Here is a 57,671-nt window from a genome sequence, read left to right as displayed (position 1 = left end):
GGCGTCCTTGGCGTCCTGCTGGGTGGCGTGGCGCAGGGTGCCGATGACGGCCTTGTGGTTGTGCGGCTGCACCACCTGGAACGGCTCGCCGCCGCCCATCCGCTTCTCGCCGCCGATGGTCATCGGCAGGTCGATCGGGTTCTCGGCCAGCTCCTTGAGCTTGGCCTCCAGGCGGGCGCGCTCGGGCGAGCCGGGGGCGTAGCCGTGCACCGGCTCGTTGACGGGGGTGGGGACCTGGGTCACAGCGTCCATGAGATCCGAACTCCTTGTACGTGAGCGGGTGTCGGGGCTTGGGTGGGGCTCAGCCCTTGCTGACCATCGAGCGGAGGAAGAACCGGAGGTTGGCCGGCTTCTCCGCGAGACGGCGCATGAAGTAGCCGTACCAGTCGGTGCCGTAGGCGGTGTAGACGCGCATGCGGTGGCCCTCGGCGGCCAGCCGCAGGTGCTCCTCGCCGCGGATGCCGTACAGCATCTGGAACTCGTACTCGTCGAGCTTGCGGCCGGCCTTGTGGGCCAGCTCCTGGGCGATGGCGATCAGGCGCGGGTCGTGGGACCCGATCATCGGGTACCCCTCGCCCTCCATCAGGATCCGCAGGATGCGGACGTACGCCTTGTCTATCTCGTGCTTCTGCTGGTAGGCGACCTCGGCGGGCTCCTTGTAGGCGCCCTTGACCAGGCGGACACGGCTGCCGGCGGCGGCGAGGCGGCGGGCGTCGGCCTCGGTGCGGAAGAGGTAGGCCTGGATGACGCAGCCGGTCTGCGGGAAGTCCTCCCGCAGCTCCTCGTGGATGGCGAACATCGAGTCGAGGGTGGTGTGGTCCTCGGCGTCCAGCGTCACGGTCGTACCGATGGCGGCGGCGGCCTCGACGACCGGGCGGACGTTGGCGAGCGCCAGCTCGTGGCCGCCCTCCAGCGCCTGGCCGAACATCGACAGCTTGACGGACATCTCGACCCGCTCACCGAGCTCCAGCTCCTTGAGGTGGTCGATCAGCGCCAGGTAGGCGTCCCGGGCGGCCGTGGCCTGCTCGGGGGTGGTGATGTCCTCGCCGACGACGTCCATCGTCAGCTCCAGGCCCTTGGCCGTGAGCTCCTTGACGATCGGCACGATGTCGTCGACGGTCTCGCCGGGGATGAAGCGGTCGACGACCTGCTTGGTCACCGGGGCCGCCGAGATCAGGCGTCGCATCCGGTCGCTGCGCGACGCGGCGAGAATCACGGGACCCAGCACGGGGCACCTCCACAGACAAGCACCAAATACGGCCGTCACCCGACGATTCGGGTACGGCGCGGAGAACCACCGTGAAACCTAAGGATCTCTCCGATCGTGAGCCATCGACAGCTGTCACGCATCCGTGCACTGGATCTCAGACAGATGTATGAAGGTCGCCGGAGAATGAGGGAGAATGCCCGAGTGGCGGCGGATTTCAAGGCTTTCAAGGGTGACTACCAGGAGCTGGTGGACGAGATCTCGGAGCTGCTGGGCGTCCCGGCGACCCTGGAGAACCGCGACTTCGAGCTGATCGCCTTCGGGGCGTACGACAGCGAGGACGAGCTCGATCCCTCCGCGCTGGACCCCGTGCGCACCCGCTCGATCCTGACCCGGCGCTCCACGGCGACGGTCCGGGCGTGGTTCGAGGGCTTCGGCATCACCCGCGCGACCGGCCCGGTACGGATTCCGACGAGCCCGGAGGCCGGGGTGTACCGCGGCCGGATCTGCCTGCCCGTACGCCATCGGGGTGTGGTCCTCGGCTACGTATGGCTGCTGGAGAGCGACCCGGGTCCGACGCACGCGCAGCTGGCCGCCGCGATGCAGGTGGCCGACCGGATCGGCGCGCTGCTCGCGGACGAGGCGGAGGCCGGGGCCGGGCTGAGCCGGGAGCTGCGGGCGGTGCTCACCGCGGAAGGCGGCTGGCAGCGGGACATGGCGGTGGCCGAGCTGCGCACCGCGCTCGGGCCCCGCGCGGACGGCCCGCACACGCTGGTGTGCGTCGCCCCCTGGCCGTCCGCCGACCCGGACGACGCCCCGGCCGCCCGTACGATCCCGCACACCGCGGCGCTGTGCACGCTGCCGTGGGGGGCGTCGGAGCAGAGCCTGGCACTGCTGGTGCGACTGCGGACCACGGGGACGGCCACGCCCGCGCTGGCGGCTGCCGCGCGGCTGCTGAAGGAGGCCGGGGAGGCACACGGGGCGCCGGGCGGCGCGGCACGCGGGGCCGGGGCCCGGGCCGCCGCGGGGGTCGGTGAGCCCCGCGTGGGTCTGACCGACCTGGGGACGGTGTGGCGGGAGGCCGCCGCCGCGGCGCGCGCCGCGCTGGCCGAGCCGCGGTTCGGACCCGTCGCCCAGTGGGCGCACATCGGGCCGTACCGGCTGCTGACCGCGCTGCCGCCCGAGGCCGCGCACGACGTCGTGGTCGGCCCGCTGCTCTCGGCCGCCCACCGCGAGCTGGCCCGCACCACGGAGGTCTATCTCGACTGCGCGGGCCAGGCCGGCCGCACGGCCGCCGAACTGGGCATCCACCGGCAGACCCTCTACTACCGCCTGTCCCGGGTCGAGCAGCTGACCGGCCTGGACCTGGACGACGGCGAGGACCGGCTGCTGCTGCACATGGCGCTGAAGCGGGCGCGACTGTAGCCGACCGGGGCGTCCCGGGCGTCAGGGGCGGCCGTTGAGAGCGGCGAGGGCCTCGAAGAGGGCGGCCGGGGCCGGCGGGCCGTCGGTCCACCGGGCGGCGATGTGACCGTCCGGCCGGACGAGCAGAGCGCCGCCCGGACCGAGCCCGAGGCCCTCCGCGGACCCCTGCGGCAGGGCCTCGGCGCGCAGCGGCCAGGGCGAGGCGGCGCGCGGAGCCCAGGCCGCCGTGTCCGGGGTGAACAGGGTGAACCACTCACCGAGGGCGTCGAGCGTGGAACGGCCGGGGGTGAGCGGTAGATGGGGCATGCGGTGACCTGGCTGCGGGGTGGGCACGTAATCCGTGGCGGGGAGGGCCTCCATGCCGGGAACGGCCCCCGCGTCGGAGTGGGCCTCCGGGGCGGGGTGGGGATTCGTGGCGGGGTGGGGATTCGTGGCGGGGTGGGTGTCCGTGGCCCCATCGGCATCCGCCCGCGAAGAGGCGTGCACGCGTGGGTCGGCAGGTGGCTCGGGACGGGTGTGGTCGTCGGTGAGGACGGCTGTGGAGCGGTAGGCGACGCCGAGCACCAGGCCGAGTTGTGCGAAGTACCGGTCGGACCAGGGCAGTTCGACCCGCTGCGCCCCGTCGCCCCCCGCCTGCAGCTGCTCCCGCCGCCGGGTTTGCGCGGTACGCAGCAGCTGGGCGTTGGCCACCGCTTGGCGGAGCGTCAGTCGGGCGACGGGCTGCCGTTCCGTCTCGTAGGTGTCCAGCAGGCTCGGCCCGGCCCACCCCTGCAGCACGCCGGCGATTTTCCAGCACAGGTTGTGCACATCGGCCAGGCCGGCGTTCATGCCCAGGCCGCCGATGACGGGGACCGCGTGCACGGCGTCGCCCGCCAGCAGGACCCGGCCCTGCCGCAGGCGTTCGGCGACGAAGGCGTTCATCACCCAGTGCTGGACCCGCAGCACCTGGTGCCGTACGTCGGCACCGGGGCCGAGGGCCCGCGCGACGAGCTCGTGCCAGTCGGTGCGGGCGCCGTCCTCGGGGGTGGGGCCGAACCAGGCCCAGCCGCCCTCGGGATACAGCGGCGTGAACGACCCGTGCGCGGTGAAGTAGACCCCGGCGGGCTGCCCGGCACACCAGCGGTCGAGGTCGGCGTCGAACACGACCGTGGTGACCTTTCCCAGCGCGCCGGGTCCGGCGGTGCCGATGCCCAGCAGCTGCCGCACGGTGGAGTTCGCTCCGTCGGCGGCGAGGACGTAGGGGACCCGGAGCCGTGTCTGCCGCCCGGAGCGGCGGTCGGCGAGGCGGGCGACGACGGCACCGCGTTCCTCGGACAGGCCGACCAGTTCGGCCCCGAACCGCACCGGCGTGTCCGCCGCGCCGAGCAGCACGGGTTCCAGCCGGTCCTGGGAGGTGACCACGCCGGTCACGGGACTCTCGGGCACCGGCGCGTGCACCCCGGCCATCACCGCCGCGGCGAAGTCGCGGTCGCGCAGGGTGTCCCGGAAGCGGACGCGGCCGTACTCCGGAGGGAACGCCCTGGCCGTGATCTGCCCGGCGAGGCCGAGACCGCGGAAGATCTCCATCGACCGCACGTTGACCAGCCGGGACCGGGGAAACGGCGACAGCTCGCCATGCCGCTCGACCAGCAGCGTGCGGACGCCCCAGCGTGCCAGCAGCGCCCGGGCGGTGAGGCCCACGGGTCCCCCGCCGACGATCAGCACGGTCTCCCCGGCCTCGGCCACGCTCATGTCGGCCCGGGGTCCGGGAGCGGGATCCGGCACATGAGGCCAATCTCGCCCACCCGCGGGGCGACCGCAATTCGTGCATCGGCGCGCATCCGCAGCTGCGCCTTCGCACGCCGACCGGCCGCTGACGCCGGGCGCCCCCTGCGGAGCGGCGGGTGGATCAGCTCTTGCCGATGCCGGCGATCACCCGCCGCAGCCCTTCCGTCAGCTGTTCGGCGGTGGTCGCCGAGTCCGGGTCGAACAGCCACTGGACCATGAGGCCGTTGAGGAGTGTCTGGTAGAGGCGCCCCTCGGTCTCGGCCGCCTCCTGGTCGAGGTCCGCCTCCGGGACGCCGCTGAACATGGCGGCGAGGCCGGCGCGGCCCTCCTTCTGCGCCTCCGCCAGGAGCTTGCGCACCTCCTCCAGCCGCTCGTCCTGGAACATCAGCTCAAAGCTGAGCAGCCAGATCGCCCGCGACTCGGGCACCGTCCTGATGATGCTCGCCCATACCTCGCGGAAGCGCTCCAGCGAGCCCGGCGGCTGGCTGATCTCGCCGCCGAAGTCGGGGTCGAATCCCTCCCCCACCCCCTCGATCAGTGAGACGTAGGCCTGCGCCAGCAGCGCGTCCTTCGAGCCGTAGTGGTAGCCGATCGACGCCAGGTTGGTGCCCGACTCCTTGACGACGTCCCGCGCGGTCGTGCGCCGGAACCCCTTCTCCAGCAGGCAGCGCTTGGCACCTTCGAGCAGATCTTCGCGGTGTCCCATGGGCACCACCCTACCGCCGGTCTGTACAACCGTCCCAGACAGACGACTTATACAAGCGTTCTAGACAAACGTTTAAGACGTCCGTACAGTCACTGGCATGACGAACTCGACGAGCACCACCACCCCCGTCGCGGCGGGCCGGCGGGCCGGGCGCCATGAATGGACCGCTCTCGGTGTGCTGATGCTGCCGCTGCTGCTGGTCTCCATGGACGTCTCGGTCCTGTACTTCGCCACCCCCGCCATCAGCGCCGACCTCCACCCGAGCGGCACCCAGCAGCTGTGGATCTTCGACGTCTACGGCTTCGTCCTGGCCGGCCTGCTGATGACGATGGGCTCCCTCGGCGACCGCATCGGCCGCCGCAGGCTCCTCCTCACGGGCGCCGCCGCCTTCGGCGCCGCCTCGCTCCTCGCGGCCTACGCGAACAGCGCCGAGACCCTGATCGCGGCCCGCGCGGTCCTCGGCATCGGCGGCGCGACCCTGATGCCGTCCACGATGGCGCTGGTGCGCACGATGTTCACCGACCCCGGCCAGCGGGCCAAGGCGATCGGACTGTGGTCCGGCGTGATGACCGGCGGTATCGCCCTCGGTTCGGTGATGAGCGGCATCCTCGTCGAGCACTTCTGGTGGGGCTCGGTCTTCCTGGTCAACCTGCCCGCGATGGTGCTGCTCCTGCTCCTCGGACCGGTGCTCCTGCCGGAGTCCAGGGACCCGGACCCGGGCCGCTTCGACTGGCCGAGCGTCCCGCTGTCGATGGCCGCCGTGCTCCCCGTGGTCTACGGCCTGAAGGAGATCCCCTCCGAGGGCTGGCACCCGCTGTACGTGCTCTCCATCGCCGTCGGCCTGCTCTTCGCGGCCCTGTTCGCGCACCGGCAGCGCACGGCCGCCTCGCCGCTGATCCCACCGGCCCTGCTGAAGGGCCGCGGCTTCGCCCCGGCGCTGGTCCTGAACCTCGTCGCCGCCCTCGCCATGATGGGCTCGGCCATCTTCACCACGCAGTACCTGCAGGCGGTCCTCGGCAAGAGCCCGCTGGCGGCGGCCCTGTGGAGCCTGCTGCCCTCGGTGTTCATCGGATTCGCCGGTCCGGTCACCGCACAGCTCGTCCAGCGGGGCGTCCACCGGGCGTACGTGGTCGCCGGCGGCTTCGCGGCCATGGCGGCCGGCTTCTCGATGCTGGCCGTCATCGGCACCGACTCACTGTGGCTGGTGCTGGCCGGGGCCGGCGTCCTCGCCTGCGGGATGGTCGCGATCACGTCCCAGCTGGTCGACCTGGCCATGAGCAGCGCCCCGGCCGAGCGGGCGGGTACGGCCTCCTCCCTGCTGGAGACCGGCACCGAGTTCGGCGGCGCGCTCGGCATGGCGGTCCTCGGCTCCATCGGCACGGCGATCTACCGCCACGAGATGCCGTCCACGGCGCCGGCAGCCGCCCGCGAGACCCTCGGGGACGCCCTCGCCACCGCCGCCCACCTGCCCGGCCCGGCCGCCGGGTCCCTCCTGGCCACCGCCCGCGAGGCGTTCACCAGCGGGTTCCAGGGCGCGGCGATCGCCGGCGCGGTGGTGGTGGCGCTGGCGGCGGTGGGCGCGGCGGTGAGCCTGCGGAAGACCGAGGCCGGGGAGAAGTAGGGCACGGAGGAACGCCGGACGGGCTGAGGCGGTCGCCTCAGCCCGTCCGGCGTTTCGATGACGCGTCAGACCAGATTCACCGAGCGGGCGGACGTCGCGCCGATCTCGGAAGCGACCTCGGCCAGCACGGCGGAGCCCACCGTGTCGTCGACGGTCAGCACGGCCAGCGCCTCCCCGCCCACCGCCGCACGCGCGACCTGCATGCCGGCGATGTTGATGCCCGCCTCGCCGAGGATGCGGCCGACGGTGCCGACGACACCGGGACGGTCCTCGTAGCGCAGGACGACCATGTGGTCGGCGAGCGCGAGGTCGACGTCGTAGTCGCCGACCGCGACGATCTTCTGGACGTGCTTCGGGCCGGCCAGCGTGCCGGAGACCGACACCTCCTCGCCGTCCGCGAGCGTGCCCCGCACGGTGACGACGTTGCGGTGCTCGGCCGACTCGGAGCTGGTGGTCAGCCGGACCTCGACGCCCCGCTCCTGCGCGAACAGCGGCGCGTTGACGTACGACACCGTCTCGTCGACGACGTCCTCGAAGACACCCTTGAGCGCGGACAGCTCCAGCACCTTCACGTCGTGCTGGGTGATCTCGCCGTAGACCTCGACGTCGAGGCGGTGCGCGACCTCACCGGCGAGCGCGGTGAAGATCCGGCCGAGGCGCTCGGCGAGCGGCAGGCCCGGCTTGACGTCCTCGGCGATGACACCGCCCTGGACGTTCACCGCGTCGGGCACCAGCTCACCGGCGAGCGCGAGGCGCACCGACCTGGCGACCGCGATGCCCGCCTTCTCCTGGGCCTCGTCGGTGGAGGCGCCCAGGTGCGGGGTGCACACGACCTGGTCCAGCTCGAACAGCGGGGAGTCGGTGCACGGCTCCTTGGCGTAGACGTCGAGGCCGGCACCGGCGACCCGGCCCTCCTTCAGCGCCGCGTACAGCGCCGCCTCGTCCACGATGCCGCCGCGCGCGGCGTTGACGACGCGCACGCTGGGCTTGACCTTGCGCAGCGCCTCGTCGCCGATGAGACCGAGGGTCTCGGGGGTCTTGGGCAGGTGGACGGTGATGAAGTCGGAGACCTCCAGCAGCTCGTCCAGGGACAGCACCTTGACGCCCATCTGCGCGGCCCGCGCGGGCTGCACATAGGGGTCGTAGGCGACGACCTTCATGCCGAAGGCGGACATGCGCTGGGCGACCAGGGCGCCGATACGGCCGAGGCCGACGACGCCGAGGGTCTTCTCGGCCAGCTCGACACCGGTGTACTTGCTGCGCTTCCACTCGCCGTTCTTGAGCGCGGCGTTGGCCTGCGGGATGTTGCGGGCGGTGGCGAGGATCAGACCGCAGGCCAGCTCGGCGGCGGTCACGATGTTGGAGGTCGGGGCGTTGACGACCATCACGCCGGCCTTGGTGGCGGCGGAGACGTCGACGTTGTCCAGGCCGACGCCGGCGCGGGCGACGACCTTGAGCTTCTTCGCCGCGGCGATGGCCTCGGCGTCGACCTTGGTGGCGGAGCGGATCAGGATCGCGTCGACATCGGCGATGGCGGGGAGCAGTTCGGCTCGGTCGGCTCCGTTGGTGTGCCGGATCTCGAAGTCCGGGCCGAGTGCGTCCACGGTCGCGGGCGACAGCTCTTCAGCGATGAGTACGACGGGTTTCGAGCTCACGTGAGGTCCTCACAAGTCCAATGCATGCGGACGGCCGTCCCGACGGCCGCAGGCGGAGGAGGGGGCTAGTCGCGGAAGACGCACGACGCTGTGGGCCTGACGCGTATGTTTGTGCAGCAGTCTAGTGGCGCGGCGGTCGTCGTTTTGCGCCACCGCGGAAGTATCACCCGGACGAGAAACTCCATTTTGTAGCCCCGCCGGCGGTTGTGGAACAGGGGGCCGGAGCAGCGTGCTCCGGCCCCCTGGCATGAGGCTTACGCCTCCTCGTTCACCCAGCTCATCAGCTTGCGCAGCTGCTTGCCGGTGGTCTCCAGCAGGTGCTCGGAGTCCTGCTGCTTGTACTCGTTGTACTTCTTCAGGCCGCCGTGGTACTCGTCCATCCACTGCTGGGCGAAGGAGCCGTCCTGGATCTCGGCGAGGACCTTCTTCATCTCGGCCTTGGTGGCGTCGGTGATGATGCGCGGGCCGGTGACGTAGTCGCCCCACTCGGCGGTCTCGGAGATGGACCAGCGCATCTTCTCCAGGCCGCCCTCGTACATGAGGTCCACGATCAGCTTCAGCTCGTGCAGGCACTCGAAGTAGGCGATCTCCGGCTGGTACCCCGCCTCGGTCAGGGTCTCGAAGCCCGCCTTGACCAGCGCGGCCGTACCACCGCAGAGGACGGCCTGCTCGCCGAACAGGTCAGTCTCGGTCTCCTCGGTGAAGGTCGTCTTGATGACGCCGGCCCGGGTGCCGCCGATGCCCTTGGCGTACGACAGGGCCAGCGCGAACGCGTTGCCGGAGGCGTCCTGCTCGACGGCGGCGATGCACGGAACGCCGCGGCCCTCCTCGTACTGACGGCGCACCAGGTGGCCCGGGCCCTTCGGGGCGACCATGCAGACGTCCACGCCGGCCGGGGGCTTGATGAAGCCGAAGCGGATGTTGAAGCCGTGGCCGAAGAACAGCGCGTCGCCGTCCTTCAGGTTCGGGGCGATGGACTCCTCGTAGACCTGGGCCTGGATCGGGTCCGGGACCAGGATCATGATGACGTCGGCCTCGGCGGCGGCCTCGGACGGCGTCACCACACGCAGGCCCTGCTCCTCGGCCTTGGCCTTGGACTTCGAGCCCTCGTGCAGACCGACACGCACGTCGACACCGGAGTCACGCAGCGACAGCGCGTGGGCGTGGCCCTGGCTGCCGTAGCCGATGACCGCGACCTTGCGGCCCTGGATGATGGACAGGTCGGCGTCAGCGTCGTAGAACAGCTCGGCCACTTTGGGTTCTCTCCTTGTGTGCAGGTTGTGCGTCCCACCGTATGACGGTGAGGGGAGGGGAAGTTTCGGGATCTCGGCATACGGGCGGGCGGACCGCCCGTATTCAGCCTTACGCGGTTCGGTCGAGCGCGCGAAGCGAGCGGTCGGTGATCGAACGGGCGCCGCGGCCGATCGCGATGGTGCCGGACTGCACCAGCTCCTTGATGCCGTACGGCTCCAGCATCTTGAGCATGGCGGACAGCTTGTCACTCGATCCGGTGGCCTCGATCGTGACGGCCTCCGGGGAGACGTCGACGGTCTTGGCGCGGAACAGCTGGACGATCTCCACGATCTGGGAGCGGGTCTCGTTGTCGGCGCGCACCTTCACCAGGACGAGCTCGCGCTGGACGGCCTGTCCGGGCTCCAGCTCCACGATCTTCAGCACGTTGACCAGCTTGTTGAGCTGCTTGGTCACCTGCTCCAGCGGCAGGTCCTCGACGTTCACCACGATGGTGATGCGGGAGATGTCGGGGTGCTCGGTGACGCCGACCGCGAGCGAGTCGATGTTGAAGCCGCGCCGCGAGAACAGGGCGGCGATGCGGGCCAGGATGCCCGGGGTGTTCTCCACCAGGACGGAGAGCGTGTGCTTGGACATGGTCTTTTACGTCTCTCTCGCTCAGTCGTCTTCGTTGTCGCCGAAGTCGGGGCGGACGTCCCGGGCGGCCATGATCTCGTCGTTGGAGGTGCCGGCGGCGACCATCGGCCACACCATCGCGTCCTCGTGGACGATGAAGTCGACGACGACCGGGCGGTCGTTGATGGAGTTCGCCTCCTCGATGACCTTGTCCAGGTCCTCCGGGCGCTCGCAGCGCAGGCCCACGCAGCCCATCGCCTCGGACAGCTTCACGAAGTCCGGCACGCGCGTGCCCTTCGCGTCCGGGTTGACGTCGTCGGGGCCGCTGTGCAGCACGGTGTTGGAGTAGCGCTGGTTGTAGAAGAGGGTCTGCCACTGGCGGACCATGCCGAGGGCGCCGTTGTTGATGATGGCGACCTTGATCGGGATGTTGTTCAGCGCGCAGGTGGTCAGTTCCTGGTTGGTCATCTGGAAGCAGCCGTCGCCGTCGATCGCCCAGACGGTCTGCTCCGGCTGTCCGGCCTTGGCGCCCATCGCGGCCGGCACCGCGTAGCCCATGGTTCCGGCGCCGCCGGAGTTCAGCCAGGTGGCGGGCTTCTCGTACTGGATGAAGTGCGCGGACCACATCTGGTGCTGGCCGACGCCCGCCGCGAAGATCGTGCCCTCCGGGGCGAGCTGTCCGATGCGCTCGATGACCTGCTGCGGGGAGAGCGAGCCGTCCTCGGGCTGGTCGTAGCCGAGCGGATAGGTGTCGCGCCAGCGGTTGAGGTCGCTCCACCAGGCGGTGTAGTCGCCCTTGTGGCCCTCGCTGTGCTCCTTCTGCACCGCCTGGACGAGGTCGGCGATGACCTCGCGGGCGTCCCCGACGATCGGCACGTCCGCGGCGCGGTTCTTGCCGATCTCCGCCGGGTCGATGTCGGCGTGGACGATCTTGGCGTACGGGGCGAAGCTGTCCAGCTTGCCGGTGACGCGGTCGTCGAAGCGGGCGCCGAGGGCGACGATCAGGTCGGCCTTCTGCAGCGCGGTGACGGCGGCGACCGCACCGTGCATGCCCGGCATCCCCACGTGCAGCGGGTGGCTGTCGGGGAACGCGCCGAGCGCCATCAGGGTGGTGGTGACGGGCGCTCCGGTGAGTTCGGCGAGGACCTTCAGCTCGGCCGTGGCGTGCGCCTTCAGCACACCGCCGCCGACGTAGAGGACCGGCCGCCGGGCGGAGGTGATCAGCTTGGCGGCCTCGCGGATCTGCTTGGCGTGCGGCTTGGTCACCGGGCGGTAGCCGGGCAGGTCCATGGTGGGCGGCCAGGAGAAGGTGGTCTTCGCCTGGAGGGCGTCCTTGGAGATGTCGACCAGGACCGGGCCCGGGCGGCCGGTGGAGGCGATGTGGAAGGCCTGCGCGATCACCCGCGGGATGTCCTCGGCCTTGGTGACCAGGAAGTTGTGCTTGGTGATCGGCATGGTGATGCCGACGATGTCCGCCTCCTGGAAGGCGTCGGTGCCGATCGCCTTCGAGGCGACCTGGCCGGTGATCGCGACCAGCGGGACGGAGTCCATGTGCGCGTCGGCGATGGGCGTGACCAGGTTGGTGGCGCCGGGGCCGCTCGTCGCCATGCAGACGCCGACCTTGCCGGTGGCCTGCGCGTAGCCGGTGGCCGCGTGGCCGGCGCCCTGCTCGTGGCGGACCAGCACATGACGGACCCGGGTGGAGTCCATCAGGGGGTCGTACGCCGGAAGGATCGCACCGCCGGGAATGCCGAATACCGTGTCCGCGCCGACCTCCTCAAGGGAGCGGATGAGGGACTGCGCACCCGTGACGTGCTCGACGGGGGCGGACTGCTGTCCTCCGGATCGGGGCCGCGGCTGCGGATGGGCCCCGGTGGCCTGCTCGGTCATCGGCATTCTCTTCTCGATGCTGAGGGTTTTTGCGAGGTTTGTACGGAGTTCAAGCGCTGCACGAGCGGCACTCGTGCAACAAAAAACCCCTCGTGCCGCAAGGCAAGCGAGGGGAGCGCGCCGGTGAGGTCGCTGGGCGTTCCGGATCGTCCTCCGGTGGGTCCCAGCTCAGCCGACGCGCTGTCCAAGTACGAGAATTCGGGTGCGCATGGCACTGACCCTCTCCCCGGCACGCACCACGTGTCAAGTGGGTGGGACGGGCGTCTCATTATGTGAGCGGCAGGCACGGCCACCTCCCCAGACGGCGGACACACTCCTTGTGTACACCCGCCGCGCCCTTCCGCGTGGCTCGTTCACCCACGGGGCGCACCGGTCGGTGTCGAGGCCCCGACGCGTCCCTGCGGCTCTCGCACGCCGCCCGCGAACGCCGGTTCGGCGGCCGGCGCGTGGGGCACCGGATAGTGGCCGGATCCGAGCGCCCGGCGCAGCCGGTACTCGTCCAGCGGCCCCGCGAACGCCATGCCCTGCCCGTGCGTACAGCCCATCGCGCGGAGCGCCGCGACCTGCTCCGGCAGGTCCACGCCCTCGGCCACGGACTGCAGCCCGAGATCGCCGGCGATCCGCAGCAGCCCACTGGTGATCTTGTGCAGCCGCGCGGACTCCACGACGCCCTCGACCAGACTGCGGTCGAGCTTCAGCATGTCCACCGGGAGCCTCCTGAGCGCCGTGATGGCCGCGTGGCCGCTGCCGAAGCCGTCCAGCGCGATCCGCACCCCGAGCCTGCTGAGCGCGGTCAGCCGGCGCTCCAGCTCGTCCAGGGAGACATGCGGATCGGTGTCGGACAGTTCGAGCACCAGCGCGCCGGGCGGCAGGCCGTGCCGGGTCAGCAGCGCCTCCACGGAGCCGAGCGGCATCGAGCGGTCCAGCAGCCGCCGGGCGCTCATCCGGACGGCCACCGGGACCACGAGCCCGGTGGCGGCCCGCTCGGCGGCCTGTTCGACGGCCTCCTCCAGCATCCAGCGCTCCAGCTCGGCGGTCTTGTCACCGTCCTCGGCCACCCGCAGGAACTCGGCCGGGGTGAACAGCACCCCCTGCGAGGAGCGCCAGCGCGCCTGTGCCGAGACCGCCGTGATCCGGCCGCCCTCCAGGCACACCACCGGCTGGTGCAGCAGCGCGAACTCGCCGTCGTGCAACGCGGCACGCAGCCGGGTGGCCAGCTCCGCCTTGCGTACGACGTCCTGCTGCATCTGCGGCTTGTACAGCTCGACCCGGCCCTTTCCGGCCGCCTTGGCGCGGTACATCGCGAGGTCGGCGTTGCGCAGCAGCTCGCCCGCGCCGAGGCCCGGTTCGGCGAAGGCGACGCCGATGGAGGCGTTGACCCGCACGTCCTGGCCGTCGATCGCGTACGGCTGGGACAGGGTCACCCTGAGACGGTCGGCGAGCTCCAGGATGTTCCGCTCCCGGGCGGCGCGGTCACGGGTGCCGTCCCCGACGATCAGGGCCGCGAACTCGTCGCCGCCCAGCCGGGACGCGGTGTCCCCCTGCCGGACCGCGTCCTGGAGCCGGCGGGCGGCCTGGACGAGCAGCTCGTCCCCGGCCTGGTGCCCGATCGTGTCGTTGACGGCCTTGAAGCCGTCCAGGTCGATGAAGAGCACCGCGGTGTTGCGCAGGGCGGGGCCCCGGTCGGTGGCACGGCGGCCGGACAGGGCCTGCTGCACGCGCCGGGTGAACAGCGCGCGGTTGGGCAGGTCGGTGAGCGGGTCGTGCTCGGCGTTGTGCTGCAACTGCGCCTGCAGGCGCACCCGTTCGGTCACGTCCCGGCTGTTGAAGATCAGCCCGCCGTGGTGGCGGTTGACCGTCGACTCCACGTTGAGCCAGCCGCCGTCGCCGGACCGGAAGCGGCACTCGATGCGGGTGGTGGGTTCCTCCAGCGGGCTCGCGGCGAGGAAGCGGCGCACCTCGTGCACCACGCAGCCCAGGTCCTCCGGGTGGATGAGACTGGCCAGCTCGCTGCCCACCAGATCCTCGGCCGGCCGGCCGTAGACCCCGGCGGCGGCCGGGGAGACGTACCGCAGGATGCCGTTGGGCGCGGCGATCATGATGACGTCGCTGGAGCCCTGCACCAGGGAGCGGAAGTGGTTCTCCTTCTGGGCCAGCTCCTGGGTGAGGGTGATGTTGTCCAGCAGCATGATGCCCTGCCGGATGACGAGCGCGAGCACGACGGCGCCCGCGGTGATCAGCACGACATGGTCGGGCCGGCGGCCGTTGAGGACGTTGTACAGGATGCCCAGGGTGCACACGGCGGCGGCGAGGTACGGGGTGAGGGCGGCGAGGGAACCGGTCAGCGGACGGCCGGCCGGATACCGGCTGTGCTCACCTCCCGGGCCGGGCACGGGCAGGGTGGGGTGGACCGTGCCGCGCTGTCCGGGCAGGTGCTCGTGGACCACGCGCGTGTGCCCGTCCGGCAGCTGTGCCTCCTGCGCGCCCTTGCGGCCGGGCGCGGCCCAGGGGGCGTAGGCGAGCAGCAGCGAACCGGCGAACCAGCCGGCGTCCAGCAGATGCCCGGAGTGGTAACTGCTCTGCAGCAGCGGCGAGATGAACAGCGCGTCGCACATCACGATCAGCGCGAGCGCGCCGATCACGGTGTTCACCGCCGTGCGGTTGCCCGGGGTGCGGCGGAAGTGCAGCGCGAGCACCATGCTCACGAGCGCGATGTCGAGCAGCGGGTAGGCCAGCAGCAGCGCGGTGCGCGCCACGCTCGGTCCGTCGAAACGGGCCGCCTGGGCGAGCGCGAGGCTCCAGGAGAGGATCAGCAGGGAGCCGCCGATCAGCCAGGCGTCCAGCGCGAGGCAGATCCAGCCCGCCTTCGTCACCGGCCGCTTGGCGAAGACCAGCAGGCCCACGATGGCGGGCGGCGCGACGCACAGGAAGAACAGGTTCGCCCAGCTGACCTGGGGCACCTGCACGCCCAGCACGACCTCGTACCACCCCCAGACCACGTCGCCGAGGGCCGCCATCAGCTGGGAGAGGGCGAACAGCAGCCAGGCCGTCCGGAAGCGCACGCGCGGGCTGCGCGCGTAGCGGAAGCAGGAGACCGCGGCGGTGACCGCCGCGGCGCTCAGCCCGAAGTCGCCCATGAAGTCGGCGACTTGATCCGTACCCCAGTCGAACGCGGCTCCCACGGCGTAGGCCGCGCAGATCACCGCGAGGACGAGTTGCTCCATCGCGCGCGTGCCCTCGCCGGCGGCCGGCCGCCGGCGCGGCGGTGCCTGCTGCGGGTGGGGGGCGCGCACCGCCGTGTCCAGGGCGGTCGTCACGGAGGGCGGCGCACTCACCGGGGCCTCCCCGTCCGCGCCGCTCCCGCGTCCCGACGGTCCCGGTGCGCTGGGTGCGCATGCCTCCGGTGCCCGCTGTGCCTGCGCTGGCGGTGGCTGTGGTGGCTGGTGTGGTGGCCGCGTCTGCGCGTGGCCGTGCGCCAGGGTCGCCGTCGGCGGCTCCGCCGCGTCGGATCGTTCGTCCATAGGCCGTGCATCGCCCGTCGCCCCCCTCACGAATCTGAAATGTCCATCCCCGGCGCCGAACGGTGAGCGGCGCAGCCCCTGTCGGGACGATACACCAGGATCGTCACTCAGGGACATAGCTTCTCTACGCTCCGTGACGACCAGCGAGGATGCCGGTACGCGCCGCGTCCGAGGGGTTGCGGAGGGTGCCGGAAACGGAGTTACGACCCTGTCGTCAGGATCACGTTCCGCAGGGGCTCGTGGTGCACGAACCGGGTCAGCTGGTCGGCGAGGAGCCGCTTCGCGCGGGGCAGGAAGGCCGAGGAGGGCCCGCCCACATGCGGGCTGATGAGCACGCCGGGGGCCTGCCAGAGCGGGTGTCCGGGCGGCAGCGGCTCGGGATCGGTGACGTCCAGGGCGGCCGTGAGACGGCCGCGCTCCACCTCCGCGAGCAGCGCCTTCGTGTCGACGACGGGACCCCGCGCGACGTTCACGAGCAGCGCTCCGTCCTTCATCGCCGCAAGGAATTCGGCGTCGGCCAGCCCCCGTGTCTCCTCCGTCAAGGGCGTGGAGAGGATCACGACATCGGCGTGTGGGAGCAGTTGCGGCAATTCGGTGAGCGGGTGCACGAGACCGCGCGCCGTGGTGCGCTGGGAGCGCGCCACGCGCGCCACCCGCGCGAGCTCGAAGGGCGCGAGCCGGTCCTCGATGGCGGCGCCGATGGCGCCGTAGCCGACGATCAGGACGGACCTGTCGGCGAGCGAGGGATGGAATCCGGTCTCCCAGCGCTCCTGCCGCTGGGCGCGGACGAAGCCGGGGATGCCGCGCAGGGAGGCGAGGGTCAGGGCGAGCGCGAGCTCGGCGGTGCTCGCCTCGTGCACGCCGCGCGCGTTGCACAGCTGCACGCCCGGCCGGATGTCCGACAGCCGGGCGATGACGTCGTCGACGCCGGCCGTCAGTGTCTGGATGACCTGCACGCCGGTCAGGAGTTCCAGCGGGCGCACCTTGACCGTCTGCCGCTTCATGTACGGCACCACGTACAGGACGCAGTCCGCCGGGTCGCCGGGAAAGGGCTGGTCACCGTCCTCGCCTCCGTCCCAGAACAGGTACCGGGGCCCCTCGGGAAGCCCCTCGATCTCCTCCGGCGCTATCGGAAGCCACACGTCAGCAGTCATGCCAAGGAGGCTATGTCAGGTACGCGTGCGTGCAGAGGTTAGGTTGGGGGCCGGGCAGAGGGAGGTTCGCGGGCAGGTGGAGCGCAGGACGATCGGCGCGGGGGCGCTCGGGGTGGGGGCCGTCGGACTCGGGTGCATGCCGATGAGCTGGGCGTACAGCGGGTCGCGGCAGCGGGGCGACGAGTCGCTCAGAACCGTGCACCGGGCGCTGGACCTGGGCTCGAACCTCCTCGACACGGCCGACATGTACGGCCCGTTCACCAATGAGCTGCTGCTGGGGCGGGTGCTCAAGGAGCGGCGCTCCGAGGCCTTCGTGTCCACGAAGGTGGGGCTGCTGGTGGGCGATCAGCACATCGTGGCCAACGGCCGCCCCGGGTACGTGAAGCGGGCCTGCGACGCCTCGCTGCGGCGGCTGCAGACGGATGTGATCGACCTCTACCAGCTGCACCGCGCCGACCCCGAGGTTCCCGTCGAGGAGACCTGGGGCGCGATGGCGGACCTCGTCCGGGCGGGCAAGGTGAGGGCGTTGGGCCTGTGCGCGGTGGGCGCGCGCGGTGGCCGCCGGTCGGGGGCCGGGCTGCACGACGGCACGCTGCGCCAGCTGCAGCGGGTGCAGCAGGTGTTCCCGGTGGCCGCGGTGGAGGCGGAGCTGTCGGTGTGGTCACCGGAGGCGTTGCCGGATCTGCTGCCGTGGTGCGAGGCCCGCGGGGTGGGTTTCCTCGCGGCGATGCCGCTGGGCAACGGCTTCCTGACCGGCACGCTGAGGCCGGGCGAGGGCTTCGAACCGGACGACCTGCGCGCTCGCCATCCCCGTTTCACGGCGGAGATGATGGCGGCCAACCAGCCGATCGTCGCGGGCCTGCGCCGCATCGCCCACCGCCACGGCGAGCACGTCACCCCGGCCCAGGTCGCCCTGGCCTGGGTCCTGGCCCAGGGCCGCCATGTGATCGCCCTCCCGGGCACCAAGCGGGAACGCTGGGCCGCGCAGAACGCGGCGGCGACCGACCTGCACCTGACCGAGGAGGACCTGGCGGAGGTGTCCCGCCTGCCGGCGGCACGCGGGTCCTGGGACTGAGGGCAGGCGGGGCGAGGGCGTGGCCAGGGGGCACAGGTCGGTCACTCTGCACGGGCAGGGCACGCCGAGCCGGGCGCACGGACCGGCCGAACCAGGCAGACCAGACGGGCCGAACCGCGCACACCCGGCGCCCCGGCCCGAGCAAGCCCGCGCCCCGAGCGAGCAGCCCGGGAACGCCCCAGCCCGGCACGCCCGACACACCGAGCCAAGCAGACCAGCCACACCCGACCCCCCAGCCGGACGGGCCAAACGGGCCCAACCAGGCCACCCAGGCACACCGGACCAGGCGGACGTGGGGCACGCCAGACGCCCCGAGCCGGCGGACCCAGGCTCACCCGACGCCCCGAGCCGGCGGACCCAGGCTCACCCGACGCCCCGGGCCAGCGGTCCAGGCACACCCGACACGCCGCCGGGCCAAGCAGACCAGGCACGCCAGGCCGGCCGAGACCGGCAGGCATGGGACACAGCCGGGTGGGGCAGGTGGGTCGGACCAGGTTGTCCGGGGTCGACGGAGCAGGTGTGGTGGGGGAGCGGGGACGGGCGGGATGTGGGTGGCGGTGGCTCGGATGCGCGGGGGCGTTCGCGTTCGGTCCGGCGGGATCGGGAACCCGGGTGGGCCGGGCGGTGTATGAGAGATAGCAGCTGCTGGCACACCGCCTCGAAGGGACCATGATCGTGCAACATCGAACCGTGTCGGCCGTGTTGGCCATGACCGCCCTCCTGCTGACGGCCGGCTGCTCCTCCGACGGAGGGGGGTCGCCGGGCGGCGCCGGGCGGACGACGCCGACGGGTACGGCATCGGGCACACTCCCCTCCGGCCGAGCCACCGAGCCGGCCCCGCCGGCCAAGGGCTCGGTGAAGGTGCTGCGCACCGTGGCCGAGGGCCTGAAGACGCCGTGGGGGCTGGCCCCGCTGCCCGACGGCGGTCTGCTGGTCTCCTCCCGCGACGACGGGACGCTCATCCGGATCGACGGGAAGACGGGCCGCAAGACCGAGCTGGGCAAGGTCTCCGGCGTCTCCCCGGCCGGCGAGGGCGGCCTGCTCGGCATCGCCCTCTCCCCCGACTACGCCTCCGACCACATGATCTACGCCTACTTCACCTCAGCCTCGGACAACCGCATCGTCCGCATGCTGTACGACGAGCGAAAGCCGGCCGGTGAGCAACTCGGCGCTCCGGACACGGTGTTCAAGGGCATCCCCAAGGGCGTCATCCACAACGGCGGCCGGATCGCCTTCGGCCCGGACGGCATGCTGTACGCGGGCACCGGTGAGAGCGGCGAGCGGGGTCTGGCCCAGGACCGGAAGTCCCTGGGCGGCAAGATCCTGCGCCTGACCCCGGAGGGCGAACCGGCTCCGGGCAACCCCTTCCCCGGCTCCCCCGTGTACTCGTACGGCCACCGCAACGTCCAGGGCCTGGCCTGGGACGACAAACAGCGTCTGTTCGCCTCGGAGTTCGGTCAGGACACCTGGGACGAGCTGAACGCGATCAAACCGGGCGGGAACTACGGCTGGCCGAAGGCCGAGGGCAGGTCCTCCGATGCCGCCTTCCAGAACCCGATCGCCCAGTGGCACACCGACGACGCCTCCCCCAGCGGCATCGCGTATGTGAAGGGCGTGATCTGGATGGCCGCCCTGAAGGGCCAGCGCCTGTGGCGCATCCCGCTGCGGGACGCGGCGGCCTCGGCGGCACCGCAGGCCTTCCTCACCGGGACGTACGGCCGGCTGCGGACGGTGGCCGCGGCGGGCGGCGACAAGGTGTGGCTGGTGACGAGCAACACGGACGGCCGCGGACGACCGAAGAAGGGGGACGACCGAGTGCTGGAGGTGGAGGTGGGGTAACGCTCAGTGCTCGCCGGCCCGCTCAGGCCTCTGCTCCGGCCTCCCTTCCGGTTCCGCCGTATCCGGCGGCGGTTCCGGCAGTCGTATGACGGCCTTTCCGGACGACAGGTCGATGGGGCCTCGGCCGGGGTCGTTGTCACCGACGTCCTCGCGGGTCAGCTCCAGCCGGTTCTGTTCGTCCCGGGTGTGTTTGCGACCGGGTGCGAACAGTTCCTCGAAGGCGTTGAACACGGCCTCTCCCCCGCTTTCTCCCGCTCACGGCTTTTCTCCAGCCTAGGTCTCAGCCCGCCGGTCCGGCAGTGAGCGTCTCGGCCGGAAACAGGCCCAGCCGATGCGCCACCGCGGCCGCCTCTCCCCGGCCGGAGACGCCGAGCTTGCTCAGGATGTTGGAGACGTGGACGCTCGCGGTCTTCGGGGAGATGAACAGCTCTTCGGCGATCTGGCGGTTGGTGCGGCCGGCCGAGACCAGGCGGAGGACGTCCCGCTCCCGGCTGGTGAGGCCGAGGGCCTCGGCCGGGTCGGCGGGGCCGAGCGCCTGCCGTGGGGCACGGGTCAGGGGGAGGCGGGCGCGGTGGGCGAGCCTGGTGACGGCGTCTGCGAGGGACCGGGCGTCGAGGTGGGCGGCTACCGCCCCGGCCAGCCGGAGCAGTTCGACCGCGCGGTCACGTTCGTCGGCGCCGCCGTCGGTGAGGAGGGCTCCGGCGAGGCGGTGGCGTACCCGGGCGAGTTCGTAGGGGCGGTCCAGGCACTCGAAGGCGGTGACCACCGGCGACCAGTCGTCGGCGGTGTCGGCACCCTGGGCCCGGCGCAGTTCGGCGCGGGTCCACTGCTCGTAGGCCTGCCAGAGCGGGGCGCCGGTGGTGAGGGTGCCCACGGCTTCGCGGAGGCGGTCGAGGATCTCGGCGCGGCCGGGCTGGGCGGCGGGCAGGGTGCGGGCTTCGGCCTCCGCGGTGGCGGCGGCCCGCAGCAGCGGCCAGCCGTGGCGGTGGGTCCCGGGTGGGAAACCGTCCTCCAGGGCGCGGAGCAGTTCGGCGCGGGCGTCGTCGAGGCGGCCCTCCTCGGCGGCGATACCGAGGGCGACCCGGGCCAGGGACAGGGAGTGCTGGGGCATGCGGTCGTGGGTGCCGTAGTGGCCGCGGGCGGCGGTGAGTTGCCGGCCGGCCTCGGCGAAGTCGCCGCGGGCCAGGGCGAGGTGGGCCAGGCGCAGGGCGCCCGCGCCGGGGGGCTTGGCGCTGTGCCGGACCTCGGTCGCGCTGGTGGCCGCTTCGGCGGCCTCCGTCCAGTGGCCGAGCGCATAGAGCGACGCGGAAAGATTGCCCCGCATGAAGGCCTCCGGGTCCGGCAGCCCGTGGGTGCGGGCGAAGGCGATCCCCTCGCGCAGGAGGGAGACGGCCTCCCGGTCGCGGCCGATGCCCTGCAGTTTGGAGGGCAGGTTCACATAGGCGCGGCCCGCGACGTCGTGCACGCCCTCCGCGAGGGTGTCCCGCAGCACCTGCCGCATCTCCGTCAGGCCGGTCTCGGGATCGCCCGCATCCACCTTGAGGCCGCCGAGGGTGAGGCGGGCGTGCAGTTCGATGTCGCGGGCGCCGACCATGCGCGCGTACTCCACGGCCCGCTCGGCGGCGGCGATGGCCTCCGGTCCGGGCCGGTGCAGCATGGACCAGTTGGCGGCGAGGGCCAGCACCTCGGCGTGCACCTCGGACGGGGGCAGGCCGCGCACCAGGTCCTGGGCGGTGGCCAGTTCCTGCCATCCGTCGCCGCGGGCCTGGGACTGGACGAGCCGGGAGCGCTGCACCCAGAACCAGGCGGCGCGCAGCGGGTCCGGCTCGTCCTCCAGGAGGCGCAGCGCCCGTTTGGTGATCTTCAGGGCGCGTTCGCGTTCGCCGCCGAAGCGGCCCGCGACGGCGGCCTCGGCCATCAGGTCGAGGTAGCGCAGCGGGGTGGCGGGGTCGCCACCGCACGGAGGGTAGACCTCGGTGTAGTCGACCGGGCGCAGGGCGGAGCGAACCTCCTCGGGGGTGCTGTCCCACAGTTCCATCGCCCGTTCCAGGAGCCGGAGTTGCTCGGTGTAGGCGTGCCTGCGGCGGGCCACGACGGAGGCGTCCAGGACGGCGGGCAGGGCCTTGGCGGCGTCGTGGGCGTGGTACCAGTAGCTGGCCAGGCGCATCACGCGCGCGTCGGCCGGGACGAGCGTGGGGTCGGCCTCCAGGGCCTCGGCGTAGCGTCGGTTGAGCCGGGAGCGTTCGCCGGGCAGCAGGTCGTCGGCGACGGCCTCGCGGACCAGGGAGTGCCGGAAGCGGTAGCCGTCGCCGGTCCGCGTGACGGTGAGGATGTGGGCGCCGACGGCGGCTCGCAGCGCCTCGATGAGGTCGTCCTCGCCGAGCTGGGCGACGGCGGCGATCAGCCGGTACTCCACGGTGGAGCCGCCCTCGGCGACGACCCGGGTGACCCGCTGGGCGCTGTCGGGCAGCGTCTCGACCCGGACCAGGAGCAGGTCGCGCAGCGAGTCGGTGAGGCCGGTGCCGCAGCCGTCGCAGCCGGCGACGGCGAGTTCCTCGACGAAGAAGGCGTTGCCGTCGGAGCGTTCGAAGATCTCGTCCACTTGGGCCGGGGCGGGTTCGGCGGCCAGGATGCCGGCGATCTGCCGGCCGACCTCCTCGCGGGTGAAGCGGGCGAGTTCGATGCGGCGGACGGTGCGCAGCCGGTCGAGTTCGGCGAGCAGGGGGCGCAGCGGGTGGCGGCGGTGGACGTCGTCGGAGCGGTAGCTGGCGAGGACCAGGAGCCGGCCGGTGCGCAGGGTGCGGAGGAGGTAGGCGAGGAGGTGGCGGGTGGAGGCGTCGGCCCAGTGCAGGTCCTCCAGGACGAGCACGACCGGCCGGTCGGCGGCGATCCGCTGGAGCAGCCGGGCGGTGAGTTCGAACAGGCGGGCCATGCCCTGCTCGTCGTGCCGGCCGGCGCCGGCCTCGCCCAGGTCGGGCAGGAGGCGGGCCAGTTCCTCCTCCTGGCCGCGCGCGGCGGTGGCGAACTCCTCGGGCAGGGCGTCGCGCAGGGCGCGCAACGCGGTGGAGAAGGGGGCGAACGGCAGCCCGTCGGCGCCGATCTCCACACAGCCGCCGACGGCGACGACCGCGTGCCGGCCGGCGGCCGTGGCGAACTCCTCGACGAGGCGGGTCTTGCCGACCCCCGCCTCGCCGCCGAGCAGCAGCGCCTGCGGCTCGCCGGTGCGGGCACGGGCGAGCGCGTCGTTCAGGGTGTCCAGTTCTTCGGTGCGGCCGATGAACACGGGACTGACGGACCTGGTCTCCACGGGCCCGAGCATCGCACGAAGCCCGGAGGGCAGGGCACCGGTTTTCCACAACCCCGGTGCGATCGTCATACCGGAGGTCGGGAGGGTCGTAGCAGCGGACGGGAGGGTCGTACGACCGGGGCGGGCCGTCGTACGACCCTGGTCCGGGCGGTCCGGGAGGCGGCCGACCCCCGTACGGCCGCTCTCCGTCCCGGTCCGGCCCGTCGGCCGGGTGGTCACGCGGTGCGCGGGATCCGGTGCCGGCGCGGGCGGCCGGTATGGGACTCGGCGGCCGGGTCCTCGTGGCGGGCGGCGCGCTGCGTCCGGGCGACGACGCGGGCCAGGCGCTCCTGCTCGGCCTCGCGGATCAGCTGGGCGGAGCGCATCTTGTGGTACTCGAACTCGATCACGGCGTGTCCTTCGCGGAGAGTCGGGGTGGTGCGTCGCGTTCTGCGATGCCTCCACCTTCGTCTCCCAGGGGGGTGCGCCACATCGGGAGAGTTCCGCATCCTGGGGCGGCGTACGGACCCGTACGCGCGCGTAAGGGGCCTTAGGGAGTCCGTACGGTGCGCGGGACTCCCTAAGGCCCCGGGGATCTGCGTCCTTTCTCAGCCGGTCGAGGGCAGGGCGAGCAGGGCGTCGGAGTACGTGAGGGCCGCCAGCAGCAGGCCGATGACGCCGAGCGAGACACCCGCCCAGGCGACCGACCTGATCCACGGGGCCTGCGGCCGGCCGGGGGCGCCGAAGGCGGGCCGGGCGAGCACGGCCACGCCGGTGAGCAGCGCGGCCAGCGCGAACAGCCCGGCCCACAGGGCGGTGCCGTGCCAGGCGTTGCCGTAGACCGCCTTGATCTGGGTGGCGACGCTCGCGGTGGAGGGTGTCCGCAGCTGGCCGATGAGCTGCTCGCGGGCGCCGGCGACAGTGCCGATCCAGCCGCCGCTGAGCGAGACGAGGCCGAGGGCGGCGGAGACGACGGCTCCCGCGCCCTGGCCGACCCCGGAGGGCGCCTTCTCCGGTGAAGGTTCCTCCTCCCCCGAGCCCTCCTCCTCGGCGCTCTCCTCCTCGACGCTCGCCTCATCCGTGGCGTCCGTCTGCCCGGAGCCCTCCTCAAGCGCCTCCGCCCGAGCGGCCTCCGCCGTGCCGGTGGCGGCCTCCACCGCCGTCTCGTCGCCCTGCGCCTCGGTGCCGGCCTCGGCGCCTTCCTCTGTCTTCGTAGCCATGCCCGGCACCGTACGGACGCTGTCTGAGAGGTCCCTTAATGATCGTTCTGCGCGGTACGCGCGCGTGCCGCACGCCACTCGGGGGCGAGCAGCGACCAGATCTCGGTGTCGTGCCGGGCACCCCGGTGCAGATGGTTCTCCCGGAGCACGCCGTCCCGGGTCATCCCCAGCCGCCGGGCGACGTTGATGCTCGGCAGATTGCCGGAGGCCGCGTGCCACTCCACGCGGTGGATGCCCCGGTCCTCGACCGCCCAGTCGATGAGCGGGCGCATGGCCCGTGTGATCAGTCCGCGTCCGGTCGCGGCGGGCTCCAGCCAGCAGCCGACCTCGCAGGTGCCCCGCTCGGCGTCGAAGTTCAGCGTCAGCACCCCGCCGACGAGCTTCCCGTCGAGCCAGATGCCGTGGTAGGAGGCGCTGTCGGCGGCGCGGAGATCGGCGTACCGGCGGAGCGTCTCCCGGGCGGAGGCCAGGTCGGTGACCTGGGAACCGAACGGGATGAACTGCCCGATGAACTCCCTGCCCCGGTCCAGGTGGGCGAGGAACTCCGCCGCGTGCCAGACCTCCAGGGGCCGCAGCTCCGCTCCGTCGTCACCCAGGGATATCGCGTACATCGCGCTGCTCGTCCTTCCGCAGTTCCTCGACCGAGATCGTGCCGAGCTTCTCATGCGCGGCGCGGCACTCGGGCGGTTCGATGCTGAGGCGCGGCAGCAGGCGCTCCAGCCGGGCGGGCAGCCACCAGTTGGCCGCGCCGAGCAGATGCATCAGCGCGGGGACGAGCAGGGTGCGCAGGACGAAGGCGTCCAGGGCGACGGCGGAGGCGAGCGCGATGCCGAACATGGCGATCACGCGGTCGCCGCTGAGCACGAAGGCGAGGAAGACCGAGATCATGATGATCGCGGCCGAGTTGATGACCCGGCTGGTCTCGGCGAGGCCCACGCGGACGGCGCGCCGGTTGTCCCCGGTCTCCAGCCACTCCTCGTACATCCGGCTGACCAGGAAGACCTGGTAGTCCATGGAGAGTCCGAAGAGGACGGACACCATGATCACGGGGAGGAACGGCTCGATGGGCCCGGCCCGGCCGAGGCCGAGCAGTTCGCTGCCCCAGCCCCACTGGAAGACCGCGACGACGATGCCGAACGCGGCCGCCACGGCGGCGACGTTCATCACGGCGGCCTTCAGCGGGATGCCGAGCGAGCGGAACGCGACGAGCAGCAGCAGACAGCCGAGTCCGATGACCGCGCCGATGAACAGCGGCAGTTTGCCGACGATCACGTCCGCGAAGTCGTCGTAACCGGCGGTGACCCCGCCGACCTGGATGTCGAGGGAGGTGCCGGTCTCCGCGCGGGGCAGCACCCTCGTGCGCAGCCGGTCCACGAGGTCGCTGGTGTCCTGCGACTGCGGCGCGGAGTCGGGGACCACGGTGAGGTAGGCGGTGGTGCCGCCGGTGGCGTAGGTGACCGGGGTGACGGAGGCGACGCCCGGGGTGGCGCGCAGGGTCTCCCCGAGGTTGTCCAGGGCGAGCCTGTCGGCGCCGCCGTCCACCCGGGTCACCAGGGTGAGCGGTCCGTTCACGCCGGGTCCGAAGCCGTCGGCGAGCAGGTCGTAGGCCTTGCGGGTGGTGGAGGTGCGAGGGTCGTTGCCCTGGTCGGAGGTGCCGAGGTGGAGGGAGAGGGTGGGCAGGGCGAGCAGGGCGACGACGGCGACGGCGAGCGAGCCGAGCAGCTTGGGGCGGCGTTCGACCAGCGCCGACCAGCGGGCGGCGAGACCGGTGGGCAGCTCCGGGCCGGGCCCGTGCTCGGCGAGCCGGCGCCGCTCGCGGCGGCTGAGGGCCCGGGGGCCGATGTACGCCAGCAGGGCGGGCAGCAGGGTGACCGAGGCCGCGACGGTGAGCACCACCGTCAACGAGGCGGCCACCGCGACGCCGTTGAGGAAGCCGAGCCGCAGGGTCAGCATCCCCAGCAGGGCTATGCACACCGTCGCGCCCGCGAAGACGACCGCGCGTCCCGTGGTGGCGACGGCGTTCACGGCGGCCTCGGTGACGCTCAGGCCGCGTTTCAGGCCGCGCCGGTGCCGGGTCACGATGAACAGCGCGTAGTCGATGCCGACGCCGAGGCCGATCAGCATGCCGAGCATGGGCGCGAAGTCGGCGACCGTCATGGCGTGTCCGAGCAGCCCGATGCCGGAGTAGGCGGTGCCGACGCCGACCAGCGCGGTGGCGATGGGCAGCGCCGAGGCGGCGAGCGAACCGAAGGCGAGGAACAGCACGACGGCCGCGACGAGCACGCCGACCACCTCGGCGGTGTGCTCGCGCGGGGACGAGGTGAGCCCGATCGCGCTGCCGCCCAGCTCCACCTGGAGACCGTCGCCCTGGGCGGCCTTGGCGGTGCGCACCACGGCCCGCGCCTCGGCGGCGCCGATGTGGTCGGCCGGCCGGGTGAAGGTGACGAGGGCGTAGGCCGTGTGGCCGTCGGCGCTGATCCGGTGCGCGCCGCGGCCGCCGTACGGGCCGGTCACCGAGGCGACGCCGGGCAGCGCGGCGATCCGGTCCAGGGTCTGGGTCATGGTCTGTTCGACGTCGGCGGCGCGGACGGTGCCGGTGCCGGTGTGCCAGACAACGGTGTCGTTGTCCCCGCCCAGGCCCGGGAATCCGTCCTTGAGGAGCTGCGCCGCGCGGCCGGACTCGGTGCCGGGGACCTCGTAGTCGTTCGAGTACGCCGAACCGGCCACGGCGGCGGCCCCGGTGACCCCGCCGAACGCGAGGAGCCACAGCAGCACGGCGATCAGCCGATGCCGGACACACCAACGGGCGAGGTCTGCCACGGACGTGCTCCCAGATGACGATGTATGGATCTTTGGCCGGGAACGATCGTCCATGAGGTGAACAGCCCGCAAAGAACGTATGGGTACGCGGAGGACACTCTTGCAGGCGAAAGTGATCGTTTGCCGTGATCGTGGGCTTCTTCACACGAGAGATGTGCGACGGCCCCGGAGGTCATGCCTCCGGGGCCGTACGGCAGGCAGCGCTCAGCCCTCGCTGACGCCCAGCTTCTCCAGGATCAGCTCCTTGACGCGGGCCGCGTCGGCCTGACCCCGGGTCGCCTTCATGACCGCGCCGACCAGGGCGCCGGCCGCGGCCACCTTGCCGCCGCGGATCTTGTCCGCGATGGCCGGGTTGCCGGCGATGGCCTCCTCGACGGCGGCGGTCAGCGCGCCCTCGTCGGAGACGACCTTCAGACCGCGCTTGTCGACGACCTCGTCCGGGGTGCCCTCGCCGGCGAGGACGCCCTCGATGACCTGGCGGGCCAGCTTGTCGTTCAGGTCACCCTTCGCGACCAGCTCGGTGACCCGGGCCACCTGCTGCGGAGTGATCGCCAGCTCGTCCAGCGCCTTGCCGGACTCGTTGGCGCTGCGCGCCAGTTCGCCCATCCACCACTTGCGGGCGGAGGCCGCGTCGGCACCGGCGTCGATCGTGGCGACGATCGGGTCCAGCGCACCGGCGTTGAGGATCGCCTGCATGTCGGTGGCGGAGATGCCCCACTCGGCGAGCAGCCGGGTGCGGCGGGCCAGCGGCATCTCCGGCAGCGCGGCGCGGATCTCCTCGACCCACGCGCGCGAGGGCGCCACCGGCACCAGGTCGGGCTCCGGGAAGTACCGGTAGTCCTCGGCCTCCTCCTTCACCCGGCCCGAGGTCGTGGACCCGGTGTCCTCGTGGAAGTGGCGGGTCTCCTGGACGATCGTGCCGCCGGACGAGAGCACCGCCGCGTGGCGCATGATCTCGTAGCGGGCCGCACGCTCCACCGAGCGCAGCGAGTTGACGTTCTTGGTCTCGCTGCGCGTGCCGAACTTGTCGGCGCCCTTGGGCATCAGCGACAGGTTCACGTCGCAGCGCATCTGCCCCATCTCCATGCGGGCCTCGGACACACCGAGGGCCCGGATGAGCTCGCGCAGCTCGCGGACGTACGCCTTCGCCACCTCGGGGGCGCGCTCGCCGGCGCCGACGATCGGCTTGGTGACGATCTCGATCAGCGGGATACCGGCGCGGTTGTAGTCCAGCAGGGAGTGGGACGCGCCGTGGATACGGCCGGTGGCGCCGCCGACGTGCGTCGACTTGCCGGTGTCCTCCTCCATGTGGGCGCGCTCGATCTCCACGCGGAAGGTCTCGCCGTCCTCCAGCTGTACGTCGAGGTAGCCGTTGAAGGCGATCGGCTCGTCGTACTGGGAGGTCTGGAAGTTCTTCGGCATGTCCGGATAGAAGTAGTTCTTCCGGGCGAAGCGGCACCACTCGGCGATCTCGCAGTTCAGCGCGAGACCGATCTTGATGGCGGACTCGACTCCGGTCGCGTTGACGACCGGGAGCGCGCCGGGCAGGCCGAGGCAGACGGGGCAGGTCTGGGTGTTCGGGCCGGCGCCGAGCGTCGTCGAACAGCCGCAGAACATCTTGGTCTTGGTGCCGAGTTCGACATGGACCTCAAGGCCCATGACGGGGTCGTACGACGCCAGCGCGTCCTCGTACGACACCAGGTCGGTCGTGGTGGTCACGGTGAAAACTTCCCTCTCAGCCCAGCAGGACGTCGTCGTCGCCCAGCCGCTTCAGCTCGCGGTAGAGGATCGCGAGGCCGGTCACGATCGCCACGGCGGAGACCGTGGCGTCGATCAGCCGCAGCGTGTCGTGCTCGGCGCGGGCCTTCTTGATCTGCTTGGCGACACCGAACGCGCCGAACGCGGTGGTGGCCATCGACAGGTACGTACCGGACTTGGACTTCTTGAAGTCCTTGGCCTTGGACAGCTTGCTCACAGCGACGGAGCCTCCTCCAGCAGCGGGTGTCCCCACTTTTCCACGAAGGCGGCCTCGACGGCGGCGCCCACCTTGTACAGGCGGTCGTCCTGCATCGCCGGGGCGATGATCTGCAGGCCCACCGGGAGGTTGTCCTCCGGGGCGAGACCGCAGGGCAGGGACATGGCCGCGTTGCCCGCCAGGTTGGTCGGGATGGTGCACAGGTCCGCGAGGTACATCGCCATCGGGTCGTCGGCGCGCTCGCCGATCGCGAAGGCGGTGGTGGGCGTCGTCGGCGAGACGATGACGTCGACCTGCTCGAAGGCCTTCTCGAAGTCGCGCGTGATGAGCGTGCGGACCTTCTGCGCGGAGCCGTAGTACGCGTCGTAGTAGCCGGAGCTCAGGGCGTACGTGCCGAGCATGATGCGCCGCTTGACCTCGGGGCCGAAGCCGGCCTCGCGGGTGAGGGAGGTGACCTCCTCGGCCGAGTGGCCGCCGTCGTCGCCGGTCCGCAGGCCGTAGCGCAGGCCGTCGAAGCGGGCCAGGTTGGAGGAGCACTCGGACGGCGCGATCAGGTAGTACGCCGACAGGGCGAGGTCGAAGGACGGGCAGTCCAGCTCGACGATCTCGGCGCCCAGCTCCCTCAGCAGCTCGACGGACTCGTCGAAGCGCTGGATGACGCCGGCCTGGTAGCCCTCGCCGCGGAACTGCTTGACCACGCCGACGCGCATGCCCTGGACGCTGCCGTTGCGGGCGGCCTCGACGACCGGCGGCACCGGGGCGTCGATGGAGGTGGAGTCCATCGGGTCGTGCCCGGCGATGACCTCGTGCAGGAGGGCCGCGTCCAGGACCGTACGGGCGCAGGGGCCGCCCTGGTCCAGGGAGGACGAGAACGCCACCATGCCGAAGCGGGAGACCCCGCCGTACGTCGGCTTCACGCCGACGGTGCCGGTGACGGCGGCCGGCTGGCGGATGGAACCGCCGGTGTCGGTGCCGATGGCGAGCGGCGCCTCGAAGGCGGCGAGCGCGGCGGACGAACCGCCGCCGGAGCCGCCGGGGATCTTGGTGAGGTCCCACGGGTTGCCGGTCGGGCCGTAGGCGCTGTTCTCGGTCGACGACCCCATGGCGAACTCGTCCATGTTGGTCTTGCCGAGGATGACGACGTCGGCGGCCTTCAGCTTCTTGGTGACCGTCGCGTCGTACGGCGGGATCCAGCCTTCGAGGATCTTCGAGCCGACGGTCGTGGGCACGCCCTCGGTGGTGAAGATGTCCTTGAGTGCGAGCGGGACGCCGGCGAGGGGACCGAGCTTCTCCCCCCGCGCCCGCTTCTCGTCCACGGCACGGGCCTGGGCGAGGGCGCCCTCGCGGTCGACGTGCAGGAAGGCGTGCACCTTCTCGTCGACGGCCTCGATGCGGGCGAGGTGGGCCTCGGTGACCTCGACGGCCGTCAGCTCGCCGGAGGCGATCTTCTCGGCGATCTGCGCGGCCGTGAGCCTGATGATGTTGCTGTCCGTCATGGTGGTCACTCCTCCCCCAGGATCTGCGGCACCTTGAAACGCTGCTGCTCCTGGGCGGGGGCGCCGGAGAGCGCCTGCTCGGGGGTGAGCGAGGGACGGACCTCGTCCGGCCGCATGACGTTCGTCAGCGGGAGCGGGTGCGAGGTCGGCGGTACGTCTTGGTCGGCGACCTCGCTGACGCGGGCGACCGCGCCGATGATGTCGTCAAGCTGTCCCGCGAAGTGGTCGAGTTCTTCGGGCTTCAGCTCCAGACGCGCCAGCCGGGCGAGGTGGGCGACCTCCTCGCGCGTGATGCCAGGCATGCAGCGATCCTCTGGGGTGAGTGTGTGTGGTTTGAGACCAATCCTATGGGGCGGGGACAGGTGGCCGTGAAACGGTTTCCGTGAGGCCCCGCGCGTCAGCCCCGGCGGCCGTCCCAGACCTCGCTCTTGAGGAAGTGGTTGTCGTACCGCTCCTGCACGTCGAGGATGCTCTCCGGGGTGGCCTCACCGAGGCGGATGCGCTGCAGGTGGCGGAAGTACTCGAAGCGCTCGATGCCCGGGGCGAAGACGATGAGGATGTCCGCCGGCGCGTCCGGGACGGCGGCGAAGGCGTGCGGCTTCTCCGGCGGGACGATGACGAGATCGCCGCGTTCGGCGGTGACGATGTCGTCGCCGGAGAGGATCTCGGCCGACCCGTCGAGCAGGTAGAACATCTCCGCCCCGCGGTGGTGGAGGTGGGGCCGCGCGCCGTCGGCGCCCTCCGCCAGGGTGACCCGCACCGTGGACAGCGCCCCTCCGGTCGCACTGTTGTCGGCCAGCAGCTGGACGCCGACGGGGGCACCCCCCAGCACCTCGGCCTCGGCGCCACGGACGATCACGGAGTCGTCGAACTCGGGCACGAACAGGGACATGGCTTCCCCCTTGGTGAGGTCGCGCGGTGTCGTCGGACCGCGAACAGCAGTCCGGCGCTGGTCAGGACCACGACCGCCGTGGCGGAGTGCATCCCGGGGCCACGGCCTCGGCGCCGCCGTGGCGCGGCACCATCACCGTGTCCGCCGGCGGTACGAGTGCCACGGCGAGCATGAACCACGCCTCGGCACGGGCACCGGCGGCCGGCAGGGCCAGGCCCTCACCCCGGAGGCGCCGTCCCAGCGAAGCCAGCCCCAAGGGCTACTCGCCGGCAGGCAACGCCGCGCGAGGCCGCTGCCATCCCCGGGAGCCGCGGGCCCGCAACCACGCCGTGGTCTCCTCGGGCGGCATCGCCGCGGCGACCAGCCAGCCCTGCACGGCGTCACACCCCAGGTCCCGCAGGCGCTCCCAGGTCTCGTCGTCCTCCACGCCCTCGGCGACGACGAGCAGACCGAGTGAATGGGCGAGATCCACCGTGCAGCGCACGATCTCCGCGTCCTCCGTGTCGACCGCGAGCCGCGCCACGAACGACCGGTCGATCTTCAGCTCGCTCACCGGCAGCCGCCGCAGATGCACCAGCGACGAATACCCCGTACCGAAGTCGTCCAGCGACATCTTCACGCCGTGCCCGGTCAGACCCGCGAGGGTGTCCGCGGCCCGCTGCGGATCCTCCAGCAGCACATGTTCGGTTATCTCCAGCTGCAGGGCCCCCGCGGGGACCCCGTGCCGGGCCAGCCGCGCGGCGACCGACCCCGCGAAACCGGGCGTGTGGACGTCCCGCGGGGAGACGTTGACGGCGACCGGCACCCGCAGCCCCTGCGCGCGCCACTTGGCGACCTGGCCGAGCGCGGTTTCCAGGACGTACTCCGTCAGATGGGGCATCAGCCCGGAGGACTCGGCGATCGCTATGAACTCGTCCGGCGGAACCTTGCCCCGCTCGGGATGCACCCAGCGCACCAGCGCCTCAAGGCCGGCGACCTGACCGTCGAAGCGGACCTTGGGCTGGTAGTGCAGCTGCACCTCGTGCGCGTCCAGGGCGCGGCGCAGATCGCCCAGCAGACCGAGCCGGTCCGGGGTGTTGGAGTCCCGCTTGGACTCGTACACCTCCACGCCCGTACGGTCCCTCTTGGCCTGGTACATCGCCACGTCCGCCCGTCGCAGCAGCCCTTCGGCGTCCAGGGCGTGGTCGGGGAAGACGGCGACGCCGGCGCTGGCCTCCAGGACGAGGGTGAGCCCGTCGAGGTCCAGCGGGGAGCTGAGCGCGGCGACCAGGCCGCGGGCCACGCGCGTGGCCGACGTGGTGGAGTCGGCGACGGGCAGTAACACGGCGAACTCGTCACCGCCGAGTCGCGCGGCCTCCGCTCCGCGTGGCAGGGCGAGCCGCAGCCGGTCGGCTATCTGCAGCAGCAGCCGGTCACCGGCGAGATGGCCCAGGGTGTCGTTCACCGACCGGAACCGGTCGAGGTCGATCAGCATGAGCGCGGAACGGGCGCCGATGCGTTCGGCGTCGTCGAGGGCGGTCCAGATCCGCTCCAGCAGCCACTGCCGGTTGGGCAGGCCGGTCAGCGGGTCGCGCAGCTGCTCCTCGGCCCGCGCGCGGGCCATCCACAGGCTGGAGTCGAGGGCGATGAGCGGGATGGCGAACAGCGGGAGCAGGATCGGCTGGGCTTCGGCGACGACGCACAGGAGCGGTGCGATGCCGAGCAGCGCCACGGCGACCAGGCCCTGTCTGACCAGGGCGGTACGGGCGACGGTGGGCACCTTGCCGTTGCGCGGGGCGTACAGGTACCACTGCAGGCCGCGGCTGACCGCGAGGTAGGCGACGGCGACGAGAACGACCTCGGGGGCGGTGGCGGCGCTCCAGCGGTCCGGCCGCCAGGGCGTCTCGACGCTCGGGACCCGGCCGAACGCGCCGAGCAGCAGTGCGCCTGCGGCGATGCCGAGGAGGTCCACGGCGCCGTGCAGCACGCCCTGCCGCCAGCGGTGGCGCCGGGCGATGCCGACCAGGACGACGACGGTGAGGCTGACCATGCCGGCGGGCACCCAGCCGTAGAGCAGCAGGACGGCGAGGGTGAGGGCGGCGCCGGAGCCGGTGCCGCCCCACCAGCGGGCGCGGCCGAGCATGACGAGGTGGCCGACGATGACGCCGGTGAGCAGGGCCAGCGACCAGCCGACCGTGCCGCACGGGAAGAGGGCGTGGTGGCCGCTGAAGGCGCGGTAGAAGCCGGCGCCCAGGACGAACGCGGCCGCGGCCACGACGGCCGCGGGCAGCGCGGGCCAGGACAGGTGCCGTTCGGTCTCGGTGCCTGTTCCCGTGCCTGTGCCGGTCAGGCCGGGGGCGGTCTCGATGACCAGGGGTATGGGCGGGGGGGCGTCGGTGGCGGTGGCCGGTCCGGCCGCGCGGGCCCGGCCGCCCGGACGCCCGTGGCCCCGCCCCGTCCACCGGGTCCCCCGCCAGGCGCCCGCGCGACGGCGCAGGCGCAGCCGTGAGTCGGGGGCGACGCTCTCGGTCGGTTCCATTCCCGTCCCTCTCACAGCCGGCGGTGCCCACGCCACGCGGCCCGATGTCCGGCACCCATCAGCAGCTCCGCGTCGAAGAAACCTTCCGCGCACACTCGGAGCGCACGGGGATGCCCCAACCGCAGCCGGGCACGGCAGGTGCACCTCTCAACAGTAGGCCGCGGAAGGCTTCCACGGGCACCGGTCGTCGACGGTTGCCCGAATGCGCCCGGGCCACCCGTATGCAACTGATATGCGCCGAACGGGTGGCCTTCAACCGCTACTCCCCGGTCGGAAGCGCGACTTCGGCCGCCGCGTCCGGACCCTGCTCCAAGAGGACACCGAAACCGTCCTCGTTCAGAACCGGAACCTTCAGTTGCATGGCCTTGTCGTACTTCGATCCCGGGTTGTCCCCCACGACGACGAACGAGGTCTTCTTCGACACCGATCCGGTCACCTTCGCGCCCCGGCTCTGCAGCGCCTCCTTGGCGCCGTCCCGGGTGAAGTGCTCCAGGGTGCCGGTGACGACGACCGTGAGCCCTTCCAGCGGGCGCGGGCCCTCCTCCTCGCCGGTCGACTCGTCCTCCAGCGGTACCCCGGCGGCCTTCCACTTGCGGACGATCTCGCGGTGCCAGTCCTCGGCGAACCACTCCTTGAGCGCGGCGGCGATGGTCGGGCCGACGCCGTCGGTGGTCGCCAGCTCCTCCTCGGTGGCCTGCTCGATGCGGTCGATGGAGCGGAACTCGCGGGCGAGTGCCTGCGCGGCGACCGGTCCGACGTGCCGGATGGACAGGCCGTTCAGGAAGCGGGCCAGGGGGCGGGACTTGGCCGCCTCGATGTTCTCCAGCAGTGCGAGGGTGTTCTTCTTCGGCTCGCCCTTCTGGTTGGCGAAGACCGTGACGACCTTCTCCTCGCCCGTCCTGGGGTCCCGCTTGGGCAGACCGCTGTCGGGGTCGAGGACATAGGCCTTGATGGGCAGCAGCTTCTCCACCGTCAGGTCGAACAGGTCGCCCTCGTCCACCAGCGGCGGGTCGGCCGGCTCCAGCGGCCGGGTGAGCGCGGCGGCGGCCACCCCGCCGAAGTGCTCGATGTCCAGGCACTCGCGGCCCGCGAGGTAGGACACGCGCTCGCGCAACTGCGCCGGGCAGGTACGGGCGTTGGGGCAGCGGAGGTCGACGTCGCCCTCCTTCATGGGCCTGAGCGGGGTGCCGCACTCGGGGCACTCGCCCGGCATCACGAACTCCCGCTCGCTGCCGTCCCTGAGGTCGACCACCGGGCCGAGGATCTCCGGGATGACGTCACCGGCCTTGCGCAGGACGACCGTGTCCCCGATGAGGACGCCCTTGGCCTTGACGACCTCCTGGTTGTGCAGGGTGGCGAACTCCACCTCGCTGCCGGCCACCGTGACCGGCTCGACCTGGGCGTACGGCGTGACACGGCCGGTGCGGCCGACGCCCACCTTGATGTCGACGAGCTTGGTGTTGACCTCTTCCGGCGCGTACTTGTAGGCGATCGCCCAGCGCGGCGCCCGCGCGGTGGAGCCGAGGCGGCCCTGCAGACGGATCTCGTCCAGCTTGACGACCACACCGTCGATCTCGTGCTCCACGGAGTGGCGGTTCTCGCCGTAGTGGGCGATGAACTCGCGTACGCCGTCGAGGTCGTCAACCACGCGGTTGTGCGGGGAGGTGGGCAGACCCCAGGTCTTCAGCAGGTCGTAGGCCTGGGAGAGACGGGTCATGCCCGTGAAGCCCTCCAGGGCGCCGATGCCGTGGACGACCATGTGCAGCGGGCGGGTGGCGGTGACCCGCGGGTCCTTCTGGCGCAGTGAACCGGCGGCGGCGTTGCGGGGGTTGGCGAACGGCTTGTCACCGGCGGCGACCAGGCGTTCGTTCAGTTCGAGGAACTTCTCCATCGGGAAGTAGACCTCGCCGCGGATCTCCACCAGGTCGGGCACCTCGTCGCCCCCCAGGCGGTCCGGGATCTCCGCGATCGTCCGGACGTTGGGGGTGATGTCCTCGCCGGTGCGGCCGTCGCCGCGGGTCGCCGCGCGCGTGAGCCGGCCCTTCTCGTACGTCAGGTTGACCGCGAGGCCGTCCACCTTGAGCTCGCACAGGAAGTGGTAGTCCTGGTCGCCGAGTTCGCGCGCGATGCGCTCGGCCCAGGCGGCCAGCTCGTCGTCGTTGAAGGTGTTGTCGAGCGACAGCATCCGCTGGCGGTGCTCGACCGCGGTGAACTCCGTCGCGTACGACCCCGCGACCTTCTGGGTCGGCGAGTCGGGGGTGCGCAGCTCCGGGAACTGCTCCTCCAGGGCCTCCAGAGTCTTCAGGAGCCTGTCGAACTCCGCGTCGCTGATGACGGGAGCGTCCTTCACGTAGTACCGGAAGCGGTGCTCCTCGATCTGCTCAGCGAGCTGCGCGTGCTTGTCACGTGCCTCGGCGGGCACTGCCGTCTCCGCCTGCTGCTTGTCGCCGGCCACCGTGTCGTCCTCCCGTTACTCTGGGTTGTCCGCGAGGGATCTCGCCGCCCGGACGCAGTGGGCGAGCGCCTGCCGTGCGTAGGCGGGGGAAGCTCCCGCCAGACCGCACGCGGGGGTGACCGTGACCGCCTCGGCGAGCAGCCCCGGCTGCAGACCCAGCCTGCGCCACAGCGTCCTGACACCCATGACGCTACCGGCAGGGTCTGACAATGGCCCTTGAGTCCCGCTCACGACACCGGTGAACAGCCGGGTGCCGCCCTCGACGGCTTCACCGATCGCGTCGTCGTCACGTTCGGTGAGCAGGGTGAAGTCGAAGGAGACCGCTGCTGCGCCGGCCCGCCGCAGCAGCGCGAACGGCACGTCGGGGGCGCAGGAGTGCACGACCACGGGTCCGCCGCCGTGCGCCCCGACGACATCGCGCAGGGTGGCCTCCACGACCTGCCGGTCCACGGCCCGGTGTGTGCGGTAGCCGCTGGCGGTGCGGACCTGTCCGCGCAGGACGGCGGTGAGGGAGGGTTCGTCGAGCTGGAGGACGAGGCGGGCGCCCGGTACGCGGCGTTGCACCTCGGCGAGGTGGAGGCGCAGCCCCTCGGCGAGGGAGGCGGCGAGGTCCCGGCAGGCACCGGCGTCGGAGAGGACGGCCTCGCCGTTCTTCAGTTCCAGCGCGGCGGCCAGCGTCCAGGGGCCGACCGCCTGCACCTTCAGGTCGCCCTGGTAGCCCTGGGTGAACTCCTCCAGGGCGTCCAGGTCCTCCCCCAGCCAGGAGCGCGCCCGCTTGGTGTCCCGCCCCGGCCGGTCCCCGATCCGCCAGCCGCTGGGCTCCACGCGCGCGTACAGCTCGACGAGCATCCCCGCGGTGCGGCCGATCATGTCGGCGCCGGGTCCGCGCGCGGGCAGCTCGGGCAGGAAGGGAAAGTCCTCGAAGCTGCCGGTGACGGTCTTGGCGGCCTCGCGGGCGTCGTCACCGGGCATGGACCCGACACCGGTGGCCCCGGCGAACCTGAACTGGCTGTTTTCGCTCACCAGGGAAGCCTACGGAACCCCTCGGCCGGGGTCAGCGTCCCGGTCGCACCGTCAGGTCGTTGACCTCCGCGTCCCTGGGCAGGTCCAGGGCCATGAGGATCGTCGTGGCGACCGACTCGGGGTCGATCCACCGCGCGGGGTCGTACTCCTTGCCCTCCTGCTGGTGGACCTTGGCCTGCATGGGGCTGGCCGTGCGGCCGGGGTAGACCGAGGTGACCCGGACGCCGTTCGCGTGCTCCTCCTGGCGCAGCGAGTCGGCGAGGGCCTTCAGGCCGTGCTTGGAGGCGGCGTACGCGGACCAGCCCGCGTGGGCGGTGAGGCCGGCGCCGGAGTTGACGAAGATCACATGGCCGCGGGCGGCGCGCAGCTGGGGCAGGAAGTGCCGGGTCAGCTCGGCGGGGGCGACCAGGTTGACGTTGAGCTGGTGGCGCCAGGACTTGGGGGTCAGGTCGCCGACCTCGCCCAGGTCGACGACGCCGGCGATGTGCAGCAGCGAGTCCACGCGGTCCGGGAGGGTCTGGTGGGAGAACGCCCAGGACAGCTTGTCGGGGTCCGCCAGGTCGCCGACCAGGGTGCGGGCGCCGGGGAACTCGGCCGCCAGTTCCTTCGCGCGGCCCGCGTCGCGCGCGTGCAGGACGAGTTCGTCCCCGCGCGCGTGCAGACGGCGGGCGACGGCCGCGCCGATGCCGGACCCGGCCCCGGTGATCACATGAGTAGCCATGCCCGCCATGCTCGCATCAGCGCTCGCCCGTCTGCTCCTCCAGGTAGGCCAGCGCGCCGACCGGCTCCTCGGCGAAGAAGACCAGCTCGGACAGCGGGCGGGGCAGGAAGCCCTCGGCCTCCATGCGGCGGAACTGCTGCTTGAGGCCGTCGTAGAAGCCCGCGGTGTTCAGCAGCACGACCGGCTTCTCGGTGCGGCCGTGCTTCTTCAGCTCCAGGATCTCGGTGGCCTCGTCCAGCGTGCCGGTACCGCCCACCATGATGACCACCGCGTCGGCCTTCTCCAGCAGCAGCTTCTTGCGTTCGGCGAGGTCGGCGGCGATGACCATCTCGTCGGTGCCGGGCCGCGCCTTGTTCGCGAGGAACTCCACGGACACCCCCAGCAGCCTGCCGCCCGCCTCGTGCACCCCGTCGGCGACGACCTTCATCAGACCGACGTCGGAGCCGCCCCACACCAGGGTGTGACCGGCCTTGCCGATCAGTTCGGCGAACTCGCGCGCGGGGCGCGTGTACCGCTCGTCGAGGTCGGCGGCGGACAGGAAGACGCAGATGTTCATGGCCCCCACCGTACGGCTCCGGTCCGGGGTCTTCGCCGTGCGCGGGAAGAAGCACGGGCCCGCCGGCGCTGTCCCCACTATGAGCCGAGGACACACGATCACCATCGAACAGGGCGAGCAGCACGTGCGCGTGGTGCACGGCGGGCAGGTGCTCGCGGAGACCGACCGGCCGCTGGTGCTGCGCGAGACGGGCTGTCCGGTGCGGTACTACATCCCCGCCGACGACGTACGCGTCGATCTGCTGACCCCCTCCGACACGCACACCGAGTGCCCCTTCAAGGGCACGGCGTCCTACTGGTCGCTGCCGGGCGCTCCCGATCTGGTCTGGGCGTACCCGGACCCGAAGCCGGACGTCGCCGCGATCAGGGATCACTTCTGCTTCTACGAAACCGACGTGTCGTGACCGGTGAGCCGTTGCCGGTGCGGCAGTCTGCAGGGGCATGGACAAGAAGACGACTTCCCGTGACGGCACGTCCCTCGCGTACGAAGTGATCGGCCAGGGGCCCACGGTGATCCTGGTGAGCGGCGCCATGTCCACCGGGGGCACGGTGGCGCCCCTGGCCCAGCGGCTCGCGGGCCGCTGCACCGCGGTCGTCTACGACCGCCGGGGCCGCGGCGAGAGCGGCGACACGAAGCCGTACGAGGTCGAGCGCGAGATCGAGGACCTGGCCGCGCTGACCGACGCCGTGGGCGGCGAGGCGGCGCTGTTCGGGGTCTCCTCGGGCGGCGCGCTGGTGCTGCGGGCGGTGGCGAGCGGGCTGCCCGTCGCCCGGGCCGCCGTCTACGAGGTGCCCTACGCCGACTTCCTGCAGGGCGGCGCCGAGCGGGAGGCCGTGTACAAGGAGCAGCTGAACAAGGCCCTCGCAGACGGCCGGCGCGGGGACGCGGTGGAGCTGTTCCTGCGGCTGACGGGCCTCGGCGAGGACGTCATCCGGGGTGCCCGGCAGTCGCCGATGTGGGCCGGGATGGAGGCCGTCGCGCCGAGTCTCGCGTACGACGACGCGGTCATGGGCGACGGCCTGCTGCCCCGGGACCGGATCGCCGCCATCTCCGTGCCGGTGCTGGCGGTCGCGGGCGGCGCGAGCCCGGAGTGGATGCACAGGGCGAACCAGGCCGTCGCGGAAGCGGTGCCCCAGGGCACGTACCGGGTGCTTCCGGGGCAGACCCACATGGTGGAGCCGGATGTGCTGGGGCCGGTGCTGGCCGATTTCCTGACGGAGTAGCGACGGCTACAGCGCCGCGGCCGTCGCGCGCGTGGTCGACGCGATCGTCGCCGAGCCCACCACGCGTGTGCCGTCGTACAGGACGATCGCCTGGCCGGGGGCGACGCCGCGGACCGGCTCGGTGAAGGTCACGCGCAGTTCGCCGCCGGCCGGTTCCGCGGTGACCTCGGTCTCGCCGCCGTGCGCGCGGAGCTGGGCGGTGTAGGTGCCGGGGCCGGTGGGGGCGGTGCCGCACCAGCGGGGCTTGATCGCGGTGAGGGCGGTGACGTCCAGTGCGGCGGCGGGGCCGACGGTGACGGTGTTGGTGACCGGCGAGATGTCGAGGACGTAGCGGGGCTTGCCGTCGGGGGCCGGAGTGCCGATGCGCAGGCCCTTGCGCTGGCCGATGGTGAAGCCGTACGCCCCCTCGTGTGTGCCCAGCCTGGCGCCGGACTCGTCGACGATGTCGCCCTCCGCCTTGCCGAGCCGCTTGGCGAGGAAGCCCTGGGTGTCGCCGTCGGCGATGAAGCAGATGTCGTGCGAGTCGGGCTTCTTGGCCACGGCCAGGCCCCGGCGCTCGGCCTCGGCGCGGATCTCCTCCTTGGTGGTGACCGTGTCGCCGAGCGGGAACATCGCGTGGGCGAGCTGCTTCTCGTCCAGCACACCGAGGACGTACGACTGGTCCTTCGCCATGTCCGAGGCGCGGTGCAGCTCGCGGGAGCCGTCCTCGCGGACGACGACCTTGGCGTAGTGACCGGTGCAGACGGCGTCGAAGCCCAGCGCGAGCGCCTTGTCGAGCAGCGCGGCGAACTTGATCTTCTCGTTGCAGCGCAGGCAGGGGTTGGGGGTGCGGCCGGCCTCGTACTCGGCGATGAAGTCCTCGACCACGTCCTCGCGGAAGCGGTCGGCGAGGTCCCAGACGTAGAAGGGGATGCCGATGACGTCGGCCGCGCGGCGGGCGTCCCGCGAGTCCTCGATGGTGCAACAGCCCCGCGCGCCGGTCCGGAAGGACTGCGGGTTCGCGGAGAGCGCGAGGTGGACGCCGGTGACGTCGTGGCCGGCTTCCGCGGCACGCGCGGCGGCTACGGCGGAGTCGACTCCACCGGACATGGCGGCGAGGACGCGGAGGGGGCGCTGCGGGGTCTCAGTCATAGCCCTTCCAGGGTACGGGGCGGCGGGAACCGGGGCCGCCGGATATCCGTTGACGATCACAGGGGCGGAACGGGATGCGGAAACGGGCCGGAAGGGGAGGGCATGAGCGACGCGGATCGGCGGCTGGGGCGGCGGGCCCTGCTCGTCGGCGGTGCGGCGGCGGCCGTGGGCACGGCCGTGCTGGCCCGCGGGGAGCTGGCGCACCTGTGGTGGCGGCTGCCGGGTGTGGAGAAGCCCCGGGCGGCGGGGGCCGTGGACTTCCGGGGCGCGCGCTGGGTGCCGGCGTCCCCGGCCAACTACCGGCGGGCGGACCGGCCGGACGACTATGCCGTGGACCGGGTCGTCATCCATGTCACGCAGGGCGGCTACGCGAGCGCGGTGAAGGCCTTCCAGGACCCGGCGCACGGTGCGGCGGCGCACTACATCGTGCGCAAGGACGGCCGGATCACCCAGTTGATACGGGAGCTGGACGTGGCCTTCCACGCGGGCAACCGCGCGTACAACGAGCGCAGTGTCGGCATAGAGCACGAGGGCTTCGTGGACGACGCCTCCTCCTTCACGGACGCCATGTACGCGTCCTCGGCGCGGCTGACGGCGGCGATATGCGGGCGGTACGGCATACCGGTGGACCGCGAGCACCTCATCGGGCACGTGGAGGTGCCGGGGACGGACCACACGGATCCGGGGCCGCACTGGGACTGGGAGAGATACCTGAAAAAAATCAAGGCGTAGGGCCTTTTTTGTCCGGTAAGTGCGGTTCTATCCTGGATGTCAGACCTACGGGACGAGTGAGGGAGTTCAAGCGGAGTAGCCGACTTCAGCGAGAGATACATGATCTCTTCAACGAGAGGTACACCGTCTCCGCTGGTGCCGACATCGACGCTCGGGCTGAGAGGCCAGAAGGTCGCAAGGACTGGACCCGACGGCGACCCCCATCACCTGATCCGGACAATGCCGGCGAAGGGAACCCGCCTCGTAGGTCGCTTTCGTGTGCGCGTCAGCTGAGCCCCGCCGCCCGCGCCCGCTCCACCGCCGGGCCGATCGCCTTCGCCACCGCCTCGACGTCCGCCGCCGTGGAGGTGTGGCCGAGCGAGAAGCGCAGGGTGCCGCGGGCCAGATCCGGGTCGACGCCGGTGGCGAGCAGCACATGGCTGGGCTGGGCGACGCCCGCGGTGCAGGCGGAACCGGTCGAGCACTCGATGCCCTGGGCGTCCAGCAGGAGCAGCAGGGAGTCGCCCTCGCAGCCGGGGAAGGTGAAGTGCGCGTTGCCCGGCAGGCGGCCCCCGGGTGCCGGGTCGCCGCCGAGGATCGCGTCCGGTACGGCCGTACGGACGGCGTCGACCAGCCGGTCCCGCAGGGCGCCGATCTCGCGGGCGAACCACTCGCGGCGCTCGGTGGCGAGCCGGCCGGCGACGGCGAAGGAGGCGACGGCGGGGACGTCGAGGGTGCCGGAGCGGACGTGCCGTTCCTGGCCGCCGCCGTGCAGGACGGGTACGGGGGTGTGGTCACGACCGAGCAGCAGCGCGCCGATGCCGTAGGGGCCGCCGATCTTGTGGCCGGAAACGGTCATCGCGGCGAGGCCGGAGGCGGCGAAGTCGACCGGGACCTGGCCCACGGCCTGGACGGCGTCGGCGTGCACCGGGATGCCGAACTCGGCGGCGGCTTCGACGAGTTCACGGACCGGCTGAACGGTGCCGATCTCGTTGTTGGCCCACATCACGGTGACCAGGGCGACGTCGTGGGGGTTGCGGGCGACGGCCTCGCGCAGGGCCTCGGGGTGGACGCGGCCGTAGGAGTCGACGGGGAGGTACTCGACCGTCGCGCCCTCGTGTTCGCCGAGCCAGTGGACGGCGTCGAGCACGGCGTGGTGCTCGACGGGGCTGGCCAGGACGCGGGTGCGGGCCGGGTCGGCGTCGCGGCGGGACCAGAACAGGCCCTTGACGGCGAGGTTGTCGGCCTCGGTGCCGCCCGAGGTGAAGACGACCTCGCTGGGGCGGGCACCGAGCGCTTCCGCGAGGGTTTCGCGGGATTCCTCGACCGTGCGGCGTGCCTGGCGGCCGGATGCGTGGAGGGAGGAGGCGTTGCCCGTGATGCTCAACCGGGCGGTCAGGGCCTCTGCCGCCTCCGGGAGCATGGGGGTTGTCGCGGCGTGGTCGAGGTATGCCATGGTGCCCTGATTCTACGGCCCCCTTGCGGCGTGCCCTGGCTGCGAGGTCGACGTTCGGGCGGGACGCCTCGCGTCGGCTGCGCGGGGTTGCCCCTGGCAAGCGCGCCTCGCGCCGGCCGCACCCGGGCCTGGTGGCGGGGTGCCCGACGCTGTCGGCCGTGCCCATCCGTTCCGCCCCGCGGAACGACTGCCCACGGCGGGGCGTGGTGGCCGGCTGCGGACCATCGCGGGCGGCGGCGGGCCGGGTGCCGCGGCTGCCCTGCGGGCGGGGACGGCGGTGGCGGTCGGCCTCCGCGGGTGCCTCGCGGCCGGGAACGGCGGTGGTGGTGGGGGTGGGTCGGCCGGGTTGCCCCGTCGTCCTCGGGGCCGGGGCCGTCAGCTGGTCACATGCTCCAGGAGAGCGTGTGGGACAGCTGCATGGCGGTCACCAGGACGACCAGGTCGGCCACGCCCAGGGTGAGGCCCAGCCAGGCTCGGCCGCGGCGGGCCGTGCCGCGCCAGAGGGACACGGCAGCCAGGACGATGGCGATCGGGCCGAGGAAGATGTTGAGGACCAGCAGGCCGAGAAGGCCGAGGATGAAGGACGCCACGGCCATGCCGTCGGCGTCGCGGGCGGCCGGCCGGGTGTCGTCGCGGCTCGTGACCGGTGCGGTGAGTTGCATGGTGCTCAGCTCCTGGAAGTCGGGGCGGACGGTCAGTTGGCCGGCGTACGGCGTCGGCGGCCGTGGCGCTCGCGGAGCGCGAAGACGCCGAGCCACACGGCGATGACGGCGGCGGCGACGGCGGTGACCGTCAGCGGCGCGTGGGCGATGGTGCCCAGCACGACACCGAGCAGCATGAGTGCGGCGACGAGGAACAGCATGGGATGAGATCCCCCCTCCGAGATACCTCGTATAGGGCCGGTGTGAAGTTTCGGTGAACAGTTGTAGTAACAGTTGTTCACTGACTTCTACTCTAGCGCGTTCCACGGCTTTCCAATTCCGGAGAACAGTTGTTAACTGGATGACATGAGTCACACCCTCGGCATCCGGCAGGCCCAGAAGCAGAAGACCCGGCAGGCGTTCCTCGACGCGGCGCTCGCGCTGCTGGAGGAGCAGAGTCTGAGCAGCCTGGGCCTGCGCGAGGTCACCCGGGCCGTCGGCGTTGCCCCGACCGCCTTCTACCGGCACTTCCGCTCGACCGCCGACCTGGGTGTCGCACTGGTCGACGAGGCGCTGGGCAGCCTGCACCCGATGGTGCGGACGACGGTGTCCACGGCGGGCGACAGCGAGGAACGCATCACGCGTGCCATCGAGTTGATCGCCCGCCATGTGGACGCGTACCCCGCACATGTCCGGTTTATCGCCCGGGAGCGACATGGCGGGGTACAGCCGGTGCGGGACGCCATCCGGGCCCAACTGGTCCGGTTCGCCGAGGAGGTGAAGGCCGAGCTGGCCAAGGACACCGAGGCCGCGGGCTGGAACGACGACGACCTGCTGATGCTCGCGCATCTCTACGTCGACCAGATGCTCATCACCGCCTCCCTGTTCCTGGAAGCACTGGAATCCCCGGCGGAGGAGCGGGAGCGCGTCACCCAGCTCGCCACCCGGCAGCTGCGGCTCATCAGCATCGGCCGCAGCCACTGGACGGACTGAGCCTCGGGGGGACTTGCGCCCGGCGGGTCCGTCAGCCGCCCGTTCCGGGTCCGGTCCCCTCCTGGTACAGGGCCGTGACGGAACGGGCCGCGGCCAGCAGTTCCGCGCGGGCCTCGGGCGGGTCCAGCAGTTCCACCTGGTCGGAGAAGCCGAGGAGTTGGCGGACCGCGCGCAGCACCGGGTAGGTCAGCCGGGCGGTGACCCAGTCGCTGTCGCCGTCGTCGTCGGGCGGGGCGGTCAGTTCGGCGGCCGCGACCCGCTGGAACATGTCGAGCCGCTCGCGCCGGACCCGTACCGTGACCTCGATCCCGCCCGGCCGCTCCTCCACCTGACGTCGCAGCACCTCCCAGGCGTCGGCGAGTTCGATCCCGGGCCGGCGCCGCACCGGCTCGTCGAGCGGCCGGGCCGAGCGGATCCGGTCGGCCCGGAAGAGCCGCGGCGCCCCGCCCCGGTCGGCGACCAGGTACCACACCCCGGCCTTGGCGACCAGGCCGTACGGGTCCACGGTGTACGTCCGCGGCTCCCGCGCCCCGCTGTGCCGGTAGCGCAGCCTCAGGCGCCGGTCGGAGAACACCGCGTCCTGGAGCACCTCCAGGTCGACGGACTGCTGGGGGCCGCTCTTCCAGCGGGTGGCGTCGACCAGGATGCGGCGGCTGGTCACCTCGGCCGCGGGCCGGTACGGCGCCGGCAGCGCGGCCATCACCTTGCGCAGGGCCGAGCCGAGGGCGGCATCGAGGCCGAGCGCGGCGTGCGCGCCCTGCGCGGCCAGGATGAACAGGGCGCGGGACTCGTCGGCGGTCAGTCCGGTGACGTCGGTGCGGAAACCGGCGAGGAGTTCGATGCCGCCGTGCCGGCCGCGCTCGGCGTACACCGGGACACCGGAGGCCGACAGGGCCTCGATGTCCCGGTAGATGGTGCGGACCGACACCTCCAGCCGGTCGGCGAGTTCACGCGCGGGGACACGGCCCCGGGTCTGCAGGAGCAGCAGGATCGACAGCAGCCGGTCGGACTTCACGCGGACAGAATCCCGCCCGGACGGATTCTCGCGCAAATGTTGACGGTGGATGTCAGGTTATCGCGCCATCCTCGGGGCACCGACCTACCGAGAGGGACACCATGACCACCGGGACCACCAGCGAGTTCACCGACCCGCGCCCCTTCTACGTCCGCGCCACGGAGCAGGCCGCGGCCCTGATCAAGACCGTACGGCCGGACCAGCTCGAAGGCCCCACGCCCTGTGCGGAGTTCGACGTACGGGGCCTGTTGAGCCACATCGTCGGCGGCACCCGGCGGATCGCCGTGGTCGGCGAAGGCGGGGACGGACTCGCCGTACAGCCCGTCGCGGAGGGTGTCGAGGACGACGGCTGGGCGGCGGCCTACGACGAGGTGCGCGTGCGCGTGCTGAAGGCCTGGGAGAGCGACGAGCGGATGGCGGCCCCGGTCCGGGTGCCGTGGGGCGAGGTACCGGGCCATGCGGCGCTCTCGGGCTATGTGATGGAGATCGTGACCCACACGTGGGACCTCGCCGAGGCCCTCGGGCACCCGCACCGGCTCGACCCGGACCTGGCCCGGTTCGCGCTCGGCACCGCCCGCCAGGTACTGCCGGACTCCCGCCCCCGCGACGAGAACACCCCCTTCGACACCCGCCGCCAGGCACCGGAGGACGCCGGCGTCTACGAACAGCTGGCCGCCTGGCTCGGCCGCACGCCGCTCAGCCGGACGTGACGCCCCACCCCGGCGAGCCGGAGCCACAGCCGTCCCGGCCGGAGGCTGCCGCTCAGGTGAGTCTGGCCCGGGCCAGCTGGCGGGACTGGGCGACCAGGTGGTCCTCGCTGTCCCAGACCTCGGCGTCCTCCTCCAGGAAGCCGCCGGCCAGGTTGCGGGTGGTGATGGACACCCGCAACGGGCCGGGGGCCGGGCGGCGGCGGACGTGGACGGTGAGTTCCACCGTGGGCACCCAGCCCGTCAGGCCGAGCTCGAAGGCCGTGGGCGGCAGGGCGTCCACCGCCAGCAACAGCGACAGCGGGTCGGCGTCACGGCCGTCGGCCAGGCCGAACCACGCGCGCATCTCCCCCTTGCCGGAGGGCGCGCCCAGCGCCCAGCCGAGAGTGGACGGGTCCAGCTTGAGCATCAGGCGGTCGGCGATCGCCGAGCCGCCCTGGACCGGGGGCGGCCCGTCCTCGGGGCCGAAGCACTGGTCGAGGGGCGGGATCGCGGGAGGGGTGGCGGTCGTACGGACGTCGTCGGGGAGGGTGGCGAGGTCGCCGTAGGAGGCGAGGACGCGGATGCGTTCGACCTCGTTGCCCTCGTCGTCGTACTGGAGCAGGGAGGCCTGGCCCGTGGAGAGGGTGCGGCCCGTGCGGACCGTTTCCGTGCGGATGACCGCCGGGCCGGGCCGGGAGGCGGTCAGGTAGTGCGCGGAGACGGTGAAGGGGTCCGGGTGCGGAAGGCTGTCCGCGAGGGCCCGGCCGAGCACAGCCAGCAGGTAGCCGCCGTTCACGGCGTTGAAGATGGTCCAGCCGGCCGAGAGGCCGACGTCGTAGACACCGGGCTCGCGCCGGGTGACCGCCGTGTCGCGGTCGAACTCGCTGGCGCCGATCACGGCCCGCGCGGCGGGGGCGGAAGCTGCTTCTGGCATGGGTGGACGGTACAACAGGAAATTACTAAGCGGTAGCTTTATCGGTGAAAACAGGGTGGAGATGCCCCCTGGATCCCTCTGCCGGGTGAGGTTCCGGCAACTTTTCGGTAAGTGTGCCGACTCGTCCACAACCTTGGCGCCCTGATTCCCATCTATGGAGGCATGAGCCTCACCGGGACTCCGTTCCTCTACACGACCATCGTGCTGGCCGTGGTTGCACTGATACTGCCGCTCGTGCTGTGGTCACGAGTGCGCGGGCCCAAGCCCCTGCGTGCCGCGGCCCGTGTGCTGATGCTGCTGTTCGCCCAAGGCACCGCCGTCACACTGATCTTCGTTCTGGTCAACAACCAGAACAACCTGTACGACAACTGGGCCGACCTGCTCGGCACCGGCAACCACGTCCAGCAGGCCCGGGACCTGGGCCGGGACGGCACCGGCGGTATAGCGGTGAAACGGTTGCCCAAGGTCAAGCAGACCTTCACGGCGGCCTCCGGCCCCGGGATGGGCGCGGCCGGCGGCGTGCGCGTCACCCAGCTCAAGGGCCGGGTCTCGGGCGTGAACGCCGAGGTCTACGTCTGGCTGCCGCCGCAGTACAACGACCCGGCCTACCGCCACAAGAAGTTCCCGGTGGTGGAGGTGCTGCCGGGCTACCCCGGTTCGGCGAAGGCCTGGTTCGGTTCCATGCACGCGCACGAACAGCTGCTGCCGATGATGCAGAGCGGCCAGGTGGCCCCCTTCATCATGGTCGCCCCGCGCACCAACCTGCTGGCCGGCGTGGACACCGGCTGCGCGAACGTCCCCGGCCAGGTCAACGCCGACACCTGGCTCAGCATCGACGTGCCGAAGATGGTCATGGACAACTTCCGTGCCCTGCCGGCACCGCAGGGCTGGGCCGTGGCCGGGTACTCCGCGGGCGCCCACTGCGCGGTCAAGCTGGCCGTGGCGCACCCGGACCGGTACCGGGCCGCGGTGAGCCTGTCCGGCTACAACGACCCGATCGGCGAGCGCAACTCCCTGGCCGCGCAGAACCCCACCCTGCGCAACGAGAACAACCCCTACATGATCCTGAAGAAGGCGGCGGTGCCGCCGCGGATCGCGCTGTACGTCTCCGGCGAGTCCCGTGACGGCTACGAGGCGGGCGTGGCGCTGGAGTCCGTCGCCAAGGCGCCGACGACCGTGCACGTGGTGTTCCTGCCGCGCAGCGCGGGCGGCCACAACATGGCGCTGTGGCGGCCCCAGGTCGGCGCGGTGTTCCGCTGGCTGACCGTGCAGATGGGCCAGAGCCACGTCAAGGGCCAGGACCGGTCGCTCGGCGGCACCACGGGTTCCCTCGACGGGAACGCCGCCGGAACCACCGGCACTACTCCTCAGTCACCGTCGACCGGCGGTTCCACGCGCGCGGAGCTCGCCAGTGGAACCGCATCGCGAGCAGGCGCAGCACAAAAGCGGTGACGGCCGCGAGCCCACTGGTGAGGGGGGTCAGGGCGTCATAGCGGAGGCACAGCACCACCATGGTGGAGCCCACGATCGCTGGGACCGCGTACAGATCGCGGTCCCAGCGCAGCAGTGAGGGCACCTCGTTGGCGAGCACATCGCGCAGCACACCGCCGCCGACCGCGGTGGCGAGCCCCAGGGTCGCCGACGCGGTCAGGTTGAGGCCGTAGCTGTACGCCTTGGTCGTCCCGCTGACGCAGAACAGGCCGAGTCCGGCCGCGTCGAAGACCAGCACCGCCGCCTGGATGCGTTCCACGTGCGGGTGCAGGAAGAAGACGACCAGCGTGGCGAGCATCGGGGTGAGGAAGTACCCGAGGTCGGTGAAGGCGGCCGGGGGTACGGCTCCGATGACCAGGTCGCGGAACAGCCCTCCGCCCAGCGCGGTGACCTCGGCGAGCACGGCGATGCCGAACACGTCGAAGTTCTTCCGGACGGCCAGCAGGGCGCCGGAGATCGCGAACACGAAGATGCCGATGACATCGAGCGTGTGCTGGACGGAGGGAGTGAAGAGTTGCTGGAGCTGCACCCCGGTATTCTCACCTGCCGGACGGCGTGAACCTTACAAAGCCAGGCTTACAGCGCCGGCCTCCCTGTGGTGGACAGCCAGGTGCCGAACAGGTCGTCCAGTTTCTGCCCGCTGACGCGCTCGGCGAGACGGACGAAGCCGGCGGTGTCCGCGTTGCCGTACCGGTGGAGCCTGGTCCAGGCGGGCAGCAGCCGGAAGAAGGCCTTGTCGCCGATGCGTTCGCGCAGTGCCTGGAGCGTCATCGCGCCGCGCTGGTACACGGCGGAGGAGAACATCGTGTCGCGCTGCGGGTCGGCGACCTTGATCTGCCAGAAGCCCGAGTCGGCCGGGCGGGAGTTGTAGGCGGCGAGGAAGGAGTCGTGCGCCGAGCGGGTGCCCTGGTGCTCCGCCCACAGCCACTGGGCGTAGGTGGCGAAGCCCTCGTTGAGCCAGATGTCCTTCCACCGCGCCACGCTCACCGAGTCGCCGAACCACTGGTGGGCCAGCTCGTGCACGATGGTCGTCTCGCTGCGCACGGCCGAGTAGGCGGGCTTGCTCTGCACCTCCAGGGAGAACCCGGCCTCGGGCATGTCGTCCACGATGGCGCCGGTCTCCTCGAACGGGTACGGCCCGAAGACCTTCGACCAGTAGTCGGTCGCGGCGGCGGTGACGGCGTACACGTCGACCTTGTTGCTGTTCTTCAGGACGGGGTCGATCGCGACGTAGAGCGGGATGCCGCCCGGGGTGCGGCCGGTGCGCACGTCGAACCTGCCGATGGTGGCGGTGGCGAGGTAGGTCGCCATCGGCCTCGACTCGCGCCAGTGGGTGTACGTCGATCCGCCCTTGTCGTACGTCGACACCAGCCGGCCGTTGGAGACGCCGGTCAGGCCCTCCGGCGCCTTGATCCGGATGTCGTAGGTGGCCTTGTCGGAGGGGTGGTCGCTGGACGGGAACCAGGTGGAGGCGGCGTTGGGCTCGCAGGCGACGAAGACGCCGTCGGTGGTCTTCATCCAGCCGTACTTGGAGCCGAACACGATGGGCCCGCTGAGGGGCTGGGGTATGCCGCCGTAGGTGACGGTGACCCTGAAGGTGCGCCCGCGCGCCAGGCTTCGGCGTGGGGTGATGGTCACCTCGTCGCCGTCCCGCGTGAACCCGGCGCGTCTGCCGTTCACTTCGACCCCGGCGATCTGCAGTTGCTGCAGGTCCAGGTCGAAGGAGGAGAGGTTCTGGGTGGCGCGGGCGATGAGGGTGGTACGGCCGTCCAGGCGTCCGGTGCCGGGGGCGTAGGCGAGGTCCAGGTCGTAGTGCAGCGCGTCGAAGCCGCCGTTGCCGAGCTGGGGGAAGTAGGAGTCGCCGATGCCGGGGGCGCCCGGGGTGGGGGCGGGGGATGCGCCGATGACGAGGAGGGAGGCCGCCGCGGTCGCGACGGCCCCCAGGCGTGCCGAACGGGAGAGTGCCATGGTCGTCCCTTTCGAGCGTGTACCGATCAGTGGTCGGACACGGACGACTCTGCACTCTCCCGTTTAGGCATGTGCATGACTTTGCTGAGTTGTCATGCGCTACTTGTCGGTTGACTCCTGGGAGTCGCTCTCCTCGGCCTTCTCCGCGGTGCTCTCCGCGGCGTTCTCCTCGGAGGCACTTTCCTCGGACGCACTTTCCTCGGAGGCACTCTCCTCGGAGTCGTTCTCCGCCGGGGTCTCCTCGGCCAGTTCCGCCGCGACCGCCGCCGATGTCTCCGCCGACTCCGCGAGGACCTCGTCGGCGACCAGCTCCGCCGCCTCCTTCGCGGCGGTCAGCAGCACCGTGTCCTGCGGGGCCTGGTCCTCGAAGTTCTCGGGGTGGTGGCAGGCCACCCGCTGACCGGGCTTCAGCTCCTTGAGCGCCGGCTCGGTGGTCCGGCAGATCTCCGTCGCCTTCCAGCACCGGGTGTGGAAGCGGCAGCCGGAGGGCGGTGAGATCGGCGAGGGCACGTCGCCCTTGAGCAGGATGCGCTCGCTCTTCGCGTTCTTGCGCGCCGGGTCCGGAATCGGCACCGCCGACATCAGCGCCTTGGTGTACGGGTGCATCGGCGCCTTGTACAGCGAGTCCCGGTCGGCCAGTTCGACGATCTTGCCGAGGTACATCACCGCGATGCGGTCCGAGACGTGCCGGACGACCGAGAGGTCGTGCGCGATGATCACGTACGTCAGGCCCAGTTCCTCCTGGAGGTCGTCCATGAGGTTCACGACCTGCGCCTGGATCGACACGTCCAGCGCGGAGACCGGCTCGTCCGCGACGACCAGCTTCGGCTTCAGGGCGAGCGCGCGGGCGATGCCGATGCGCTGGCGCTGACCGCCGGAGAACTCGTGCGGATAGCGGTTGTAGTGCTCGGGGTTGAGACCGACCACCGACAGCAGCCGCTGCACTTCCTTCTTGATGCCGCCCTCCGGCTCGACGCCCTGGAGCCGGAAGGGGGCCCCGACGATCGTGCCGATGGTGTGGCGCGGGTTCAGCGACGAGTACGGATCCTGGAAGATCATCTGCACGTCGCGGCGCATGGGGCGCATGCCGCTCACGCCGAGGTGCGTGATGTCCTTGCCCTCGAACTCGATCGTGCCGGCGGTCGGTTCGAGCAGCCGGGTGATCAGCCGGCCCATCGTCGACTTGCCGCAGCCCGACTCGCCCACGACACCGAGGGTCTCACCGGAACGGACCTCGAAGTCGAGCCCGTCGACCGCGCGCACGGCGCCGACCTGCCGCTGGAACAGGCCCTTCTTGATGGGGAAGTGCTTCTGCAGCCCGGTCACCTTGAGCAGGGTCTCGCCGGGAGCGGCGTCCTTGCTGAGGGTGGCCGCACCAGAGGCCTTCACCGCTTTGTCCTCTGCGTTCTCACTCACAGCTTCGGCGCAATCTCTTCGGTCCAGATCCGTTCCCGCTGCTCCTGCGACATGTGGCAGGCGGCCCAGTGCTTGTCGCCGACCTCGGTCAGCTCCGGGCGGACCGTGCGGGTCAGGTTGTCCTTCGGGAGGTCCGCGTACGGGCAGCGCGGGTTGAAGGCGCAGCCGGACGGGATGTTGATCAGCGAGGGCGGCGAGCCCTTGACCGGGATCAGGCGCTCCTGCTGCTCGCGGTCCAGGCGCGGCATCGAGCCGAGCAGACCCCAGGTGTAGGGGTGGCGGGGCTCGTAGAACACCTTCTCCGCCGGGCCGCGTTCGACGCAGCGGCCGCCGTACATCACCAGGATGTCGTCGGCGAGTTCGGCGACGACGCCCAGGTCGTGGGTGATGACGATGACCGCCGAGCCGAACTCCTTCTGCAGGTCGCGGATCAGGTCCAGGATCTGCGCCTGGACCGTCACGTCGAGCGCGGTGGTCGGCTCGTCCGCGATGAGCAGCTCGGGGTTGTTCACCAGCGACATGGCGATCATGGCGCGCTGGCGCATACCGCCGGAGAACTCGTGCGGGTAGTTGTCCACCCGCTTGTCCGGCTGCGGGATGCCCACGCGGTCGAGCATCTCGACCGCACGCCGCTTGGCGGTCTTCTTGTCGACGTCGTGGTGGATCCGGTAGGCCTCCACGATCTGCGCGCCGATCGTGTAGTACGGGTGCAGCGCCGACAGCGGATCCTGGAAGATCATCGCCATCTCGCGGCCGCGCAGCTTGCGCACATGGTCGGGGTCGGCGGACAGCAGCTCGGTGCCGTTCAGCCAGATCTCGCCCGATATCTGCGCCTTGCGCTTGCCGTACTGGCCGGCGGTGTGCAGGCCCATGATGCCGAGCGAGGTCACGGACTTGCCGGAGCCCGACTCGCCCACGATGCCGAGGGTCTTGCCCTTCTCCAGCTTGAAGCTGAGCCCGTCGACGGACTTCACGAGGCCGTCGTCGGTCGGGAAGTGCACCTTCAGGTCGCGCACTTCCAGGAAGGAGGTCGGCGCGGGCGAGGCGTCCGTGGGCTCGCCCACGGCCGCTCCGGTCTTGCTGAGTTCGGTCATGCGAGCCTCACTCGGGGGTCGATCACGGCGTACAGGATGTCCACCGCGAGGTTGGCGATGAGCACCGCGAGGGAGGTGATCAGGGTCACGCCCAGGATGATGGGCAGGTCCTGGTTCTTGATGGCGGTCAGCACGGCCTGGCCGAGGCCGGGGATGCTGAACGTGGTCTCGGTGAGGATCGCGCCGCCGATCAGGGCGCCGAGGTCCATGCCGAGCATGGTCAGGATCGGGGTCATCGTGGAGCGCATGGCGTGCTTGCCGATGACGACCGGCTCCGTGAGGCCCTTGGCGCGGGCGGTGCGGATGTAGTCCTCGCCGAGGATCTCCAGCATGGTGGCCCGGGTGATGCGGGCGTACATCGCCGCGTAGAGGAAGGCGAGGGTGATCCAGGGCAGGATCATGCTTCCGAAGTAGCCGGAGAAGCTGTCGCTGATCGAGACGTACTTGCCGTCGAACCAGTTCAGTCCGAAGACGAAGATCGCCGAGGCGAGCAGACCGGTGAAGTAGATCGGCAGCGAGACACCGCTGAGGGCGACGACCATCGCGCCGCGGTCCCAGATGCTGCCCCGCTTGAGGGCGGAGAGCACACCCGCCGCGACACCGAGGACCAGCCACAGCACGGCGGCGCCGAGCGCGAGACCCAGGGTCACCGGGAAGCGGTCGGTCAGCACCGGCCAGACGGCCTGCTCGCTGCGGAAGGAGTAGCCGAAGCACGGCGCGGCGCAGTGGGTGACGTCACCGCCGGCCGCGTAGGTGCGGCCCGCGAAGATGCCCTTGAAGAAGTCCCAGACCTGGACGTAGATGGGGTCGCCCAGACCCAGCTTCTCGCGCACCGCCTCGACGGCGTGCGGGTCTGCCTGCTTGCCCACGAAGCTCGTGGCGATGTCCACGCCCGCCCACTTGGGGACGAGGAAGAAGATGCTGAAGACCACCAGGATGATGACCACCAGCATCACTGCGGCGGCGAACAGCCGCCTGATGAGGTAAGCGAGCACAGCTAACGGCCCGCCGCGGACCGCGGGCCCCCGGAGATCTTCCGGTGGGCCCGCGGCTCGCCGCGCCGGCCTTCACCTGCCTTTCGTGCCGTACGGCGGGTGTGCCGGGTTTACTTCGTGGACTTCAGGCCGAGGTTGACGAAGTCGTAGTAACCGCTGTACGCGTTCGTCGTGTACACGTTGGCCAGACGCGAGGAGCGGATGTTGAGCAGCCGCTCGAAGGTGAAGGGCAGGTAGTACGCGCCCTCCATGACCTTGTGGTTGATCTCCGTGGCGATCTGGGTCTTCTTCGAGGTGTCCATCGTGGTGGTGTACTGGTCGAAGAGACCGTCGATCGTCTTGTCCTTGATCAGGGCGTAGTTGTTGTTACCGCTCTGCAGGATGTACTTGCTGCTCCACAGCGGGATGCCGTAGCCCTGGACGGTCGGGAAGTCCGGGCCCCAGCCCATGATGATGATGCCGAGCTTCTTCTTCTCCACGTTCGACGGCGAGCCGATGATGCCCGGGCTCTGCGAGCCGTCGTACTGGTAGATGTCGGCGTTGACGCCGACCTTCTTCAGCGCGGCCTGCAGGGACTCGGCGGTGGCCACTTCCTGCGACTTGTTGTTGCGGACCGCGATGGTGGTGGAGAAGCCGTTCGGCTTGCCGCAGGCCTTCAGCTCCTGCTTGGCCAGGTCGACGCTGCCGTTCTTGTTCTTGGTCGCGATCTGGTACGGGTCGTACTTCTGGCCCTCGCCACCGGCGACCGACGGCGGGAGCATGTTGGTGCCGATGTCGCCACCGGCGATCGGGCCACCGCGGGCGGTCTGCAGGGACACGTGGTCGGCGGCGTAGATCACGGCCTTGCGGCAGTGCTCGTTGTCGAACGGCTTGACGCTCTGCGGGAAGACCGCGTAGCGGATGAAGCCGGAGACCGGGTTGTCCAGGTTGTCCTTGTGCTGCTTCAGGGCGATCTGACGGCCCTGCGGGCCCAGGCCGGTCTGGCTGGCGTCCACGTCGTAGTCGCCGTTGATCAGCTGCTGGTCCGAGTTGACCTGGTTCGTGGAGATGTCCAGCGTGATCTTGTCCGGGTACGCCTTGCGGACCGGGTCGGAGGACGCCTTCCACTGGTCGTTGCGGACCAGGACCAGGTTCTTGCCCGGGGCGTAGGACTCGAACTTGTACGGACCCGAGGAGAACGGGTGCAGGCCGTACTTGGACTTGGTGTCCTTGTCCTGGCGGACCGGGGAGCCCGCGGTCATGCCCAGCGCCTGGAGGAAGTCCGAGTTGGGCGCCGGCAGGTGGAAGACGATCGTCTTCGCGTCCGGCGTCTCGATCGCCTTCAGGCCCAGGTGGTCCTTCGCGGAGTCCTTGTACGGACCCTTGTAGGTGTTCTTCGGGTCCAGCATCTGCTGGAGGTAGATCGGACCGCCGGACAGGACGTCCTGCGCCCAGACGCGCTCGATGCCGTACTTGACGTCCTGGGAGGTGATCGGCTTGCCGTCCTCCCAGGTGGCGCCGTCGCGCAGCGTGAAGGTGTAGGTCTTGCCGCCGTCCGAGATCTTGCCCATGTCGGTGGCCAGGTCCGGGGTGAGCTGGGCGCCCTCGGCACCGGGCGCGGTCTTGTAGGTGACCAGCTGGCGGCTGTAGTAGCGGGAGAAGTCCCACATGAACCCGTAGTAGCCGCGCGTGGTGTCCCACGAGTCGGCGTCCTGCGTGCTCACGAACTTCAGCGTGCCGCCCTTCTTGACCTGGTCGGCCTGGGCGACTTTGTTGACCGCCGCGTTGAAGCCGGCCGCGCCGTCCTTCGAGCCGCCGTTGCCTCCGCCGCACGCCGCCGTGGTCAGCAGCCCGGCGACCACTGCGGCAGCGGCAAGGGCCTGCTTGCGCCGCCCTGAGGTGCGTTGGGTGTTCACGATCTCGGATCCTCCGGATTTGATGAGAGACCCCGTGGCAGAGCTCACGGGACGCTTGGGGTACGGCACTTCAGCGGGAGGCCTTCGGGTCCAGGGCGTCCCGCACGCCGTCGCCGAAGAGGTTGAAGGCCAGCACCGTGATGAAGATCGCCACGCCTGGGATCACCATGTACATGGGGTCCGAGTCGTAGTAGTCGATCGCGCTGGAGAGCATCTGTCCCCAGGAGGAGGTGGGCGGCTTGACGCCCACACCCAGGAAGCTGAGCGCCGCTTCGGTCAGGATGTTCGTGGGGATCATCATCGTCGTGTACACGATGATGGGCGCGACGAGGTTGGGCAGCAGCTCCTTGAAGAGGATGTAGAACCGCCCGGCGCCGAGCGAGCGGGCCGCCTCGACGTACTCGCGTTCACGCAGCGAGAGCGTCTGACCGCGCACCACGCGGCCGATGTACGGCCAGCCGAAGAAGCCGATGACCAGGATCATCACGAAGACACGCACGCCCGTGCCGGTGAGCCCCAGCATCTGGTTGGGCATCACGGAGACCAGCGCGATGATGAACAGCAGCTGCGGGAAGGCGAGGAGGCCGTCCATGACCCGGCTGATGACCGAGTCCACCCAGCCGCCGAAGAAGCCCGCCAGGATGCCGAGGATGGTCCCGAGGAGGACGGCGACCACGGCGGACAGGAAGCCGACGAGCAGCGAGATCCGGGCGCCGTAGAGGATGCGGGCGAAGATGTCGCGGCCGTTGACCGGTTCGACACCGAGCAGGTGGTCGCCGCTGATGCCGCCCATCGAGCCCTTGGGGGTGCTGAACAGCGGGTCGATCAGGCTCTGGTGGTAGTTGTCCGGGTCCTGGCCGACGAGGTTCGTGATCACCGGTGCGAGCAGGGCGATCACGATGAGGAGGAGGACGACCACGCCGCCCGTGAGGGCCAGCTTGTCCCGCTTGAGGCGTTCCCAGGCGATCCGGCCCAGGGAGCGGCCCTGAACGGCCTTCGCGTCGGTGGCCGCGACCGCCGCTTCCTCTGCCGCACCCGGGGCCGCTTCCGCGGTCGGCTCGTGCAATGGTGCCGTCATCAGGCTGGGACCCCTCTCAACCGGCGGTAGCCGGCCCGCACTTGCCGCTGGTAGCGGCATCAAACAGTCCGTCGTACACAGGGGCGAACCCCTTGAAGGGGGAGTCTTCAACGCTTGCGCGATCAGCCGCCAGCCTTGACGGGGAATGGATGCGCAACCGTGATGCAAGCAGGCGTTTCCTGTTATGCGGACAAGGAGTTACGGCGAACGGACGGGGCCGGGCGGAACGGCCGAGTGCGCAAAACGGGACGTA

The 57,671-nt window shown here is 71.4% G+C and carries 48 protein-coding genes and 2 pseudogenes (1 of these 50 cut by a window edge); 10 read left to right on the top strand and 40 right to left on the bottom strand.

Annotation, left to right across the window (positions count from 1 at the left end; genetic code table 11):
• Nucleotides 1-252 carry the start of an L-glutamate gamma-semialdehyde dehydrogenase gene (gene pruA / locus ABT171_RS05540; RefSeq protein ID WP_351240112.1) on the bottom strand. Its footprint begins 1,380 nt before the window's first position, so the window shows 252 of its 1,632 coding nt (coding positions 1-252); its start codon is at nt 250-252; its stop codon lies beyond the left edge, outside the window.
• 49 nt (nt 253-301) lie between these two features.
• Entirely contained in the window at nt 302-1,228 is a 927-nt protein-coding gene (locus ABT171_RS05535) for a proline dehydrogenase family protein (protein WP_351240110.1), read from the bottom strand.
• 165 nt (nt 1,229-1,393) lie between these two features.
• Here ABT171_RS05535 and ABT171_RS05530 point away from each other — a divergent pair, with 165 nt between their 5' ends.
• The gene (locus ABT171_RS05530; protein ID WP_351240108.1) at nt 1,394-2,632 is read left to right on the top strand and encodes a PucR family transcriptional regulator; all 1,239 of its coding nucleotides are present in this window, start codon (nt 1,394-1,396) and stop codon (nt 2,630-2,632) included.
• 21 nt (nt 2,633-2,653) lie between these two features.
• Here ABT171_RS05530 and ABT171_RS05525 read toward each other — a convergent pair whose 3' ends face one another.
• Both ABT171_RS05525 and ABT171_RS05520 read right to left on the bottom strand, forming a co-directional pair.
• Nucleotides 2,654-4,363, bottom strand: a complete 1,710-nt coding sequence (locus tag ABT171_RS05525; RefSeq protein WP_351240106.1) for an FAD-dependent monooxygenase — start codon at nt 4,361-4,363, stop codon at nt 2,654-2,656.
• Between the two features lie 157 nt (nt 4,364-4,520).
• Complete coding sequence (locus ABT171_RS05520; protein ID WP_351240104.1) at nt 4,521-5,105, bottom strand: TetR/AcrR family transcriptional regulator; 585 nt, start codon at nt 5,103-5,105, stop codon at nt 4,521-4,523.
• Nucleotides 5,106-5,202: 97 nt separating this feature from the next.
• Here ABT171_RS05520 and ABT171_RS05515 point away from each other — a divergent pair, with 97 nt between their 5' ends.
• Nucleotides 5,203-6,726 (top strand): MFS transporter, encoded by a 1,524-nt coding sequence (locus tag ABT171_RS05515; RefSeq protein WP_351240102.1) that lies wholly within the window; start codon nt 5,203-5,205, stop codon nt 6,724-6,726.
• A 65-nt stretch (nt 6,727-6,791) separates the two neighbouring features.
• Here ABT171_RS05515 and serA read toward each other — a convergent pair whose 3' ends face one another.
• The 6 genes and pseudogenes from serA to ABT171_RS05485 form a co-directional block, all read right to left on the bottom strand.
• Nucleotides 6,792-8,381, bottom strand: coding sequence for a phosphoglycerate dehydrogenase (gene serA / locus ABT171_RS05510; protein WP_351240100.1), 1,590 nt, complete (start codon nt 8,379-8,381; stop codon nt 6,792-6,794).
• Nucleotides 8,382-8,635: 254 nt separating this feature from the next.
• Complete coding sequence (gene ilvC / locus ABT171_RS05505; RefSeq protein ID WP_351212783.1) at nt 8,636-9,634, bottom strand: ketol-acid reductoisomerase; 999 nt, start codon at nt 9,632-9,634, stop codon at nt 8,636-8,638.
• 109 nt (nt 9,635-9,743) lie between these two features.
• Complete coding sequence (gene ilvN / locus ABT171_RS05500; RefSeq protein WP_030793132.1) at nt 9,744-10,268, bottom strand: acetolactate synthase small subunit; 525 nt, start codon at nt 10,266-10,268, stop codon at nt 9,744-9,746.
• A gap of 21 nt (nt 10,269-10,289) precedes the next feature.
• Nucleotides 10,290-12,137, bottom strand: coding sequence for an acetolactate synthase large subunit (locus tag ABT171_RS05495; RefSeq protein WP_351240097.1), 1,848 nt, complete (start codon nt 12,135-12,137; stop codon nt 10,290-10,292).
• 243 nt (nt 12,138-12,380) lie between these two features.
• A pseudogene (locus ABT171_RS05490) lies at nt 12,381-15,472 on the bottom strand (putative bifunctional diguanylate cyclase/phosphodiesterase).
• A gap of 386 nt (nt 15,473-15,858) precedes the next feature.
• The gene (locus tag ABT171_RS05485; protein ID WP_351240095.1) at nt 15,859-16,812 is read right to left on the bottom strand and encodes a 2-hydroxyacid dehydrogenase; all 954 of its coding nucleotides are present in this window, start codon (nt 16,810-16,812) and stop codon (nt 15,859-15,861) included.
• A gap of 76 nt (nt 16,813-16,888) precedes the next feature.
• On the opposite strand from ABT171_RS05485, the gene ABT171_RS05480 reads away from it, so the two are divergent.
• Nucleotides 16,889-17,887 carry an aldo/keto reductase gene (locus tag ABT171_RS05480; protein ID WP_351240093.1) on the top strand — a complete coding sequence of 333 codons (999 nt, stop codon included), beginning with the start codon at nt 16,889-16,891 and terminating at the stop codon, nt 17,885-17,887.
• Between the two features lie 669 nt (nt 17,888-18,556).
• Nucleotides 18,557-19,726, top strand: a complete 1,170-nt coding sequence (locus ABT171_RS05475; protein ID WP_503073858.1) for a PQQ-dependent sugar dehydrogenase — start codon at nt 18,557-18,559, stop codon at nt 19,724-19,726.
• A 3-nt stretch (nt 19,727-19,729) separates the two neighbouring features.
• On the opposite strand, the gene ABT171_RS05470 is transcribed toward ABT171_RS05475, so the two are convergent.
• From ABT171_RS05470 to ABT171_RS05390, 17 genes and pseudogenes are all read right to left on the bottom strand, one after another.
• Nucleotides 19,730-19,957: a DUF6191 domain-containing protein gene (locus tag ABT171_RS05470; RefSeq protein ID WP_351240089.1), complete on the bottom strand. Its 228-nt coding sequence runs from the start codon at nt 19,955-19,957 to the stop codon at nt 19,730-19,732.
• A gap of 49 nt (nt 19,958-20,006) precedes the next feature.
• On the bottom strand, nt 20,007-23,045 hold the full coding sequence (locus tag ABT171_RS05465) for a helix-turn-helix transcriptional regulator (RefSeq protein ID WP_351240502.1): 3,039 nt from the start codon (nt 23,043-23,045) through the stop codon (nt 20,007-20,009).
• Between the two features lie 203 nt (nt 23,046-23,248).
• Nucleotides 23,249-23,422, bottom strand: a complete 174-nt coding sequence (locus tag ABT171_RS05460; protein ID WP_351240087.1) for a hypothetical protein — start codon at nt 23,420-23,422, stop codon at nt 23,249-23,251.
• Between the two features lie 198 nt (nt 23,423-23,620).
• Nucleotides 23,621-24,232, bottom strand: coding sequence for a hypothetical protein (locus tag ABT171_RS05455; protein ID WP_351240085.1), 612 nt, complete (start codon nt 24,230-24,232; stop codon nt 23,621-23,623).
• Nucleotides 24,233-24,267: 35 nt separating this feature from the next.
• Complete coding sequence (locus tag ABT171_RS05450; protein ID WP_351240083.1) at nt 24,268-24,843, bottom strand: GNAT family N-acetyltransferase; 576 nt, start codon at nt 24,841-24,843, stop codon at nt 24,268-24,270.
• The gene (locus ABT171_RS05445) at nt 24,821-27,052 is read right to left on the bottom strand and encodes an MMPL family transporter (protein WP_351240081.1); all 2,232 of its coding nucleotides are present in this window, start codon (nt 27,050-27,052) and stop codon (nt 24,821-24,823) included. Before ABT171_RS05445 ends, ABT171_RS05450 begins: the two co-directional genes overlap by 23 nt.
• Before the next feature lie 204 nt (nt 27,053-27,256).
• Entirely contained in the window at nt 27,257-28,771 is a 1,515-nt protein-coding gene (gene gatB, locus ABT171_RS05440; RefSeq protein WP_351240079.1) for an Asp-tRNA(Asn)/Glu-tRNA(Gln) amidotransferase subunit GatB, read from the bottom strand.
• A gap of 16 nt (nt 28,772-28,787) precedes the next feature.
• Entirely contained in the window at nt 28,788-29,027 is a 240-nt protein-coding gene (locus ABT171_RS05435; protein WP_351240077.1) for a hypothetical protein, read from the bottom strand.
• Nucleotides 29,024-30,523, bottom strand: coding sequence for an Asp-tRNA(Asn)/Glu-tRNA(Gln) amidotransferase subunit GatA (gatA, locus tag ABT171_RS05430; RefSeq protein ID WP_351240075.1), 1,500 nt, complete (start codon nt 30,521-30,523; stop codon nt 29,024-29,026). Before gatA ends, ABT171_RS05435 begins: the two co-directional genes overlap by 4 nt.
• Before the next feature lie 5 nt (nt 30,524-30,528).
• The gene (gene gatC / locus ABT171_RS05425; RefSeq protein WP_004925108.1) at nt 30,529-30,825 is read right to left on the bottom strand and encodes an Asp-tRNA(Asn)/Glu-tRNA(Gln) amidotransferase subunit GatC; all 297 of its coding nucleotides are present in this window, start codon (nt 30,823-30,825) and stop codon (nt 30,529-30,531) included.
• A gap of 95 nt (nt 30,826-30,920) precedes the next feature.
• Entirely contained in the window at nt 30,921-31,415 is a 495-nt protein-coding gene (locus tag ABT171_RS05420; protein ID WP_351240073.1) for a cupin domain-containing protein, read from the bottom strand.
• Nucleotides 31,416-31,450: 35 nt separating this feature from the next.
• Nucleotides 31,451-31,632 (bottom strand): annotated as a pseudogene (locus ABT171_RS05415) (DUF4267 domain-containing protein); the annotation flags it as partial.
• Nucleotides 31,633-31,674: 42 nt separating this feature from the next.
• On the bottom strand, nt 31,675-33,933 hold the full coding sequence (locus ABT171_RS05410) for a putative bifunctional diguanylate cyclase/phosphodiesterase (protein WP_351240071.1): 2,259 nt from the start codon (nt 33,931-33,933) through the stop codon (nt 31,675-31,677).
• A gap of 259 nt (nt 33,934-34,192) precedes the next feature.
• A complete protein-coding gene (gene ligA, locus ABT171_RS05405) occupies nt 34,193-36,388 on the bottom strand; it encodes an NAD-dependent DNA ligase LigA (RefSeq protein WP_351240069.1) in 2,196 nt (731 codons plus the stop codon).
• A 15-nt stretch (nt 36,389-36,403) separates the two neighbouring features.
• Entirely contained in the window at nt 36,404-37,411 is a 1,008-nt protein-coding gene (locus ABT171_RS05400) for a methionine synthase (RefSeq protein WP_351240067.1), read from the bottom strand.
• A gap of 31 nt (nt 37,412-37,442) precedes the next feature.
• Nucleotides 37,443-38,141 carry an SDR family oxidoreductase gene (locus ABT171_RS05395; RefSeq protein WP_351240065.1) on the bottom strand — a complete coding sequence of 233 codons (699 nt, stop codon included), beginning with the start codon at nt 38,139-38,141 and terminating at the stop codon, nt 37,443-37,445.
• 7 nt (nt 38,142-38,148) lie between these two features.
• Nucleotides 38,149-38,688, bottom strand: a complete 540-nt coding sequence (locus ABT171_RS05390) for an LOG family protein (RefSeq protein ID WP_351240063.1) — start codon at nt 38,686-38,688, stop codon at nt 38,149-38,151.
• 79 nt (nt 38,689-38,767) lie between these two features.
• Between ABT171_RS05390 and ABT171_RS05385 the strand changes: the two genes are divergently transcribed.
• The gene (locus tag ABT171_RS05385) at nt 38,768-39,091 is read left to right on the top strand and encodes a DUF427 domain-containing protein (RefSeq protein ID WP_351240061.1); all 324 of its coding nucleotides are present in this window, start codon (nt 38,768-38,770) and stop codon (nt 39,089-39,091) included.
• A gap of 37 nt (nt 39,092-39,128) precedes the next feature.
• Entirely contained in the window at nt 39,129-39,911 is a 783-nt protein-coding gene (locus ABT171_RS05380) for an alpha/beta fold hydrolase (protein ID WP_351240059.1), read from the top strand.
• A 6-nt stretch (nt 39,912-39,917) separates the two neighbouring features.
• Here the strand turns inward: ABT171_RS05380 and mnmA are convergent, their stop codons facing one another.
• On the bottom strand, nt 39,918-41,042 hold the full coding sequence (gene mnmA / locus ABT171_RS05375) for a tRNA 2-thiouridine(34) synthase MnmA (RefSeq protein WP_351240057.1): 1,125 nt from the start codon (nt 41,040-41,042) through the stop codon (nt 39,918-39,920).
• Nucleotides 41,043-41,144: 102 nt separating this feature from the next.
• Here mnmA and ABT171_RS05370 point away from each other — a divergent pair, with 102 nt between their 5' ends.
• Nucleotides 41,145-41,774 (top strand): N-acetylmuramoyl-L-alanine amidase, encoded by a 630-nt coding sequence (locus ABT171_RS05370; RefSeq protein ID WP_351240055.1) that lies wholly within the window; start codon nt 41,145-41,147, stop codon nt 41,772-41,774.
• A gap of 265 nt (nt 41,775-42,039) precedes the next feature.
• On the opposite strand, the gene ABT171_RS05365 is transcribed toward ABT171_RS05370, so the two are convergent.
• The 3 genes from ABT171_RS05365 to ABT171_RS05355 all read right to left on the bottom strand — a co-directional run bounded on the left by ABT171_RS05365 (nt 42,040) and on the right by ABT171_RS05355 (nt 44,071).
• Nucleotides 42,040-43,209, bottom strand: coding sequence for a cysteine desulfurase family protein (locus tag ABT171_RS05365; protein ID WP_351240053.1), 1,170 nt, complete (start codon nt 43,207-43,209; stop codon nt 42,040-42,042).
• 383 nt (nt 43,210-43,592) lie between these two features.
• Entirely contained in the window at nt 43,593-43,871 is a 279-nt protein-coding gene (locus tag ABT171_RS05360) for a DUF4190 domain-containing protein (protein WP_351240051.1), read from the bottom strand.
• A 32-nt stretch (nt 43,872-43,903) separates the two neighbouring features.
• Nucleotides 43,904-44,071: a hypothetical protein gene (locus ABT171_RS05355; RefSeq protein WP_351240049.1), complete on the bottom strand. Its 168-nt coding sequence runs from the start codon at nt 44,069-44,071 to the stop codon at nt 43,904-43,906.
• A gap of 145 nt (nt 44,072-44,216) precedes the next feature.
• On the opposite strand from ABT171_RS05355, the gene ABT171_RS05350 reads away from it, so the two are divergent.
• Nucleotides 44,217-44,843: a TetR family transcriptional regulator gene (locus ABT171_RS05350; protein WP_351240047.1), complete on the top strand. Its 627-nt coding sequence runs from the start codon at nt 44,217-44,219 to the stop codon at nt 44,841-44,843.
• A 31-nt stretch (nt 44,844-44,874) separates the two neighbouring features.
• Here ABT171_RS05350 and ABT171_RS05345 read toward each other — a convergent pair whose 3' ends face one another.
• Nucleotides 44,875-45,858, bottom strand: a complete 984-nt coding sequence (locus ABT171_RS05345; RefSeq protein ID WP_351240045.1) for a helix-turn-helix transcriptional regulator — start codon at nt 45,856-45,858, stop codon at nt 44,875-44,877.
• A gap of 101 nt (nt 45,859-45,959) precedes the next feature.
• Here ABT171_RS05345 and ABT171_RS05340 point away from each other — a divergent pair, with 101 nt between their 5' ends.
• Nucleotides 45,960-46,568, top strand: coding sequence for a TIGR03086 family metal-binding protein (locus ABT171_RS05340; protein ID WP_351240043.1), 609 nt, complete (start codon nt 45,960-45,962; stop codon nt 46,566-46,568).
• A gap of 52 nt (nt 46,569-46,620) precedes the next feature.
• Here ABT171_RS05340 and ABT171_RS05335 read toward each other — a convergent pair whose 3' ends face one another.
• On the bottom strand, nt 46,621-47,481 hold the full coding sequence (locus ABT171_RS05335) for a thioesterase family protein (RefSeq protein WP_351240041.1): 861 nt from the start codon (nt 47,479-47,481) through the stop codon (nt 46,621-46,623).
• Nucleotides 47,482-47,643: 162 nt separating this feature from the next.
• On the opposite strand from ABT171_RS05335, the gene ABT171_RS05330 reads away from it, so the two are divergent.
• Nucleotides 47,644-48,933, top strand: coding sequence for an alpha/beta hydrolase (locus tag ABT171_RS05330; protein WP_351240039.1), 1,290 nt, complete (start codon nt 47,644-47,646; stop codon nt 48,931-48,933).
• Here the strand turns inward: ABT171_RS05330 and ABT171_RS05325 are convergent.
• The 7 genes from ABT171_RS05325 to ABT171_RS05295 form a co-directional block, all read right to left on the bottom strand.
• Complete coding sequence (locus tag ABT171_RS05325; protein WP_351240037.1) at nt 48,842-49,501, bottom strand: trimeric intracellular cation channel family protein; 660 nt, start codon at nt 49,499-49,501, stop codon at nt 48,842-48,844. The genes ABT171_RS05330 and ABT171_RS05325 overlap by 92 nt on opposite strands.
• Before the next feature lie 47 nt (nt 49,502-49,548).
• On the bottom strand, nt 49,549-50,940 hold the full coding sequence (locus tag ABT171_RS05320) for a M1 family metallopeptidase (protein WP_351240035.1): 1,392 nt from the start codon (nt 50,938-50,940) through the stop codon (nt 49,549-49,551).
• Nucleotides 50,941-51,039: 99 nt separating this feature from the next.
• Complete coding sequence (locus ABT171_RS05315; RefSeq protein WP_351240033.1) at nt 51,040-52,356, bottom strand: ABC transporter ATP-binding protein; 1,317 nt, start codon at nt 52,354-52,356, stop codon at nt 51,040-51,042.
• Entirely contained in the window at nt 52,353-53,450 is a 1,098-nt protein-coding gene (locus ABT171_RS05310) for an ABC transporter ATP-binding protein (protein WP_351240031.1), read from the bottom strand. The genes ABT171_RS05315 and ABT171_RS05310 overlap by 4 nt, the downstream gene beginning before the upstream one ends.
• Nucleotides 53,447-54,445 (bottom strand): ABC transporter permease, encoded by a 999-nt coding sequence (locus tag ABT171_RS05305; protein WP_351240029.1) that lies wholly within the window; start codon nt 54,443-54,445, stop codon nt 53,447-53,449. The genes ABT171_RS05310 and ABT171_RS05305 overlap by 4 nt, the downstream gene beginning before the upstream one ends.
• 110 nt (nt 54,446-54,555) lie before the next feature.
• Entirely contained in the window at nt 54,556-56,340 is a 1,785-nt protein-coding gene (locus ABT171_RS05300) for an ABC transporter substrate-binding protein (RefSeq protein WP_351240027.1), read from the bottom strand.
• Nucleotides 56,341-56,410: 70 nt separating this feature from the next.
• A complete protein-coding gene (locus ABT171_RS05295) occupies nt 56,411-57,418 on the bottom strand; it encodes an ABC transporter permease (protein WP_351240025.1) in 1,008 nt (335 codons plus the stop codon).
• Nucleotides 57,419-57,671 lie beyond the last annotated feature (253 nt).

The sequence above is a fragment of the Streptomyces sp. NPDC001851 genome (genome assembly GCF_040297165.1).
Classification (GTDB): Bacteria; Actinomycetota; Actinomycetes; order Streptomycetales; family Streptomycetaceae; genus Streptomyces.
Note: the sequence above shows the minus strand (reverse complement) of the source record. Positions and strands in the feature narration are given on the sequence as shown.

Bases quoted from the DNA above. Each gene is read 5' to 3' on its own strand.
- ABT171_RS05295 (WP_351240025.1), bottom strand. From the start codon at position 57,418: ATGACGGCACCATTGCACGAGCCGACCGCGGAAGCGGCCCCGGGTGCG.
- ilvN (WP_030793132.1), bottom strand. From the start codon at position 10,268: ATGTCCAAGCACACGCTCTCCGTCCTGGTGGAGAACACCCCGGGCATC.
- ABT171_RS05515 (WP_351240102.1), top strand. From the start codon at position 5,203: ATGACGAACTCGACGAGCACCACCACCCCCGTCGCGGCGGGCCGGCGG.
- ABT171_RS05355 (WP_351240049.1), bottom strand. From the start codon at position 44,071: ATGCTGTTCCTCGTCGCCGCACTCATGCTGCTCGGTGTCGTGCTGGGC.
- ABT171_RS05365 (WP_351240053.1), bottom strand. From the start codon at position 43,209: ATGGCATACCTCGACCACGCCGCGACAACCCCCATGCTCCCGGAGGCG.
- ABT171_RS05525 (WP_351240106.1), bottom strand. From the start codon at position 4,363: ATGAGCGTGGCCGAGGCCGGGGAGACCGTGCTGATCGTCGGCGGGGGA.
- ABT171_RS05465 (WP_351240502.1), bottom strand. From the start codon at position 23,045: ATGCTCGGGCCCGTGGAGACCAGGTCCGTCAGTCCCGTGTTCATCGGC.
- ABT171_RS05420 (WP_351240073.1), bottom strand. From the start codon at position 31,415: ATGTCCCTGTTCGTGCCCGAGTTCGACGACTCCGTGATCGTCCGTGGC.
- ABT171_RS05360 (WP_351240051.1), bottom strand. From the start codon at position 43,871: ATGCAACTCACCGCACCGGTCACGAGCCGCGACGACACCCGGCCGGCC.
- gatA (WP_351240075.1), bottom strand. From the start codon at position 30,523: ATGACGGACAGCAACATCATCAGGCTCACGGCCGCGCAGATCGCCGAG.
- ABT171_RS05530 (WP_351240108.1), top strand. From the start codon at position 1,394: ATGAGGGAGAATGCCCGAGTGGCGGCGGATTTCAAGGCTTTCAAGGGT.
- ABT171_RS05320 (WP_351240035.1), bottom strand. From the start codon at position 50,940: ATGGCACTCTCCCGTTCGGCACGCCTGGGGGCCGTCGCGACCGCGGCG.
- ABT171_RS05310 (WP_351240031.1), bottom strand. From the start codon at position 53,450: ATGACCGAACTCAGCAAGACCGGAGCGGCCGTGGGCGAGCCCACGGAC.
- ABT171_RS05520 (WP_351240104.1), bottom strand. From the start codon at position 5,105: ATGGGACACCGCGAAGATCTGCTCGAAGGTGCCAAGCGCTGCCTGCTG.
- gatC (WP_004925108.1), bottom strand. From the start codon at position 30,825: ATGCCTGGCATCACGCGCGAGGAGGTCGCCCACCTCGCCCGGCTGGCG.
- ABT171_RS05330 (WP_351240039.1), top strand. From the start codon at position 47,644: ATGAGCCTCACCGGGACTCCGTTCCTCTACACGACCATCGTGCTGGCC.
- ABT171_RS05340 (WP_351240043.1), top strand. From the start codon at position 45,960: ATGACCACCGGGACCACCAGCGAGTTCACCGACCCGCGCCCCTTCTAC.
- ABT171_RS05385 (WP_351240061.1), top strand. From the start codon at position 38,768: ATGAGCCGAGGACACACGATCACCATCGAACAGGGCGAGCAGCACGTG.
- ABT171_RS05350 (WP_351240047.1), top strand. From the start codon at position 44,217: ATGAGTCACACCCTCGGCATCCGGCAGGCCCAGAAGCAGAAGACCCGG.
- ABT171_RS05485 (WP_351240095.1), bottom strand. From the start codon at position 16,812: ATGACTGCTGACGTGTGGCTTCCGATAGCGCCGGAGGAGATCGAGGGG.
- ABT171_RS05455 (WP_351240085.1), bottom strand. From the start codon at position 24,232: ATGGCTACGAAGACAGAGGAAGGCGCCGAGGCCGGCACCGAGGCGCAG.
- ABT171_RS05335 (WP_351240041.1), bottom strand. From the start codon at position 47,481: ATGCCAGAAGCAGCTTCCGCCCCCGCCGCGCGGGCCGTGATCGGCGCC.
- ABT171_RS05495 (WP_351240097.1), bottom strand. From the start codon at position 12,137: ATGACCGAGCAGGCCACCGGGGCCCATCCGCAGCCGCGGCCCCGATCC.
- mnmA (WP_351240057.1), bottom strand. From the start codon at position 41,042: ATGACTGAGACCCCGCAGCGCCCCCTCCGCGTCCTCGCCGCCATGTCC.
- ABT171_RS05410 (WP_351240071.1), bottom strand. From the start codon at position 33,933: ATGGAACCGACCGAGAGCGTCGCCCCCGACTCACGGCTGCGCCTGCGC.
- ABT171_RS05390 (WP_351240063.1), bottom strand. From the start codon at position 38,688: ATGAACATCTGCGTCTTCCTGTCCGCCGCCGACCTCGACGAGCGGTAC.
- ABT171_RS05450 (WP_351240083.1), bottom strand. From the start codon at position 24,843: ATGTACGCGATATCCCTGGGTGACGACGGAGCGGAGCTGCGGCCCCTG.
- ABT171_RS05395 (WP_351240065.1), bottom strand. From the start codon at position 38,141: ATGGCGGGCATGGCTACTCATGTGATCACCGGGGCCGGGTCCGGCATC.
- ABT171_RS05380 (WP_351240059.1), top strand. From the start codon at position 39,129: ATGGACAAGAAGACGACTTCCCGTGACGGCACGTCCCTCGCGTACGAA.
- ABT171_RS05475 (WP_503073858.1), top strand. From the start codon at position 18,557: ATGATCGTGCAACATCGAACCGTGTCGGCCGTGTTGGCCATGACCGCC.
- ABT171_RS05370 (WP_351240055.1), top strand. From the start codon at position 41,145: ATGAGCGACGCGGATCGGCGGCTGGGGCGGCGGGCCCTGCTCGTCGGC.